Origin of the sequence: Oryzisolibacter propanilivorax, assembly GCF_900103645.1 — a bacterium.
In the GTDB taxonomy this organism is placed as follows: Bacteria; Pseudomonadota; Gammaproteobacteria; order Burkholderiales; family Burkholderiaceae_C; genus Melaminivora; species Melaminivora propanilivorax.
The window spans coordinates 112,618-169,067 of record NZ_FNHP01000001.1 but is presented as its reverse complement, the minus strand read 5'-3'; the positions used below and the strand labels follow the sequence as shown (position 1 = coordinate 169,067).

The window sequence follows — 56,450 nt, the reverse complement described above, 5'->3', positions numbered from 1 at the left end:
CGCCGGTGGTGCCGCGCCTGCAGGACCAGCGCCTGCTGGCCGCGGGCGTGGCGGCGCTGATGGGCGGCTGCGCGCTGGGCCTGTGGTGGCTGCCGCAGGCCGCGTTGCTCTGGACCTTCGGCTTTGGCCTGGGGCTGGGCGGCAGCATGCTGCTGTCGCTGATGTTCATGGGCCTGCGCACCGGCAGCCCCGGTCAGGCGGCCGCGCTGTCGGGCATGGCGCAGACGCTGGGCTACCTGCTGGCCGCCGGCGGCCCGATCCTGGCCGGTTGGGTGCAGGCCGTCTGGGGTGGCTGGGCGCCGGTGCTGGCAGGCATGGCGGCCTTGAGCGTGCTGATCGGCTGGCTGGGCATGCAGGCCGGCCGCGGCTGGACGCTGGCGCAGGACGCGGCCGCGCGGCACCACCTCTGACGGGCGCGCCGCGCAGCGCTGTCAGTCAGACCGGCAGGCCCACCAGATCGTGGCCCTGCGTGCCGACGATGCGCGCGCGCACGAACTCGCCGGCCTTGTAGGTCTTGCTGAGCTTTTCCGGCGGCATCAGGTGCACCAAGCCGTCGATCTCGGGCGCGTCGGCATAGCTGCGGCCCACGCCGCCCTTCTTACCCAGGCCCACGGCCTTGTCGACCAGCACCTGCATGGTGCTGCCCACGCGCTGCGTCAGGCGCTGGGTGGAGACTTCCTCGGCCACCGCCATGAAGCGCGCGCGGCGCTCCTCGCGCAGCGCCTGCGGCACCATGCCGGGCAGGTCATTGGCCGTGGCGCCGGGCACGTCGCTGTAGGCGAAGCAGCCGGCGCGGTCGATCTGCGCCTCGCGCACGAAATCCAGCAGGTGCTGGAACTCCTCCTCGGTCTCGCCGGGGAAGCCAGCGATGAAGGTGCTGCGGATGACCAGCTGCGGGCAGGCGTCGCGCCAGCGCTGGATGCGCTCCAGGTTCTTCTCGCCGCTGGCCGGGCGCTTCATGCGCTTGAGGACATCCGGATGGCTGTGCTGCAGCGGCACGTCCAGGTAGGGCAGCACCAGGCCGTCGTTCATGAGCGGGATCAGGTCGTCCACGCTGGGGTACGGGTAGACGTAGTGCAGCCGCACCCAGGCGCCGTGTTCCTTGGCCAGTTCGCCCAGGGCCTGCACCAGCTCCTGGGTGCGCGTGCGCACCGGCTTGCCGTCCCAGAAGCCCGTGCGGTACTTCACGTCCACACCGTACGCGGAGGTGTCCTGGCTCACCACCAGCAGCTCCTTCACGCCGCCGGCGAACAGCGCGCGCGCCTCGTTCAGCACATCGCCGATCGGGCGCGAGACCAGGTCGCCGCGCATCGACGGGATGATGCAGAAGGTGCAGCGGTGGTTGCAGCCCTCGCTGATCTTCAGGTACGCGTAGTGGCGCGGCGTGAGCTTGATGCCGGCCTCGCCGAACGCGCCGGGCACCAGGTCGAGGAACGGATCGTGCGGCTTGGGCAGGTTGCGGTGCACCGCGTCCATGACCTCCTGCGCGGCATGCGGGCCGGTCACGGCCAGCACGCTGGGGTGCACGTCCTGGATCAGCGTGCCGCCGTCCTTGCCCGCCTTGGCGCCCAGGCAGCCGGTGACGATGACGCGGCCGTTGTCGGCCAGCGCCTCGCCGATGGTGTCCAGGCTCTCGCGCACCGCGTCGTCGATGAAGCCGCAGGTGTTGACGATCACCAGGTCCGCGCCCTCGAAGGTCTTGGACGTCTGATAGCCCTCGGCCGAGAGCTGGGTCAGGATGAGTTCGGAATCGGTGAGGTTCTTCGGACAGCCCAGGCTGACGAAGCCGATCTTGGGCGCCTGCGCGGGGGTGGGGGGAGGATTCAGGGTGGGGGCATGTGCGTCGCTCATCGCCCGTATTTTCCCAGAGCCGGGAAAACCGGCGCGCGCCGCATGCCATGCGGCGCCGGCGCCGGGCCTGTCAGCGCTTTTTCATGCCGAACGCCTCCAGCATCTGGTCGGTCTGGCGCTGCATCTGCTCACCCATCTGCGCGAAGGCGGTTTGCGATTGCTCGGCGTAGCTGCCCATCCAGTTCTTCATCAGCGGCGAGTTCAGCTGCATGAATTGCGCCCACTTCTCGGGCGACAGGCCCTGCGCCTGCTCGGCCAGGCGCGACTGGAACTCGCTGAACATCTGCACGTTCTTTTCCAGGTAGGCGCCCATGTAGCCCTGCATGGCGTGGCCGTAGAAACGGATGATGTTTGCCAGCGCCGTCTCGCTGAACATGGGCGCGCCGCCGGCTTCCTCCTCCAGGATGATCTGCAGCAGGATGCTGCGCGTCAGGTCATCGCCGGTCTTGGCATCGCGCACCATCACGGCCTCACCGCCGATGACCAGCTGCTTGACCTCGGCCAGCGTGATGTAGGTGGAGGTGGTGGTGTCGTACAGCCGCCGGTTGGGGTACTTCTTGATGATGCGCTCGCGCGGCGTCGCGGCCGGGCTGGGCTCGTCGCTGGGGTCGTGGTTCTGGTCTGGCACCGGGAATCCTTGTGGGACCTGGCAGCGCACGGCGCCGGGCAGGTGGGTTATTGCAGTGCAGCAGATTCTAGGCAGGCGCCTGGCGGCAGCGCTGGCTGGAATACCCTAGCTGGTTCGTGTGCAGCCTGGCGCGGGCGGCCAAGGCCCGGCATCGGCCGGATGCTGGCGCCTGGAGGCCTGCACGAACGCGAATGTTTCACTACAGTTGCGGCCCTCAAGCCCGGGCGCGCCGTCATGCAGCGGCGCCGCCGCCAAGAACAGTTCCCTGAAGGAGATCCATCCCATGGCCGACCGCCATTCCTGGCCCGCCCCTGCCTTGCCCCCTGCCCGCGCCACGCGGCGCCAGGCTCTGGCCGCGCTGGGCGCTGCCGCTGCCGCCTGCTCGCCCCTTGCCGCGCGCGCAGCGCCGACCACGCTGCAGTGCGCCGGCGCCTATGCCGACAGCCTGTTCCACACCCGCAACCTGCAGCAGTTCGCGCGCCAGGCCAGCCAGTCCAGCCAGGGTGCGGTTCAGGTCGAGGTGGTCGCCAACGCCAAGCTGATGCCGATGAAGCAGGTGTTGGCGGCGCTCGGCAGCGGCGACCTGGCCATGGGCGAGATCTTCATGTCCAACTTCGCGCAGGAGCTTCCGCTGCTCGGCGTTGATTCCCTGCCCTTCATCGTGCGCAGCTTCGACGACGCCAAGCGGCTGTGGAACGTCACGCGCCAGCCGATTTCGGCGCTGCTGCACAAGCAGGGCATCCGTGTGCTGTACACCGCGCCCTGGCCAGGCCAGGGCCTGTATGCCCGCGCGCCGGTCAACCGGCTGGAGGACCTCAAGGGCCAGAAGTTGCGCGTCAACAACGGTGCCACCACCTTCATGGCCAAGGCCGCGGGCGCCACGCCGGTCGACATCCCGGCCAACAACCTGGCCCGGGCCATCCAGGACGGCGAGGTGGACGCCATGGTCACCTCCAGCACCACCGGCGTGGACAGCCAGTCCTGGAATGCGCTGGGCGTGTTCGTCGACATGCGCGCCTGGATCCCGAAGAACCTGGTGCTGATGAGCGAGAAACGCTGGGCCGCGCTGCCCGAGACCGCGCGGCAGGCGCTGCAGGCGGCGGCCAGCGACGCCGAGGCGCGCGGCTGGCAGCTGGCGCAGGACGCGGACGACGCCGCGCAGCGCATCCTGGCCAGCCATGGCACCAAGATCACCCAGCCCAGCTACGAGCTGCGCCGTTCGCTGGACCTGCTGGGCGAGCGCTTCGCGCGCGACTGGTCCGGCAAGGTGGGCGTGGATGGCGCGCGCGTGCTGATCGACTACTACGCCGGCGCGCACAAGGGCTGACCACCAGCCGGGGCCTGCCGTCGTCGGCCACGGGCTGGGCAGCACGGCCTGGCCCATGCCGTCCAGCGGCTGGCGCCTAACGCCCGCCTTGCGGCCGCAGGCCGTTCGCTGGCGGCCCCCCGCGCTCTGGCCTTTCCTACAATCGCCCTCCATGCCGCACGTCCTCGCCATCTGCCTGGGCGCCAGCGCCGGCGCCCTGGCGCGCTGGCGCCTGGCGCTGTGGCTGAACACGCCGGGCGCGGCGCTGCCCTGGGGCACGCTGGCGGCCAACCTCATCGGCGGTTACCTCATCGGCCTGGCGCTGGCCATGCTGCAGGCGCTGCCGCAGCTGGACCCGGCCTGGCGGCTGCTGCTGGTCACCGGCTTTCTGGGCGCGCTGACGACCTTCTCGACGTTTTCCGCCGAGGTCCTGGGCCTGCTACTGCAGGGCCGGCTGGGCCTGGCGCTGGGAGTGACGCTGGCGCATGTGGCGGGCTCGCTGCTGACCGCTTGGGCCGGGCTGCACAGCGGTAACTGGATTTGGCGCGGCGCCTGATTCGCGCTACTTCTTTCATAGCTGCATGTCCTTGAACGACAAGGACCAGCGGCCAAAATCACGTAAATTCCCCTTTATGGACGCCAATACCAACCTGCAGGACAGCCGCTTGGCCGACGCCTGGGCCGAGCTGCACAACTACTCCGTTAACGGCAACCCGCTGAAGGCGGATTCGTACCGCCTGGCCTTCGCCGACCCGGAGTTCCTGCTGCGCCGCGAAACGCGCGGCATCCGTTTTCAGCTGGAGCTGCTGAAACCCGACCTGGGCCAGACCGCGCAGGGCATCGAGAGCACCATCGTGGTCTACGGCAGCGCGCGCTTCCTGGCCCCCGAGGACGCTGAGCGCCTGCTGCAGGAGGCGCGCGCCAGCGGCGACGCCGAGCGCATCGCGCTGGCCGAGCGCGCGCTGCGCGGCAGCAGTTACTACCAGGCCGCGCGCCAGTTCGCCGCGCTGGTGGCCGAGTACAGCGAGGCCCGCCCGCCGGCGGAGCGCATGTACATCTGCACCGGCGGCGGCCCCGGCATCATGGAAGCTGCCAACCGCGGCGCGCACGAGGCCGGCGCGCCCAATGTGGGCCTGAACATCACCCTGCCGCACGAGCAGAGCGGCAACCGCTACATCACGCCGTCGCTGTCGTACAAGTTCCACTACTTCGCGATGCGCAAGATGCACTTCATGATGCGTGCCAAGGCGCTGGTGGTGTTCCCGGGTGGCTTCGGCACCATGGACGAACTGTTCGAGGTGCTGACCCTGGTGCAGACCACCAAGTCCAAGCCGCTGCCCATCGTGCTGTTCGGCAGCGCCTTCTGGCGCGCGTTGATCAACTTCGACGTGATGCTGGAGCACGGCACCATCTCGCCGGCCGACCTGTCGCTGTTCCGCATCACCGACGACCCGGCCGAGGCCTGGGACATCATCCGCACGTTCTACCGGCTGTAGGCGCCGCAGCCGCGCGTCGTCAGGTACGCAGCCGCCGGGCCAGCCCCGACCCCAGCCCAACACCCGCGCCCAGCAACCAAAACAGTCCGCCCACCCCGACCACTGCGCCCAGGCTGCCCAGCAGCAGGGGCATGGCAACGCTGGAGGCATTGATGGCCATGGCGCGCAGGCCCAGCGCCTCGCCGTGGCGGTGCTCGGGGGTGATCTGGTGCAGCAGGCTCATGACCATGGGCTGGACCGACCCCAGCGCCAGGCCCAGCAGCAGCGAGCAGGCGCCCATCGCCAGCGCGCCCGGCAGCAACGGATAGGCACCGAACAGCAGCGCCGCCGATACCATGGCGCCCGCCACCACGTCGGCCTCGCGCAGGCGCTCGGCGATCAACGGGATCAGCACCCGCACGGCCGCCGCCGCGACCGCGAACGCGCCCAGGATCGAGCCGATGACGGAGGCTGGCAGTCCGCGCTCGTGGCCCAGCAGCGGCACCACGAAGGTGTGCACGTCCCAGCACGACGACAGCAGCCAGTTGACCAGCAGCAGCCGGCGAAAGCGCGCATCGGTCAGCAAATCCCAGGAGCGCTGGCGCGCGCCGCCCACGGCCGCGGCCACTGGTGGCAGCTCGTGCACCGCGCGCACCAGCGCCCAGGTCACCAGTGGCAGCAGCGCCATCAGCGCGAACGCAGCGCGAAAACCCCCCAGGCTGGCGGGCTGCGCACCAGCGTGGTCGATCAGCAGCCCGGCGCAGAACGGCCCGATGAAGTTGGACACCGCCGGGCCGATGGCCAGCCAGCTGAACACGCTGCGCAGCTGCGTCGCACCGTGCGCCGCGCGGCCGACGTGGCGCTGCAGCGCGATGCCGGCCACGCCCGTGGCGCCGCCGGTCAGCAGCGCGGCGACGCACAGCGCCGGCAGCACCGGCCACGCCAGCGCCAGCGCCGAGCCGCTACTGGCCGCCAGAACCGCCAGGCGCACAGGGCGGCGCAGCCCGTGCCGGTCGGCATAGCGCCCGGCCGGCAACGCCAAGAACACCTGGGCCAGCGCGAACAGCGCCAGCAGGAAGCCGACCTGCGCCGCGCCATGGCCGCGCTGCAGCGCCAGCAGCGGCGCGGCCATGCGCAGGCCGGTCATGGCGGCATGGATGCAGACCTGGGCGGCGATCAGGCGGCCCAGGGTGCGCGGCGTCACCGGGGCGGTGCCTGCGGCGCCGGCCTGGCTCATGCGGCGCGCCACGCGCGGCGGCTCATGCGTCCTGGGTTTCCGGGTCGGCCTCGGGTGCCAGGTCGATCTCGCCCTGCGCCAGCGCCTGGTTCAGCACCGCACTGGCTGCTGCCGCCTGCTCGGGCGCCGGCAACTCCTGCACGTCGCGCAGGCGCCGCTGGATGGCGCGGGTGCGCACCCCCACCTGCTCGAACTTCTTGGCCGCCGCGTCGATGCTCTTGCGCGTGGCCTCGACGACCTCGCCGAACTTGGCGAACTCGGTCTTGACCTGGCCGAGCACGCCCCAGACTTCGGACGAGCGCTTCTCGATGGCCAGCGTCTTGAAGCCCATCTGCAGGCTGTTGAGCATGGCCGCCAGGTTGGCGGGGCCGGTGATCATCACGCGGCATTCGTTCTGCACCGCCTCGACCAGGCCCGGGCGGCGCATGACCTCGGCGAACAGCCCCTCGGTGGGCAGGTACAGCACGGCGAAGTCGGTGGTGTGCGGCGGCGAGACGTACTTGGCCGAGATCTTCCTGGCCTCCAGGCGGATGGACGTCTCGAAGGCATTGCCGGCCGATAGCATCAGCGCCTTGTCGGCGGCGTCGTGCGCGTCCAGCAGGCGCTGGTAGTGCTCGACAGGATATTTCGAGTCGATGGGCAGCCATACCGGGTGCTCGTCGTTGCGTCCCGGCAGGCGGATGGCGAACTCGACCAGGTCCTCGCTGCCGGGCATGGTCTTGACGTTCTTCGCGTACTGCTCGGGGGTCAGCACGTTGTCGATGATCATGCCCAGCTGCAGCTCGCCCCAGGTGCCGCGCGACTTCACGTTGGTCATGACGCGCTTCAGGTCGCCGACGCTGCCAGCCAGGGTCTGCATCTCGCCCAGGCCCTTGTGCACCTGCTCCAGCCGGTCGCTGACCAGCTTGAAGGATTCGCCCAGTCGCTGCTCCAGCGTGGACTGCAGCTTTTCGTCCACCGTGCGGCGCATTTCCTCCAGGCGCGCGGCGTTGTCGCTCTGGATGGCCGCCAGGCGCTCGTTCAGCGCGCCGCGCAGGGCGTCCGCATTGTGCTGGCTGCCCTGCGCCAACTCGGCCAGCTGGCGCGTATTGCCGGCCAGCTGGTCTTTCAGCGCCTCGGCCATGGCCGACAGCTGGGTGTGGATGTCCCCCTTGAGCGCCTGCAGCGTGCCCTGCGTGGACAGTCCCAGCGCATCGAAGCGCTCCTGGATGCGCTGGCCGAACGCCTGGGTGCTGTCGGCGATGGCCTCGCGCGAGCGCGTGCTGCCGTCGGTCAGCGCCTGGGTGGTCTGCGCCAGTTCGGCGCGAAACGCCGCCAGCGCGTCGGACAGCTCCTTGCGCCCTGCCGCCGCGTCGGCGCGAGACTGGCCCAGCTGCTGCTCCAGGCGCGACTGCAGGGCGGCGAACGCGGTCTGCAGCTCGCCGCGGCTGGAGCGCGACTCGGCCGCGGCCTGCGCCAGGCGCTCGTCCAGCAGCGCCTGCGTGGTCTGGGTGAAGCCGCGCAGCTGCTGATCCATGGCGGCCAGTGCGCCGTCGTTGCGCGCCACCGCCAGCTGCGTGGCCTGCACCGCCGCCTCGACGCTCTTGAGCTGCTGCAGCCAGGCATCGGGCAGCTGCAGGCGCGGTGCGCGCAGCAGCAGCGCGCCCAGCAGCAGCACGATCAGCACCAGCAGGGCCAGCACGGCAAACATGTCCATCCAGATTCTCGCTATGTTTTCAGTAGCTGCATGCCCATGTGAATCAAGGGCCAGCAGCCAATTTCATTCAAACTTTGTGCTTGCCGGCGTGTTCACGGGGGTGAGCGCCCAGCCCTGCGTGAAGAAAGCGATCAGATTGTCCGCCGCCAGATTCGCCATGGCCAGCCGCGTGGGCACGGTGGCGCTGGCGATGTGCGGGGTCAGCACCACGTTGGGCACCTGCAGCAGGCCGGGGTGCACGGCGGGCTCGCTCTCGAACACGTCCAGCCCGGCGGCGGCGATGCGCCGCTCGGCCAGCGCCTGCGCCAGCGCCGCGTCGTCGACGATGCCGCCGCGGGCGATGTTGATGAGCGTCGCCGTGGGCTTCATGCGCGCCAGTTCGGCCGCGCCGATGGCGTGGTGCGACTCGGGCGTGTAGGGCAGCACCAGCACCAGGTGGTCGGCCTCGGCAAGCAGCTGGTCCTTGTCCACATAGCTGGCGCGGCACTCGGCCTCCAGCTCGGCGGCCAGGCGCGAGCGGTTGTGGTAGATGACGCGCATGCCGAAGCCGTGCGCGCCGCGCCGGGCGATGCCCTGGCCGATGCGCCCCATGCCCAGGATGCCCAGGGTGCTGCCGTGCACCTCGCTGCCGGCGAACATGTCGTAGCTCCAGTTCTTCCACAGGCCGGCACGCAGGTAGTGCTCGGACTCGGTCATGCGCCGCGCCGTGGCCATCAGCAGCGCGAAGCCGAAGTCGGCGGTGGTCTCGGTCAGCACGTCGGGGGTGTTGGTGCCCTGCACGCCGGCGGCGGTCATGGCCGGCACGTCGAAGTTGTTGTAGCCCACCGCCATGTTGGCGACGATCTTCAGGCGCGGGCAGGCTGCCAGCAGCGGCGCGTCGATGCGCTGGCCGCCGGTGGTCAGCACGCCGTCCTTGTCCTGCAGCTGCGCGGCCAGTTGCTGCGCGTTCCACTGCACGTCGTCGTCGTTGGCCTGCACCTCGAAGTGCTGCGACAGGCGCTGCACCACCTCGGGGAAGATGCGGCGGGCAATCAGGATGCGGGGCTTGGAGGAAGGCATGCGATAGGCTTTCGTGCAGCGGCTGTCAGCGCAGCCAGATGAAGGTGATGGCGATGAACAGCGGCATCAGGATGCCGAACGACCACAGCATGTAGCCGAAGAAGCTGGGCATCTTCACGCCGCGGTCCTCGGCGATGGCCTTGACCATCAGGTTGGGCGCGTTGCCGATGTAGGTGTTGGCGCCCATGAAGACCGAACCGGCCGAGATGGCGGCCAGCGTCGCCGCCTGCGCGGTCATCAACGTCACCGGGTCGCCGCCGGCAGTGTTGAAGAACACCAGATAGGTCGGCGCGTTGTCCAGGAAGGACGAAAGCAGCCCGGAAGCCCAGAAGTACATCGCCGGGTCGGGCGAGCCGTCCGGGCGGGTGACGGCGGCGACGATCGCACCGAACGGGCCATTGACGCCAGCCTTGAGCATGGCGATCACCGGGATGATGGTCAGGAAGATGCCGGCGAACAGCTTGGCCACCTCCTGCATCGGGCCCCAGTTGAACTGGTTGTCCTCGTGCACCTGGCGCGGAGTCAGCGCCAGCGACACCAGCGTGACCAGCACCAGGCCGGCGTCGCGCACCAGGCCGGGCAGGCCGACCGGCGTGCCCAGCACGTCCCACTGCACGTCGCTCTTCCACACGCCGCTCATCAGCACCAGCGCGACGACGGCGCCGAGCAGCGCGAAGTTGATTTTGCCGTCGAAACCGAAGGCCTGTGGCGGCGTGTCGGGCGTCGGGTCGGTGGGCAGGCGCTCGCCGCTCGCCCGCCACAGCCAGCTGTCGAGCACAAAGAACAGCGCCAGCAGCACGCCGACGATGAACAGCGTCTCGGGCCAGATGTGCTGCAGCGTCCAGAAGAAGGACACGCCCTTCAGGAAGCCCAGGAACAGCGGCGGATCGCCCAGCGGCGTGAGCGAGCCGCCGGCGTTGGAGACGATGAAGATGAAGAACACCACCACGTGCGTGACATGCCTGCGGCCGTCGTTGGCGCGGATCAGCGGGCGGATCAGCAGCATCGACGCGCCGGTGGTGCCCATGAAGCTGGCCAGCACCGCGCCGATGGCCAGGATGGCGGTGTTCAGACCGGCGCTGCCATGCAGGTTGCCGCGGATGAAGATGCCGCCGGCCACGGTGAACAGCGCCGTCAGCAGGATCACGAACGGCAGGTACTCGGCCACCAGCGCGTGCACGAAGCCGGCCGCCGCCGTGCCCGCGCCGAAGACCACCGCGAAGGGCAGCAGGAAGGCCAGCGCCCAAGCCGCCGTCACCTTGCCGAAGTGGTGGTGCCAGAAATGCGGCGCCAGCAGTGGCACCAGCGCGATGGACAGCAGCACGCCGGCGAACGGCACGCCCCACAGCACGGACAGCTGGCTGCCGTCGATGTCCGCGGCCGTGGCCAGGGCAGGCGTCAGGAACAACGCGGCCAGGGCCAGCGCACGCATGGGCTTCATCGATTGAACTCCTTGGATGGATCTTGTTGAGGAATGGGTAGACACCGGCGCGTGACGCCGGGCCGGGCACGGCGCCCCGCCGGCGCGGGTCACGTCGGGCTGGGGATGTCGAACACTTGGCGCAGGTAGGCCAGGTATTTCTCGTCGTCGCACATGCTCTTGCCGGGCGCGTCGGACAGCTTGGCCACCGGCTGGCCGTTGCAGCGCGTCATCTTGATGACGATCTGCAGCGGCTCGTACCCCAGGTCATTGGTCAGGTTGGTGCCGATGCCGAAGGCCAGCAGGCAGCGGCCGTGGAACTGGCGGTGCAGCTCGATGATGCGCGGCACCGTCAGGCCGTCGCTGAAGATCAGCGTCTTGGTCAGCGGATCGACACGGTTGTCGCGCAGGTGCTGCAGCATGCGCTCGCCCCAGGCGAACGGGTCGCCCGAGTCGTGCCGCGCGCCGTCGAACAGCTTGCAAAAATACAGGTCGAAGTCGCGCAGGAAGGCATTCATGCCATACACGTCGGACAGCGCGATCCCCAGGTCGCCGCGATACTCCTTGGCCCACATCTCGAAGCCGAAGACCTGGGTGTCGCGCAGGCGCGGGCCCAGGGCCTGGCAGGCCTGCAGATACTCGTGCGCCATGGTGCCCAGGGGCGTCAGGCCCAGCTTCATGGCGTACAGCACGTTGCTGGTGCCGGCCAGCTGCGCCGGCGCGCGCTCGCGCAGCACGCGCAGCACCTCCTCGTGCCAGGCGCGCGAGAAGCGCCGGCGCGTGCCGTAATCGGCGATCTTCAGACCCTCCAGACCGTTGGCCTGCAACTGCGCCATCTTGGTGTCCAGGCGGCGGCGCCCTTCCTCGAAGTCCGGCTGGCGCCGGGTGTTGCGAAAGTACACCTCGTTGACGATGGCCAGCACCGGGACCTCGAACAGGATGGTGTGCAGCCAGGGACCGGCGATGGCGATGTCGATCTCGCCCGATGGCAAGGCGGTGACGCGGATGTACTTTTCGTTCAGCCGGAACAGCCCGAGGAAATCGACGAAGTCGCTCTTGATGAAGCGCAGCGAGCGCAGGTAGTTCAGCTCCGCGTCCTGGAAGCGCAGGCTGCACAGGGCGCGAATCTCCTCACGAATCTCGCTGACGAACGGCGCCAGCTGCACGCCCGGGTTGCGGCACTTGAAGCGGTATTCGACCTGGGCGCCGGGAAACTGGTGCAGCACCACCTGCATCATGGTGAACTTGTACAGGTCGGTGTCGAGCAGGCTGGAGATGATCATGGAGCAAGCGGGCGCGCGCGGCGCCGGGCGGCAGGGTGTTCGGCGACGCGGCTCGCGGCGCTCCGGCAGGAGGGAGGTCGATTGTTGCACCATCGCCCGGCGCGAAGCGGCGCCGGGGGCTTCACCCGGGCAAGCACAGCGGCGCCAGCACTTGGCGCAGCCGGTCCGGCAGCGGCCGCGGGCGCCGGTCGTCGCGCCCGACATAGACATGCACGAAATGACCGGCGGCGGCCGTGAGCGGCGCGCCCTGCGCGAACAGCCCGACCTCGTAGCGCACGCTGCTGCGACCCAGGTGCGCCACGCGCAGGCCGGCCTCGACGGTCTGCGGGAAGGCCAGCGGCGCGAAGTAGTGGCACTGTGTCTCGACCACCAGGCCGATAGTCTCGCCGTGGTGGATGTCCAGCGCGCCCTGCTCTATCAGCAAGCCGTTCACCGCCGTGTCGAACCAGGCGTAGTAGACGACGTTGTTGACGTGGCCATAGAGGTCGTTGTCGCCCCAGCGGGTGCCGATGCTGCGAAAGGCGGCATAGCGGCTGCGCGGCTGCGGCGTGGGCCGGCCGGATGGCGCGGACGGGGGTTCGGAGGGTTGCCGGGCACTCATGGGCCGACGATTGTGCCAGCGGCAGGGTTTGGGCCTTTTCCTGCTGACCACGCGGCTTGCGCCCTCGTCCGGCAGTATTTTGCTGCACCGCAACAAAAAACTTGCACGCCTGCGGAAAGTACGTACAATCGAGTCCATGCTGCACTGCAACATAAGTTCCTGGTCCAGGGGCAGTCAGAGCAGCCATCTCAACCGCCCGGATTCGCGGGCATTCCTTTGGAGAGAAGACATGACGCTGACCCAAGAACAACTGCTGGCATCGCAAAAAGCCCACCTGGAAACCCTGTTCGGCCTGACCAACAAGGCCTTCGAAGGCGTGGAAAAGCTGGTCGAACTGAACGTGGCCGCTTCGCGCGCCGCCCTGAACGAGGCCTCCACCCACGCTCAGGCCGTGCTGGCTGCCAAGGACGTGCAGCAGCTGCTGTCGCTGCAAGCCAGCCAGTTCCAGCCCCTGGCCGAGAAGGCCGTGGCCTACAGCCGCCACCTATATGACATCGCCTCGGGCACCAGCGCCGAGTTCGGCAAGGCCTTCGAAGCCCAGGCCGCCGAGATCCAGCGCAACTTCGGCAGCTTCGTGGACACCGCCACCAAGAACGCCCCCGCCGGCTCCGAGACTTCCGTGGCCGTGCTGAAGAGCGCCGTGTCCGCCGCCAACAACGCCTTCGAGTCGGTGCAAAAGGCCGTCAAGCAGGCCAGCGACGTCGCCGAAGCCAACTTCAGCGCCATGGCCAACAGCACCATGCGTGCCACCGCCACCGCCACCGCCGCTGCCGATGTTGCCAACGCACAACGCAAGCGTTGATCGCACACAATCGCAGGGTTTACCCGTATAATCGACACCATTGATTCGAAGCCCTCGAATCACCCAGTTGTCTCCTTGGATCCTCTCGAAACTCGGTTTCCGGATCCTTTCAAGCCCGGTCCCTGACCGGGCTTTTTTTTGCCCAGCCAAAAAATGGGCGCCGTCACGCGGCGCCCTTGTCGTTGGGCGATCGCAGTCAGGCCGCTTCGGGCAGCGACACGTCCTGCAGCGCCCAGCGCGGGCGCACGTCGAACTGATAGTCGCGCCGCGGCTGCTCCAGCCCGGCCTGCAGGCGCATGGCGGCGGCCATGGCGATCATGGCGCCGTTGTCGGTGCACAGGTGCAGCTCGGGATAGTGCACGCGCACGCCGCGCTGGGCGCAGGCGGCATCCAGCTGCGTGCGCAGCAGCCGGTTGGCGCCCACGCCGCCGGCCACCACCACGCGCTGCAGGCCACTTTGGACCAGGGCCGCCAGGGTTTTCTTGACCAGCACCTCGACGATGGCCGCCTGCGTACTGGCCGCCAGGTCGGCGCTGCGCGCGGGCAAGGCGTCGCCCAGCTTGCGCGCCTGGGTCAGCACGGCCGTCTTCAGGCCGGCGAAGGAAAAATCCAGATCGCCGCTGTGCAACAGCGGGCGTGGCAGCCTGAAGGCGGTCGCATCGCCCTGCTCGGCCAGGCGCGACAGCGCCGGCCCGCCGGGATAGCCCAGTCCGAGCAGCTTGGCCGACTTGTCGAAGGCTTCGCCGGCAGCGTCGTCGATGGTCTCGCCCAGCAGCGCGTAGCGGCCGACGCCATCCACGCGCATCAGCTGCGTGTGCCCGCCGGAGACCAGCAGCGCGACGAAGGGAAACTGCGGTGGATCGGCGCTCAGGAACGGCGACAGCAGGTGCCCCTCCAGGTGGTGCACGCCCAGCACTGGGCGCTCCAGCGCCGATGCCAGGGCGCAGGCCACGCCGGCGCCGACCAGCAGCGCGCCGGCCAGACCCGGGCCGCGCGTATACGCCACCACGTCCACCTGCGCCAGGCTCGCGCCGGCCTCGGCCAGCACGGCTTCGGTCAGCGGCAGCACGCGGCGGATGTGGTCGCGGCTGGCCAGCTCGGGCACCACGCCGCCGTAGGCCTGGTGCATCTCCACCTGGCTGTGCAGCGCGTGCGCCAGCAGCGTGGGCACGGCGCCAGGGTGCGTTCGCACCAGGGCCACGCCGGTTTCGTCGCAGGAAGATTCGATGCCCAGGATCAGCTCGCTCATCCCGGCGAGTGTAGGGCCGCGCGCCGCATGGAGCAGGCGCGCGCCGGCACGTTCTCAACGCCCGGTGATGTACTGCTCCATCTGCTCGATGAGAAAGCGCTGGTGCGAAATGACGCTCTTGACCAGGTCACCGATGGACACCAGGCCGACGATGCGCCCGTCCTCGACCACCGGCAGGTGGCGCAGGCGGTTCTCGGTCATCAGCGCCATGCACTGCTCGCTGCTCTGCGACGGCCGCACGAAGCGCACGGCGTGGGTCATGACCTCGCGCACCGGCGTCTCGCCCGACGAGCGCCCGCGCAGCACCATCTTTCGTGCGTAGTCGCGCTCGGTGAAGATGCCGACGATCTCGCCGTCCTCCAGCACCAGCAGCGCGCCGATGCCGCGGTCGGCCATGCGCTGCAGCGCGGTCAGCACGCTGTCCGACGGGGAAACACTGTAGACCTGCGCGTCGGCCTTGGACTTGAGGATTTCTGCAACCGTGGTCATGGCAACCTCCCTGGTGTTGTTGGTCGATGGTGAAGCAAGAGCAAGAAGAAAAGAAACAAACAATGGCCTGCCGGCGTCCTGGCGCAGTGTCGCGCGGATGCGCGGGCGCGTGCAACCGGCGGTGACCCTGAAGACGCCCGCGTCAGCGCCGCCCGCCCAGCAGGCCGGCGCCGGCCTTGAGCAGGTCGCCCAGGTCCACGCGCCCGTTGCCGTCCTGGTCCAGCACCTGCGCCAGCAGCCCGCCAGCGGGTGCGCCGCCGCGCTGCAGCTGTGCATGTTCATGGCCCAGCAGGTCTCCCAGGCCACCTGTGCCCAGCCCGCCGGAGCGTACGCGCTGCGCCAGAAAGGACATCACGATGGGCGCCAGCAGGCGCAGCAAGTGCCCGGCGCCGTCGCCCAGCCCGCTGGCCTGGCCGAGCCCGGCCTGCGCCTGGCCGCGCGCGCCGCCCAGGATGTGGTCCAGGATGCCACCGCCGTCCGAGGCCCGTCCGGCGCCGCCGCCCAGCACGGCACCCAGCAGACCGCCCAGGTCCAGCCCGGCGGCCGGCTGCGCTGGCATGTGGTCGCGCTGCAGCGCCTGCAGCAGGGCCTGCGCGCCTTGCGGCTGCTGCGCGTTGCGCCCCAGCGCACCCAGCAGCAGCGGCACCGCCATGGCGGCGGCATGCTGCGCCTGCTGCTGGTCCACGCCCAGCTCACCGGCGATGCGCGCCATGGGGGCACCCTGCAACTGCTGCAGCAGCTCTTGCGTCAGGGGAGCGGTGTCGTGCGGGGAGGACTCGGTCTGCATGGCGCGGCCTTTCTTGTACGGTGGTGTGCGAGGTGGTTCGTGGGAGCATGGTAGCGGCTGGCAGTCGCGCGGCGCGCATGCTGCACCCCTACTATCAAAAAAGCAGCTACTGGCCCTTTATTCATAAGGGCTTGATGGTGTTTTGAGTTGTAAACGGCAGCTGATGGAGGCGCCATCCGCCAGGCGCGGCCTGCCGGCGCGGGTAAAGAAGCATGAAGATCGCAGCGGCTTTCTGCAGCCGAACGCCGGGCATGCGAAAGTACGCGACTTTGGCGGGCCGTCTGTCGCCCGCCGTTTTGCCTCGCCTCCCGTGAGCCGGCACGGCTGCGCCGGCCCGACTGCCCCAGCCATCCATGAACTTCGCGACTCGAGAGCGCCTGCGCTCGTCCCGGGCGCCGCGCGGCGCCCGGCCCTTCCTTCGCACGGCGGACGACGCCTGGCGCGCGCCTGCGCTGGCGCTGCTGGCCGCCCTGGCGCTGGCTGGCTGCGGCCGCTCCACCGGCCAGGACGCACCCGCGGCCGCGCGGGCAGCACCGCCCGAAGTCGGCGTGGTGACGCTGCAGCCCGAGACGCAGCGCCTGAGCACCGAGCTGCCCGGGCGCACTAGTGCCTCGCTGCACGCCGAGATCCGTCCGCAGGTCGGCGGCATCGTGCAAAAGCGCCTGTTCACCGAGGGCAGCGAGGTCCGGGCCGGCCAGGTGCTGTACCAGCTGGACGCCGCCGGCTTCGAGGTCGCGCTGGCCGCCGCCGAAGCCCAGCTGGCACGCGCGCGCACCACCCTGGCCAGCGCCCGGTCCAACGCCCGGCGCAACGCCGAGCTGGTGAAGATCGACGCCATCAGCCGCCAGGTGGCGGACGACAGCCAGGCCGCGGCGGCGCAAGCCGAGTCCGAGGTGGCGGTAGCCACTGCCGCCGTGCGCGCGGCGCGCATCAACCTGGGCTACACCCGCATCACCGCGCCGATCGCCGGGCGCACCGGCACCTCGACGGTCACGCCGGGCGCGCTGGTCACCGCCAACCAGGCGGCGGCGCTGACCACGGTGACGCAGACCGACCCGCTGTACGTGGACATCACCCAGTCCAGCACTGAACTGCTGCGCCTCAAAGGCGAGCTGGCCAGCGGCCGGCTGCAGCCGGCGCCGGGCGGCGCGCGCGGCGAGGCGCGCGTGGCCATACGGTTGGACGACGGCAGCACCTACGCGCACGCCGGTCGCCTGCAGTTCAGCGGCGTGCAGGTCAACCCGGGCACCGGCGCGGTGACGCTGCGCGCGGTGGTGCCCAACCCCGACGGCCTGCTGATGCCCGGCATGTACGTGCGCGCGGTGCTGGACACCGGCGTGAACCCGCAGGCGCTGCTGGTGCCGCAGCAGTCCGTCACGCGCGACGCGGCCGGCAACCCCAGCGTGCTGGTGGTGGCACCAGACGACACCGTGCAGCAGCGGCGCATCGCCACCGGCGCGGCGGTGGGCAACCGCTGGGAAGTGCTGTCGGGCCTGGCCGCGGGCGAGCGCGTGCTGGTGGACGGCGCGCAGCGTGCCCGCCCGGGCGAGCGCGTGCGGCCGGTGCCCTGGAGCCCGCGCCCCGCGCCCGCTGCCAGCGCTGCGCCGGGCGGGGCAGCCGCCAGCACTGCGCCCCCGGACGCTTCAGCAGCCGCCAGTCCAGCCGCCGCAGGTGCGGCAGCATCCGCCGCACCGGCCGCCCCCACGCCCGCCCCGGCGCGCTGACCCGCCATGGCCCAGTTTTTCATCGACCGCCCGGTCTTCGCCTGGGTGCTGGCCATCGTCACCATGCTGGCCGGCGCGCTGTCCATCGCCACGCTGCCGCTGGAGATGTACCCGGATATCGCCCCGCCGCGCGTGACCATCAACACCACCTACACCGGCGCCTCGGCCGAGACGGTGGAAAACTCCGTCACCCAGGTCATCGAGCAGCAGCTCAAGGGCCTGGACAACCTGCTGTACATGCAGTCCACCAGCGACTCGGCCGGGCGCTCGCGCACCACGCTGACCTTCGCGCCCGGCGCCAACATCGACGTGGCCCAGGTGCAGGCGCAGAACAAGCTGCAGGGCGCCATCAACCGCCTTCCCGAGGCGGTGAAGAGCCGTGGCGTGTTCGTCAACAAGGGCGGGCAGGACTACCTGGTCACCTACGTCTTCACCTCGCCCGACCCGGGCGTGTCGCAGGTGACCATTGGCGACTACCTGTCCAGCAGCGTGGTGGACGTGCTGGCGCGCGTGGACGGCGTGGGCGACGTGACGGTGTTCGGCACCAGCTACGCCATGCGCATCTGGATGGACCCGCAGCTGCTGGAGAAATACGCGCTCATGCCCTCGGACCTGGTGAACGCGCTGAACGCGCAGAACGCCCAGGTCTCGGCGGGCCAGCTGGGGGCGCTGCCGGCGGTGCCGGAGCAGATGCTGAATGCCACCGTCACCGGCCGCACCAAGCTGCAAACCGTGGAGGAATTCCGCGCCATCGTGCTGCGCGCCCTGCCCGACGGCTCGGTCGTCACCCTGGCCGACGTGGCGCGGGTCGAACTGGCCGCGGACAACCTGACCGTGCGCTCGATCCTGAACGGCCAGCCCGGCGCGGGCCTGGGGATCGTGCTCGCCGACGGTGCCAACGCCATGCAGGTGGCCGATGCCGTGGCGGCCAAAATCGCCGAACTGGCCCCGTACTTCCCCGACGGCATCACCGGCTTCGTCAGCTCCGACTCCACGCCGTTCGTGCGCGCCTCGCTGCACGAGGTGGTCAAGACGCTGGCCGAGGCCATGCTGCTGGTGACGCTGGTGATGTTCATCTTCCTGCAGAACCTGCGCGCCACGCTGATCCCGGCGATCGCCGTGCCGGTAGTGCTGCTGGGCACGCTGGGCGTGCTGGCCGCCATGGGCTACTCGATCAACATGCTGACCATGTTCGCCCTGGTGCTGGCCATCGGCCTGCTGGTGGACGACGCCATCGTGGTGGTGGAGAACGTCGAGCGCGTGATGAGCGAGGAAGGCCTGGACGCCAAGCAGGCCACGCGCAAGTCGATGCGCGAGATCACCCCGGCGCTGGTCGGCATCGGCCTGACGCTGTCGGCGGTGTTCGTGCCGATGGCGTTCTTCGCCGGCTCGGTGGGCGTCATCTACCGGCAGTTCTCGGTGACCATCGTCGCCGCCATGGCGCTGTCGGTGTTCGTGGCGCTCACCCTGACCCCGGCGCTGTGCGCCACGCTGCTCAAGCCCATCGCCCACGGCAAGGCCGGCCGCACGCCGCGTGCCGGGCCGATGGGCTGGGCAGACCGCTTCTTCAACGGCTTCAACCGGCGCTTCGACGCCGCCGCCGGCGGCTACCAGGGCACGGTGGCGCGGCTGCTGCGGCGCACGGGACGCATGCTGCTGCTGTTCGCGCTGGTGCTGGCGGCAGTGGCCTATATGTTCCGCGCCCTGCCCACGTCCTTCCTGCCCAACGAGGACCAGGGCTTCGTGCGCGTGAACGTCACCCTGCCCTCGGGCGCCACCGACGCGCGCCTGACCGAGGTGATGGACCAGGTACGGCGCTACTTCAAGGACCGGCCCGAGGTCTTCAGCACCAACGCCATCCTGGGCCTGGGGGGCAACCAGAGCTCGGGCAGCATGTTCGTGCGCCTGACCGCATGGGAGCAGCGGCCGCTGCCGTCGCAGTCCGCCGAGGCGATAGCCCGCCAGGCCGGGCGCGACCTGGCGGGCATCCGCGATGCGCGCATCTTCGTCACGCTGCCGCCGCCGGTGCGTGGCCTGGGCTCCAGCGCCGGCATCAACTTCGTGCTCAAGGACCTGAACGGCCTGGGGCACGACGCGCTGATGCAGGCCACCGACCAGGTGCTGCGCGCGGCGCGCGACGTGCCGCAGCTGACGAACATGCGCAACACCGGCTTCGACGACACCTCCGAGCTGCAGGTGCTGGTGGACGACCGCAAGGCCGCCGCCCTGGGCCTGGCGACGGCGGACGTCAACAGCGTGCTGTCGGCCGCGCTGGGCGGCAGCTACGTGAACGACTTCGTGCACCAGGGCCGCGTCAAGCGCGTGTACATCCAGGGCGACGCGCCGGCGCGCATGCTGCCGCAGGACATCGGCCAGTGGGCGGTGCGCAATCGTGAGGGGCAGATGGTGCGCTTCGACGCCTTCTCCAGCACGCGCTGGACCAGCGGCTCGCCGCAGCTAGTGCGCTACAACGGCAGCCCGGCGATCGAACTGGAGGCCAATACCGCGCCCGGCGCCAGCTCGGGCGACGCCATGGCGGCGGTCGAGGCCATCGTGGCGAAGCTGCCGCCCGGCATCGGTTTCGAATGGACCGGCGCCTCGCTGCAGGAGCGCCAGTCGGGCTCGCAGGCGCCGCTGCTGTACGCTGTATCCATCCTGTTCGTGTTCCTGTGCCTGGCGGCGCTGTACGAGAGCTGGAGCGTGCCGGTGTCGGTGATGCTGGCGGTGCCCCTGGGCGTGATCGGCGCGCTGATCGCGACCTATGGGCGCGGCATGGCCAACGACGTGTACTTCCAGGTCGGCCTGCTGACCACCGTGGGCCTGGCGTCCAAGAACGCCATTTTGATCGTCGAGTTCGCGGTGCAGCTGCAGGAGCGCGGCCTCTCGCTCATCGACGCCACCGTGCAGGCTGTGCGCCTGCGCCTGCGGCCGATCCTGATGACCTCGCTGGCGTTCGGTTTCGGTGTGCTGCCGCTGGCCATCGGCACCGGCGCCGGCGCCGGCGGGCGCCAGGCGATCGGCACCGCCGTGCTGGGCGGGATGGTGTTTTCCACGCTGCTGGGCATCTTCTTCGTGCCCGTGTTCTTCCTGGTTGTGCGCCGGCTGTTCACGCGCCGCGCGCGCGCCGATGCCAACGCCGCCCCGGCCACGCCCGCCACGCCATGACCCGAGTCCCGCCCTGCCCCCTGTCACTGCCGCGCCGCGCGCTGCTGCTGGCGGCGCCACTGCTGCTGCCTGCGTGCATGTCGCTGGCGCCGCCGCACGCCGTGCCGCCACTGCCGGTGCCAGGCACCCTGGATGCCCCGGCACCGACCAGCGCGCCGCTGCTGGGCGCCCCTGGCGACGCGGCGCAGCCACTGTTCGTGCAGGACGCGCGCCTGCGCACCCTGCTGGGCCAGGCACTGGCCGACAACCGCGACCTGCGCCTGGCGCTGCTGGCGGTGGAGCGCGCGCGCGCCCAATACGGCATCGCCCAGGCCGACCTGCTGCCCGGCGTGACGGCCAGCGGCGCCGCCAGCCGCGCGCGCACGGCCGAGGACCTCACGGCCAGCGGCCGCAGCAGCACCGCCAGTCAGTTCAGCGCCAGCGTCGGCCTGGCGGCGTACGAGATCGACTTCTGGGGCCGCGTGCGCAACCTGAACGAAGCCGCGCTGCAGGAATTTTTGCGCACCCAGGACAGCCGCGACAGCGTGCGCGTGGCCTTGGTGGCCGACGTCATCCTGGCCTGGCTGAACCTGGACGCCGACGCGCGCCGCCTGCAGCTGGCGCGCGGCACGCTGCGCGCGCGCGAGCAGCAGCTGCAACTCACCCGCCGCACGCGCGAGCTGGGCGCCGCCTCGGGCCTGACGCTGGCCCAGGTGCAGACCACCGTGGACGCCGCGCGCGCCGACGTCGCCGCCTACCAGGCGCAGGTCGCCCGGGACCGCAACGCGCTGGCGCTGCTGGTCGGCACGCCGGTGGCCGACAACCTGCTGCCGGACAGTGTGGCCGCCGCGCTGCAGGGGCCTGAGCCGCTGCCCCCGCTTGGCGGCGCAGGCGGCACGGCGGCAGCGGACGGGGCTCCGGCATCCGGCACGGGCGGTACACGCTCCGCAGCGCTGGCCGTGCCGGCGCCGGCGCCCGCCACCGCCCTGCCGGCCATTGCGCCCGGCCTGCCGTCCAGCGTGCTGCTGGCGCGCCCCGACGTGCGCGCCGCCGAGCATGCGCTGGCGGCGGCCAGCGCGCAGATTGGCGTGGCCCGCGCCGCGTTCTTCCCGTCCATCAGCCTGACGGCCAGCGTCGGCACCGCCAGCAACGCGCTGTCGGGCCTGTTCGCCGGCGGCAACGGCACCTGGAGCTTCGCGCCGCAGATCCGCCTGCCGATCTTCGACGCCGGGCGCAACCGCGCCAACCTGCGCGTGGCCGAGGTGGCGCGGGACAGCGCCATCGCGCAGTACGAGCGCGCCATCCAGGCGGCCTTCCGCGACGCGCGCGACGCGCTGGCCGACCGCGCCACACTGGGCGAGCGGCTGGCGGCGCAGCAGTCGCTGGTGGCGGCCAGCGCCCAGGTGCTGGAGCTGTCGCAGGCGCGCTTTCGCCTGGGCGCCGACAGCTACCTGGCGGTGCTGGATGCCGAGCGCTCGCTGTACGCCGCGCAGCAGTCGCTCATCGCCCTGCAGCTGGCCGAACAGGCCAACCGCGTGCAGCTGTACCGCGCGCTGGGCGGGCAGTGGCGCGCGGCCGGCGCGCCCTGACGCCGCCGTGCACCATGGCCATGCACGGGGCGCAGCCGCGCACCATCCGGGGGCGCGGACGGTGAGTTGAAACGCTCTATTTTTCATAGCTGAAGGCCCATATGCAACAAGGGCTGAAGCCGTTTTCTCCTTGAAACCCTGGGCTGGCACGCCCATTGCATTGACCGCTTGAGCACCGGCGCGACAGGCGCCGGCCCTTCAGGCGACGCGGGCCTCGGGCCCTGGGAGATGCAAGGTGAAACGGAACCGGCTGGTCATGGTGGGCAACGGCATGGCGGGGGTGCGCACGATCGAGGAGCTGCTGAAGGCGGCGCCCGATCTGTACGACATCACCATCTTCGGCGCCGAGCCCCACCCCAACTACAACCGCATCCTGCTCTCGCCCGTGCTGGCGGGCGAGCAGCAGCTGGCGCAGATCGTGCTGAACGACTGGGACTGGTACCGGCGGCACGGCATCACCCTGCACGCCGGCTGCACGGTCACGCAGGTGGACCGGCGCCAGCGCCTGGTGCACGGCACCAGCGCCACCGGGCACGCCGTGAGCGCGCCCTATGACCGCCTGGTACTGGCCACCGGCGCGCTGCCGCTGCGGCTGCCCGTGCCGGGGGCGCAGCTGGCGGGCGTGCTGGCCTACCGCGACATCGCCGACACCCAGGCCCTGATCGACGCCGCCGCGCGCCAGCGCCACGCGGTGGTCATCGGCGGCGGTCTGCTGGGACTGGAGGCCGCCAACGGCCTGCTGCAGCGCGGCATGCAGGTTACCGTGGTGCACACCGGCGCGTGGCCGATGGAGCGCCAGCTCGACGCCGTCGCCGGCGGCATGCTGCAGGCCAGCCTGGCCGCGCGCGGCATGCGCTTCCTGCTGCAGACGCATACCCGCGAACTGCTCGACGACGGCAGCGGCCGCGTGCGCGCCGTGCGCTTCGCCGATGGCAGCGAGGTGCCGGCGCAGCTGGTGGTCATGTGCGTCGGCATCCGTCCCAACACCGCGCTGGCCGAACGCATGCGCCTGCACGTGGAGCGCGGCATCGTCGTCAACGACACCCTGCAAACCACCACCGACGCGCGCATCTACGCGGTGGGCGAGTGCGTGGCGCACCGCGGCGTGGCCTACGGCCTGGTGGCGCCGCTGTTCGAGCAGGGCAAGGTCCTGGCCAACCATCTGGCGGAGCTGGGCATCGGCCGCTATGCCGGCTCGCAGACCTCGACCAAGCTCAAGGTCACGGGCATCGAGCTGTTTTCCGCCGGCGACTTCCAGGGTGGCGCAGGCACGGAGAGCCTGGTGCTGAGCGACCCCGGCGGCGGCCTGTACAAGAAACTGGTGCTCAAGGATGACCGGCTGGTCGGCGCCTGCCTGTATGGCAGCGCGGTGGACAGCGGCTGGTACTTCCAGCTGCTGCGCGAGGGCCGGCCGGTGGGCGCGCTGCGCGCCGCGCTGCTGCTGGGCCAGAGCAACCTGGGCGAAGGCGGCCACGCCGGGCAGAACCAGGCCGCCAGCCTGCCGGACGACGCCGAGGTTTGCGGCTGCAACGGCGTGACCAAGGGCGCCATCTGCCGGGCGATCCGCGACAAGGGCCTGTTCACGCTGGATGAGGTGCGCCAGCACACCAAGGCCAGCGCCAGCTGCGGCTCGTGCACCGGGCTGGTGCAGCAGATCCTGGTGGCGACGGTGGGCGGCGACCATTCGGCCACGCCCGCCACGCGGCCGCTGTGCGGCTGCACCGAGCACGGCCACGAGGCGGTGCGGGACGCCATCCGCACGCACCGCCTGCTGGACAAGGAAGCCGTCTTCGCCTTCCTGGAGTGGCGCACGCCCGACGGCTGCCCGGCCTGCCGCCCGGCGGTCAACTACTACCTGCTCAGCACCTGGCCGGGGCAGGCGCGGGACGATCCGCAAAGCCGCCTGATCAACGAGCGCAGCCACGCCAACATTCAGAAAGACGGCACGTACAGCGTGGTGCCGCGCATGTGGGGCGGCGAGACCAGCGCCGCCGAGCTGCGCCGCATCGCCGACGTGGTGGACCGCTACCGCATCCCGGCCGTGAAGGTCACGGGCGGCCAGCGCATCGACCTGCTGGGCGTGAAGAAAGAGGACCTGCACGCCGTCTGGCGCGACCTGCAGATGCCCAGCGGCCACGCCTATGCCAAGGGCCTGCGCACGGTGAAGACCTGCGTGGGCAGCGAGTGGTGTCGCTTCGGCACGCAGGACAGCAGCCAGCTGGGGCGCGACCTGGAGCGCGCGCTGTGGCGCATGGTCGCGCCGCACAAGGTCAAGCTGGCGGTGAGCGGCTGCCCGCGCAACTGCGCCGAGAGCGGCATCAAGGACGTGGGCGTGATCGGCGTGGACTCGGGCTGGGAGATCCACATCGCCGGCAACGGCGGCATCAAGACCGAGGTGGCGCACTTCTTCGCCAAGGTGGCGACGGCGCAGGAGGTGCTGGAAATCGCCGGCGCCTTCCTGCAGCTGTACCGCGAGGAAGGCTGGTACCTGGAGCGCACCACGCACTACGTGGCGCGCGTCGGTCTGGAGCACGTGCAGCGCCAGGTGCTGCAGGACGCGGCGCGGCGCCAGGCGCTGTGGCAGCGCCTGCAGCAGGCGCTGGCCCACGAGGCCGACCCGTGGCACGAGGGCGAACGGGCCGGCGTGGACGCGCGCCAGTTCATCCCCATCGCCGTGGCCTGAAGCATGGATTTCAAGCGAAAGCCGGCCCTGGCCCAAGCAAATCATGGATCGCCAGCTATAGAAAGAATAGCAATGACCGAGTGGACCTACATCTGTCGCATCGACGACATCCCGCGCCAAGGCGCGCGCCGCGTGGCCCGGCCACGCGGCCTGGAGGTGGCGCTGTTTCGCACCGGCGCCGACCGCATCCACGCCCTGCTCGACTGGAGCCCGTACAAGGGCGGCCCGCTGTCGCAGGGCCTGGTGTTCGGCGCCAGCGTGTCCTGCCCGCTGCACGGCTGGACCATCGGCCTGGCCGACGGCCAGGCGCTGGCGCCCGACGAGGGCAGCACGCCGTGCTTTCGCGTGCGCGTGGACGGCGGCGCCGTCTACCTGGACGCGCAGCAGCTGGCGCAGCACGCGCTGCAGCACGCGCGCCCGCCGGCTGGCCCGGCGCTGCGCGCGGCGCCCGGCGCCTGAACGTTTTTCCCTGTCTCCCCACGTTTTCCTTCACCCCTGGAGCGCATGCCATGGCCTACCTCACCCCCGCCGAATTCGTCACCAAGATGGTGGACAGCGGCGAAGCCAAGATCCACATGTCCACGCGCGACACGCTGATCCGCGCCTTCATGGCTGGCGCCATCCTGGCGCTGGCGGCGGTGTTTGCCGTCACCGCCTCGGTCACCAGCGGCTCGGCGCTGGTCGGCGCCATCCTGTTCCCGGTGGGCGTGTGCATGCTCTACCTGCTGGGCTTCGACTTGCTGACGGGCGTCTTCATGCTCACCCCGCTGGCCTGGCTGGACCGGCGCGCGGGGGTCACGCTGGGCGGCATCGCGCGCAACTGGGCCCTGGTGTTCAGCGGCAACTTCCTGGGCGCGCTGACGGTGGCGTTCATGATGGCCTTCATCTTCACCTTCGGCTTTTCCACGCCGCCGGGCGAGATCGGCCAGAAGATCGGCCACATCGGCGAGGCGCGCACGCTGGGCTACGCGCAGCACGGGCTGATGGGCTGGCTGACCATCTTCATGCGCGGCGTGCTGTGCAACTGGATGGTCTGCACCGGCGTGGTCGGCGCCATGATCTCCACCACCGTCGGCGGCAAGGTCATCGCCATGTGGATGCCCATCATGCTGTTCTTCGCCATGGGCTTCGAGCACTCGGTGGTGAACATGTTCCTGTTCCCCTCGGGGCTGATGATGGGCGGCAACTTCTCGCTGCTGGACTACCTGGTGTGGAACGAGATCCCGGTGGTGTTGGGCAACCTGGTCGGCGGCCTGGCCTTCACCGGCCTGACGCTCTACACCACGCACCTGCGCACCGCGCCGCGGCGCCTGCCGGGCTGACGCCGCACGCCGCGCCCGGCCGGATAAGCGCATGCCAGTCAGGCATAAGGCGTGATGGAAAATCGCGTTTTTCCACATAACAACCGCCCCGCAGCATGGCCATCAGCCACTACATCAAGGAACTCGGCCGCGGCGCGCGCGGCGCGCGCGCGCTCGACCGCGCGCAGGCCGCCGACCTGTTCGGCCAGCTGCTGGACGGCCAGGCCAGCGACCTGCAGGTCGGGGCGTTTTGCGTCGCCATGCGCGTCAAGGGCGAGACCGTGCCCGAGATGTGCGGCTTCCTGGACGCTGCCCAGGCCCGGCTGGCCCGCGTGCCGGCCTGCGCGGACGGCCTGCCACTGGTGGTGCTGCCCAGCTACAACGGCGCGCGCAAGCTGCCGGTGCTGACCCCGCTGCTGGCACTGCTGCTGGCGCGGGACGGCCTGCCGGTGCTGCTGCATGGCATGCCCACCGAGGAGCGGCGCGTGCTGGCCAGCGACGTGCTGCAGGCGCTGGGCATCGCGCCGCTGGCCGCGCCCGCAGCCGTGGCGCCGGGCAGCGTCGCGCATCTGCCCACCGCCGCGCTGCACCCCGGCCTGGCGCGGCTGCTGGCGGCGCGCGAGGCGATCGGCCTGCGCACCCCGGCGCACAGCGTGGTCAAGCTGATCGCCCCCTGCGCCGGCCCGGCGCTGGTGGTGAGCAGCTACACCCACGCCGAATATTTCGACTTGTCCGATGGCGTGGCGCGCGAGCGCGCCATGCACCTGCTGCTGTCGCGCGGGCTGGAGGGCGAGGTCGCCGCCGACCCGCGCCGCACGCCGCGCTACGACGGCTACGTGCACGGACACCACCGGCTGCTGGCCGAGCAGCAGCCCGGCACCGCCGCCGCCGTGCCCGGCCTGCCCGAGGTCATCGACGTGAACAGCACGGCACGCTACACCCGCGCGGTGCTGGAGGGCAGCCTGCCCGTGCCCGCCGCCATCGCCGAGCAAGTGCGTTACATCGCCCGGCTGGCGCGCGCCGTGCGCGACGCGCCGGCCGCTGGTCCCCATGCGGGCGACGTAGCCGCCGCGCCCGCCATGCCGGCGCCCTGACGGCGCCGCCGCGCCTTGCGCCGATCCGTTCGAACCACCCCGATGCCACGAGACCCCACGCCATGAACACCGCCACCACCTCTTCCGTCCGCGCCGGCAGCTGCACCTTGGTCGGCGCCGGCCCGGGCGACCCCGAGTTGCTCACCCTGAAGGCCGCGCGCGCTATCGCCAGCGCCAGCGTGCTGCTGGTGGATGATCTGGTCAGCGACGAGGTCGTCGCGCTGGCGGCGCCCGGCGCACGCATCGTGCGCGTCGGCAAGCGCGGCGGCTGCCGCAGCACGCCCCAGGCCTTCATCGAGAAGTTGCTGGTGGCCGAGGTGCTGGCCGGCGAGCGCGTGGTGCGGTTAAAGGGCGGCGACCCCTTCATCTTCGGCCGCGGCGGCGAGGAGGTCGAGGCGCTGCGCGCCGCCGGCGTCGAGCCGGTGGTGGTCAATGGCATCACCGCCGGGCTGGCCGCGCCGACGCAGCTGGGCGTGCCGCTGACGCACCGCGCCCACGCCCAGGGCGTGCTGCTGGTCACCGGCCACACCCAGCCCGGCGGCGGGCAGACCGACTGGGCGCTGCTGGCTGCCACCGCGCACGCCGCGCGCCTTACGCTGGTCATCTACATGGGCATGCGCGGAGCGCGCGACATCCAGCATGGCCTGCTGACCGGCGGCCTGCCGACACACACGCCGGTGGCCGTGGTGCAGCACGCTACGCTGGCGCACCAGCGCCACGCCGTCATGCGGCTGGATGCCCTGCACGCCACCATCGAGCGCGAGGCGCTAGGCAGCCCCAGCGTGATCGTCGTCGGCGACGTGGTGCAGGGCCTGCAGGCGCTGGGCGAGGCGCCGGCGCCAGTCCCTGCGCTGGCGGCGCGGGCCTGAGCGGCACCACCGCGCCCGGACAGGCCCTTTTCGGCACCGGCACGATTCGCGCGGGCGTGACGTCGGCGGCGAGCGGCGCCGGTGTGCGGCCACGCGTGCGCAGCCTGAGCAGGTAGGGTGGAACGCGCGGCGCAGCCCCACGCGCATTCCCCTCGGCCACTTCTTTGCCGCGCACACCGGACAATGGCGGGTTTTGTCGGACCGCCCTTCCCTGCCGTGACCACTCCCTTTTTTGATGCCGTCGTCATCGGCGCCGGCGCCGCTGGCCTGTTCTGCGCTGCCCAGGCCGGCCAGCGCGGCCTGCGTGTGCTGCTGATCGACCACGCGACGCGCGTGGCCGAGAAGATCCGCATCTCCGGCGGCGGGCGCTGCAACTTCACCAACCAAGAGCTGGACGCCACCGCGCCGCAGCGCCACTTCGTCGGCGCGAACCCGCAATTCGCGCGCTCGGCACTCTCGCGCTACACGCCGCAGGACTTCATCGCCCTGCTGCGCCGCCACGCGATCCCTTTCCATGAAAAGCACAAGGGCCAGCTGTTTTGCGACCGTTCGGCCGAGGACCTGATCGCCATGCTGCTGGCCGAATGCGCCGCCGGCAGTGTGCAGCGCTGGCAGCCCTGTGCCGTGAAAAACGTGGCGTTTTCGGCTGCCAGCCCTGATGGAACAAGCGCCGGCAGCTATCACATCGATACCGACCGTGGGCCGGTGACGGCGCGCAGCCTGGTCATTGCCACCGGCGGGCTGTCCATTCCGAAGATCGGCGCGACCGACTTCGGCTATCGGCTGGCGCAGCAGTTCGGCCTGCCACTTGTCGAGCGCCGGCCCGGCCTGGTGCCGCTGACCTTTGACGGGACCGCCTGGGCGCCCTATGCGCAGCTGTCCGGCCTGGCGCTGCCAGTGGCCATCAGCACCGGCCTGGGCAAGAAGGGCCGCAGCACCTTTCACGAAGACCTGCTGTTCACCCACCGCGGCTTGTCCGGGCCGGCGGTGCTGCAGATTTCCAGCTACTGGCAGCCGGGCACGCCCATCGCCATCGACCTGGCACCGGGCACCGACCTGCAGGACGCGCTGCGCCAGGGCAAGGCACGCCAGTCGCGCAGGCTGCTGGCCAACGAGCTGGCGCAGTGGCTGCCCGCGCGCCTGGCCGACGCCTGGTGCGCGCAGGACACGCAGTGGCAGCGCCCGCTGGCCGAGGCCGCCGACCGCGCCCTGTCGCGCCTGGGCGAGCAGCTGGCGCACTGGCAGGTCACGCCCACCGGCACCGAGGGCTACCGCAAGGCCGAAGTGACCCTGGGCGGCGTGGATACGCGCGCGCTGTCGCAGCACACCCTGGAGTGCAAGGCGCAGCCGGGCCTGTACTTCATCGGCGAGGTGGTGGACGTGACCGGCTGGCTGGGTGGCTACAACTTCCAGTGGGCCTGGGCGAGTGCCCATGCTTGCGCGCAGGCGCTGGCGGCGCGGTGAAGCGCGGCCATGGGCCGGCGCCATCCCTTAGCCAAAACCAAATGGCCGCGCGCCGCGCGCGCCGGGACAATCGCGCCCCAGCGGCGCCCCGTCGGGCGCGCATTCAGCAGCATTCCTGCACCACGGGCACCATGCACTCCCAGCCCCCGCTCCGAACTCCCCGAAGCCTCTCTGCCTCCGCCCTGCTGCGCTCGGCCGCACTGGCCGCCGGCCTGCTGATGGCCACCGCCACCGCCTCGGGCTACGAAGTGCGCGCCGGTCACATCCTGGACGCGGCTGGCAACACCGTCCAGCTGCGCGGCGTGAACTGGTTCGGCGCCGAAACCGAAACCCATGCCCTCCACGGCCTGTGGGCGCGCAACTGGAAGGACATGATCGACCAGATGCAGGGCCAGGGCTTCAATGCCGTGCGTCTGCCGTTCTGCCCGGCGACGCTGCAGGGCGTGGCGCCCTCGGGCATTGACTACAGCCGCAACGCCGATCTGCAGGGCCTGAACTCGCTGCAGGTGCTGGACGCAGTGGTGCTGGAGCTCAGCCGGCGCGGCATGTACATACTGCTGGACCACCACACCAGCGATTGCCAGAGCATCAGTGAACTCTGGTACACGCCCGGCTACAGCGAGACGCAGTGGCTGAACGACCTGGCCTTCGTCGCCCAGCGCTACCGCGAGGTGCCGGGCGTCATCGGCATCGACATCAAGAACGAGCCGCACGGCGCCGCCACCTGGGGCACGGGCAACGTGGCCACCGACTGGAACCTGGCCGCCGAGCGCGCCGCCGCCCGGGTACTGCCGATCGCGCCCCACTGGCTGATCGCCGTCGAGGGCATCGGCGCCAGCGCCCATTGCTCCAGCCAGGCCGGGCATTTCTGGGGCAGCAACATCGAGCCGCTGGAGTGCAAGCCACTGGCCATCCCCGCCGACCGCCTGCTGCTGGCGCCGCATACCTATGGCCCGGACGTGTACGTACAGCCGTACTTCAATGCCGCGGACTTCCCGGCCAACATGCCGGCAATCTGGGAACAGCAGTTCGGCCGCTTCGTGCAGAAGGGCTACACGCTGCTGCTGGGCGAGTTCGGCGGCAAGTACGGGCAGGGCCATGCCGGCGACGTCGCCTGGCAAGACGCGCTGGTGGACTATCTGGTCGGCAAGGGCGTGCGCAGTGGCTTCTACTGGTCCTGGAACCCCAACAGCGGCGACACCGGCGGCATCCTGCAGGACGACTGGCAGACCGTGCGCAGCGACAAGGTGCAGCTATTGCAGCGCCTGTGGGGCAATGTAGGCGGCAGCACCACCCCGGCACCCGAGCCGGCCAACCCGCTGCCGCCGGCGCCCACACCGCAGCCCGATCCGGCACCGGCGCCCACGCCCACCCCCGGACAAGCGCAGTTCGCCTTCCAGCAGATCGTGGACACCGACTGGGGCAGCGGCTACTGCCAGCGCATCCAGGTACACAACACCGGCACGACGACCGGCGACTGGGTGTTGATCACGCCCATCAGCGGCCAGGTCACCACGCTGTGGAGCGCCCAGTGGCTACAACAGGGCAATCTGCTGGGCGCCATCGGACTGGATTGGAACCACTCGCTGGCCCCGGGCGCCAGCACCGAATTCGGCTTCTGCGCACAACGCTGAAGGCTGCGCAGGGCCGCTGCGCTCGGCTGCTACGCTATAATGCCCGGCTTTGCTGGCAAACGCCCGTCGGCCAAAATACTAGTTAGAGACGGGCAAAACCGCCATGCACGGCTGCCGGGCCCGATCTTCCCGGCAACCCTCTGCGGGCATATTTGGAAATTTTGAGCTGATGACCACCATCCGTGTAAAAGAGAACGAACCCTTTGACGTGGCCCTGCGCCGCTTCAAGCGCACCATCGAGAAGCTGGGCCTGCTGACCGACCTGCGTGCCCGGGAGTTCTACGAAAAGCCCACCGCCGAGCGCAAGCGCAAGAAGGCTGCCGCCGTGAAGCGCCACTACAAGCGCGTGCGCAGCATGCAGCTGCCCAAGAAGCTGTACTGAGCCTGCAGCCGGCGTGCGTTGACCGACCGCCACACAACCCGCGCCAGGGACGCCAGGCGCGGGTTTTTTGTTTTCTGCCACGCATCCAAGGACCATCCATGAGCCTGAAAACCCAGATCACCGATGACATGAAGGCCGCCATGCGCGCCAAGGACAGCGCGCGCCTGTCCACCATCCGCCTGTTGCAGGCCGCCATCAAGCAAAGGGAAGTGGACGAGCGCATCACGCTTGAGGACGACGCGGCCATCGTCGCCATCGTGGACAAGCTGATCAAGCAGCGCAAGGACAGCATCACGGCGTTCGAAGGCGCCGGCCGCCAGGACTTGGCCGACCAGGAAAAAGCCGAGCTGCAGGTGCTGCAGGCCTACCTGCCGGCGCGCATGTCCGAGGCCGAGGTGCAGCAGGCCGTGCAGGCCATCGTGGCCGAGCTGGGCGCCGCCGGTCCCGGCGACATGGGCAAGGTGATGGGCGCGGCCAAGACCCGCCTGGCAGGCAAGGCGGAAATGGGCCAGGTGTCTGCCGCGGTCAAGGCCGCGCTGGCGCGCTGACACCAGAACAAGCCCCGCGGGCTGGCTTCAGCCGCCCCGCGCCTCGGTGCGGCCAGCGAAATGCCGCCGCAGGAACTCGACGCAGACGCGCACCTTGGGCGACAGCTGCAGCCGCGTGGGATAGACCGCCCAGACATTGGCTGGTTGGTGCCACTCGGGCAGCAGCTGCACCAGCCGTCCGGCCCGCAGATGCTCGCCCACGTCCCACAGCGACCGCAGGGCGATGCCGTGGCCGTCCACGGCCCACTGCGTCACCATCTCGCCGTTGTTGGCCGACAGCGGCCCGGTCACCTTCACCACCCGCTCCTCCTGCCCGGAGCACAGACGCCAGACACCGAAAGGGTGATCGCGCTCCTTGATGGCCAGGCAGTCGTGCGCGGGCAGCTCGGCCGGCGTGCGCGGCGTGCCCCGGCGCCCCAGGTAGCCCGGCGCGGCGCACAGCACGCGGTGGTTGTCGCACAGGCGCTGCGCGATCAGGTGCGGCGCGATCTCGTCGCCCACCCGCACATCCAGATCGAAGCCCTCTCCCGCCACATCCACCAGCCGGTCGAAGACCTCCAGCCGCACCTGCAGAGCCGGGTGGTGCAGCACCAGCTGCGACAGCGCAGGCGCCACCGCGTTGCGCCCGAAGCCGAAGCTGCTGGACACGCGCAGCAGCCCGCGCGGCGCACTGCGCGCCACCTCCACCTCCTGCAGCAGCTGGTCCATGTCGTCCAGCACACGCTGCGCCCACACGAACACCCGCTCGCCGTGATCGGTCACGGCCACCCGCCGCGTGGTGCGGTGCAGCAGCGGAACGCCCAGCTGCTGCTCCAGCAGCCGGATGCGCTTGCTGACATAGGCTGGCGATGCGCCCAGCTCGCGCGCGGCGGCGGCAAAACCGGCCCGGCGCACCACCGTGGCGAAGACCTGCAAATCATCGGTGGAAGGGGCTTTTGCGTGCACGAAGCGTGAATGGTGAGCCGCTGGTTCGAAGCATTGTAGGCAGGCAGGACATGGTCACAATGCCGCACTGCCCTCTTGGAGATGTCCTGATGCAACCCTCGCGTACCCACCATATCGCCGTGCTGGCCGGCGACGGCATCGGCCGTGAAGTCATGCCCGAAGGCCTGCGTGCCGTGCAGGCCGCAGCCGAGCGCTTCGGCATCATGCTGCAGCTGCACACCTTCGACTGGGCGCACTGCGACTACCACGCGCAGCACGGAAAAATGATGCCGGACGACTGGAAGGCGCAGTTGTCCGGCATGGACGCGATCTTCTTCGGTGCCGTCGGCTGGCCGGCCACGGTTCCGGACCATATCTCGCTGTGGGGTTCGCTGCTGAAGTTCCGCCGCGAGTTCGACCAGTACATCAACCTGCGCCCGGTGCGCTTGTTCGAGGGCGTGCCCTGCCCGCTGGTCGGCCGCAAGCCCGGCGACATCGACTACCTGGTGGTGCGCGAGAACACCGAAGGCGAATACACCTCGCTGGGCGGCGTGATGTACGAGGGCACGGAGCGCGAGATCGTCATCCAGGAGTCGGTCTATTCACGCCACGGCACTGAGAGGCTGCTGCGCTACGCCTTCGAGCTGGCGCAAAGCCGCCCGCGCAAGCACGTCACCCTGGCCACCAAGAGCAACGGCATCGCCATCAGCATGCCCTGGTGGGACCAGCGCGCCGACGAGGTGGCGCGGCATTACCCCGGCGTGGCGCTGGACAAGCAGCACATCGACATCCTGACGGCGCGCTTCGTGCTGCAGCCGGGGCGCTTCGATGTGGTGGCGGCGACCAACCTGTTCGGCGACATCCTGTCCGACCTGGGGCCGGCCACCACCGGCACCATCGGCCTGGCACCTTCGGCCAACCTGAATCCCGAGCGCCGTTTCCCGAGCCTGTTCGAGCCGGTGCACGGTTCGGCGCCCGACATCTACGGGCAGAACATCGCCAATCCGATTGCCATGATCTGGTCGGGCGCGCTGATGCTGGACTTCCTCACCGGCGGACAGGGCGCCGGCCGCGCGGCGCACGACGCCATCGTCGCGGCGATCGAGGAAGTCATCAGGAACGGCCCGCGCACGCCGGACCTGGGCGGCCAGGCCAGCACCACGCAGGTGGGCGAAGCGGTGGCGGCGCTGATTGCACAGGGCTGAGAAGACTTCGAATTCTTTTATCTTTTTGATAGCTGAAAGCTCTTTACCGACAAGGGTTGAAGCCTGATTTCATTGAAATCAGTACGCCCGGGCGTCCCGCAGGCGCGCCCGCAACAGGCCGGGAAAGCGCGCAGCCCACGCGGCATTGGCGCCGGACGGATGCGGCACCGGGCACACCATGAAATGCCGCTCCACCCCGGAGATGCACAGCGAGGTCGCAAAGCGCGCCTCGTACTTGTCCGGGCGCTGCCAGAACGCCTCAACCGCCTGGCGTTGTGCACGGTCCAGGCCGAACCATTTGAAGGCAGCTTCGCCAAACGTGATGATCTCCGTGCCCTTCCAGACAGCCAGCAGTTCCAAGAGGGCGGGACGACATTGCCGGCGCGCGGCCATGGACCAGGGCTTGTTGCCGATCGGCTTGAACGGCACGGTGTTCATCCAGTACAACTCGTCCTCGCTCACACCCACCTCGGCCATGACGGCGCGGATCTTCTGGCCCGCCGGGCCGATGAATGGCCTTTGCAGCCGCACTTCCTGCTCGCCCGGATCCCGGCCCAAAAAACACCACCGGGCATCGGGCCGACCAAGACCCACCAGAGGCATGCAGGGATCGCGCCCGTGGCGGTGGTAGCACGCCACGTCGAGGCAATCCAGTCCGGGCGCCAGGGCGGCTAGCTGCTGCAAGGCCCCGTCAATCGTGGAACTGCCCGGCATTGGCGCGGAACGCTTGCCAAGCCCCCAACGAGGCACCGTGACCATCCCTGGAAGCCGGGCGCGTTGCGAATGGCATCAGCCGCAGAGGTCACGCAGACAGCTTTGCACACTCCGGCGGACGGTCATCGGTGGCGACCGGACAGCGGTTCATCTCGAACGGTGACAGCGACAGCAAGGTGGTGACGGCGCTGGAGGCCATGATGACCAGCCAGAAGACGAAGAACGACACCGTGTACACACCCTGCCGCGACAGGGGCAGCGGCTCGTCGAACCAATGCAGGGCATCGGGATCGATAAAGGCGAACACCACCATCTCCAGAACTCCCGCCATCAGAAAGGCGGGCCAGGCTATCCACATCATCCGTTGCATACGCATCGAGAGCCTCCTTGTGAGGCTTGCAGCCTAGCACCGCGGCGGCATCGCGCAATAGTGGCAGTTCCTGACAGCACGCGTCGGACCAGTCCTTGTCCGCCAGCCGCAGGAGCTTTCAGCCGGCCCGCGCACAGGTCAGCGCGGCTGGTCCTTGTCCGGCGTGGCGGCGTGGTTGCGGCCCTTCAGCGCCGGCTGCATGGCTTGCGAAGCCTGCTGCTGCTGTTGCTGCTGCAGGGTCTTGTTGATGTCCAGCCCCTGCTGGTAGTAGTCCTCCGCGACCACCGGATCGGCGCCGCTCACGGCAATCCACAGGGTGATGAAGCCGGCCACGACCACGATGGCCGGGCCGGCGATGATCAGCCAGACGTGGCCGTATTTCCACCACGGCTGGGCAGGTGGCTGGGCAGCCGGCGCAGCGGCCGGGGCACGGGGCGATGAGATAGACATGAATGCGGACTCCCGGGCCCAGGTCGGGCCTCTGCTGCAAGTCAAGGCGCAGGCACATGGCGTGCCCACTCCTTCAACCCTCGGTGCGCTCAACGCGGCACCAGGAAAACGGATTTTTCCGAAACATTGGCGCCCGTGGTCTCGGCGTGGATATCGAAGTGCACCGTATGCGAGCCCGGTGCCGCCGAGCCGTAAGGAATGTGCAGCCGCACCGACACCCAGCGCGAGTCGGCGGCGCCGATCTCGACCTGCGGCTCGGACGCCAGCTCCAGCCCCTGCAGGCCGCGCGCGGAAATGGTGTAGGTCTGTGCCTGTTCGGTGGCGTTCATGATCTGCAGGCGGTAGATGTTCTCCAGCTTGCCGCCGGCGACGATGCGCGACAGCGCCGCCCGGTCGCGCACCACGTCCACCTTGAACGGCGAGCGCACCACCAGGCTGGCCAGCATGGCCACGCACAGGCCGATCAGCACGCCGCTGTACAGCAGCACGCGCGGACGGAACACGCGGCGGATCATCTGCGACTGGGTCCAGTGGTTGGCCACACCGTTCTGCGTGGAAAACCGGATCAACCCGCGCGGGTACTTCATCTTGTCCATGACGGTGTTGCACGCGTCCACGCACAGGCCGCAGCCGATGCACTCGTACTGCAGGCCGTTGCGGATGTCGATGCCGGTCGGGCAGACCTGCACGCACAGCGTGCAGTCGATGCAGTCGCCCAGGCCCTTGGCCTTGTAGTCGATGGTCTTGTTGCGCGGGCCGCGCGGCTCGCCGCGCTCGGGGTCGTAGGTCACGACCATGGTGTCCTTGTCGAACATGGCGCTCTGGAAGCGCGCGTACGGGCACATGTACTTGCACACCTGTTCGCGCAGGAAGCCGGCGTTGCCGTAGGTGGCAAAGCCGTAGAAGATCACCCAGAACATCTGCCAGGAGCCATGCATCGAGAGCAGCTCGCCGCCCAGCTGGCGGATCGGCACGAAGTAGCCGACGAAGGTAAAGCCGGTCCAGAACGACACCACCACCCACGCGGCCTGCTTGGCAAACTTCTTCCAGACCTTCTCGAACGTCCAGGGTCCGTTGTCCAGACGCATGCGCGCGCTGCGGTCACCCTCGATCCGGTGCTCGATCCACATGAACATCTCGGTATAGACGGTCTGCGGGCAGGCGAAGCCGCACCACAACCGTCCGGCCACTGCGGTGAACAGGAACAGCGACAGCGCCGAGATGATGAGCAGGCCCGTCAGGTAGATGAAGTCCTGCGGGTACAGCACCAGGCCGAACAGGTAGAAGCGCCTCGCCCCCAAGTCGAACAGCACCATCTGCCGCTCGCCCCACTGCAGCCAGGGCAGGCCATAGAAGATGAGCTGCGTCAGCCAGACCATGGCCCAGCGCCAGCGCGCGAACAGCCCGCTGATGGAGCGCGGGTAGATCTTCTTCTGGGCTTCGTACAGCGAGACCATCTCGCCCTGCGAGCTGTCCTGCGCGGCAGGGACGATGGGGATGACCTTCTTGCGTGGCTGGCCGTCGGCTGGCTTCATGGAACGATTTTCTCCAAGGGCGGTGCGGCAGCGGCGGTCACACCTGCGGAAACAAAAAAACGGCCGTCAGCCCCACGCACATGGCGCGGGGCCGCCGGCCGCACAGCGGACTGTCAGCGGGCGATGCCGGACTTGTTGGACAAGCCCCAGACGTACGCGGTCAGCACGTTGATCTGCGCATCGGTCAGCTTGTCCTTCTGCGCCGGCATTTCGTTGGTCTTGCCGTTGTTGATGATGTTCACGATGGCCGCCTCGCCCCAGCCGTGCAGCCAGGTGTCGTCGGTCAGGTTGGGAGCACCCAGCGCCGGGTTGCCCTTGCCGTCCATGCCGTGGCAGGCCGCGCAGGCGGTGAACTTGGCCTTGCCCAGCGACGCCTTCAGCGAGTCATGCGGGCTGCCCGACAGACTCAGCACGTAGTGCGCCACGTTGCGCACGTCCTCGGACGAGCCCACGGCAGCGGCCATCGGCGGCATGATGCCCACGCGGCCGTTCACGATGGTGGTGTGGATGTTCTCCGGCGTGCCGCCGTGCAGCCAGTCGCCGTCGGTCAGGTTCGGGAAGCCCTTGCTGCCGCGCGCGTCCGAGCCATGGCACTGCGCGCAGTTGTTCATGAACAGCCGGTCACCGATGGCGATCGCCGCGGGGTCGCCGGCCAGCTCCTCGGTCTTCATGCTGGCGAAGCGCGCGTAGATGGGCTCCAGCTCGGCCTGCGCCTTGCTGATTTCCTTGCTGTACTCGTTGGCCGTGGACCATCCCAGCTGGCCCTTGTAGGTACCCAGGCCAGGATAGGCGATCAAGTAGCCGGCGCCGAAGACCAGGGTGATGACGAACAGCCACATCCACCAGCGTGGCATGGGGTTGTTCATCTCGGTCAGGTCCTCGTCCCAGACGTGGCCGGTGGTGTTGTCGGCCGCCGACTCGATCTTCTTGCGCGAGGTGAGCCACAGCAGCAGGGCACAGCCGACGATGCCGGCGATGGTGATGCCGGCGACATAGACCGACCAGAAGTTACTGGTGAAATCGCTCATGGTTGATTAACTCTCTTGTTGTGTTTCCGAGGCCCTCAGTCCTCGGCGAAGGGCAGCTGCGCCGCCTCGTCGAAGCGGCTCTGGTTGCTGCGCCGCCAGGCCCAGAACCAGATGCCCAGGAAGCACGCCAGCGATGCCAGCGTGGCGACGATGCGCATGGTGGTGATGTCCATGACGGCTTCTCTCCGATGTGGGGTTGATCAGCGCAGGGCGCGGCCCAGGATCTGCAGGTAGGACACCACGGCGTCCATTTCGGTCTTGCCCTTGACGGCCTCGGCCGCCCCGGCGATCTCCTCGTCGGTGTAGGGCACGCCCACGGTGCGCAGCGCCTTCATGTGGCGCGGCATGGCCTCGGCGTCCACCAGGTTCTTGTCCAGCCAGGAATAGGCTGGCATGTTGGACTCGGGCACCACGTCGCGCGGGTTGTTCAGGTGGATGCGGTGCCACTCGTCGCTGTACTTGCCGCCCACGCGGTGCAGGTCCGGGCCGGTGCGCTTGGAGCCCCACTGGAACGGGTGGTCGTAGACGAACTCACCGGCCACCGAGTAGTGGCCGTAGCGCAGCGTCTCGGCGCGGAACGGACGGATCATCTGCGAGTGGCAGTTGTAGCAGCCCTCGCGCACGTAGATGTCGCGCCCGGCAAGTTGCAGCGCGGTGTAGGGCTTGACGCCCTGCACGGCCTCGGTGGTCGACTTCTGGAAGAACAGCGGCACGATCTCCACCAGGCCGCCGATGGCGACGACCAGCAGGATCAGCACGATCATCAGGAAGTTGTTGGTCTCGACCTTCTCGTGCGTGAAGCCGCCCGAGGAGTTGTGGTTGGCATTGGACATGGTTGTCTGGGTCCTTCAGATGCTCAGGCGTGCGCAGCGTTGACTGCGGGGATGGGCAGCTTGACGGAGCGGCCGGAGATCGCGGTGACCCAGACGTTCCAGGCCATGATGCACATGCCGGTCAGGTACAGCACGCCGCCGGCGAAGCGGATGGCGTAGAACGGATAGGTGGCCTTCACGCTCTCGACGAAGGTGTAGGTCAGCGTGCCGTCGGGGTTGATGGCGCGCCACATCAGGCCCTGCATCACGCCGGCGATCCACATGGCGGCGATGTACAGCACGATGCCGATGGTGGCCAGCCAGAAGTGCAGCTCGATCGCCTTGATGGAGTGCATCTTTTCCTTGCCGAACAGGCGCGGCACCAGGTAGTAGAGCGAACCCATGGTGATCAGGCCCACCCAGCCCAGCGCACCGGCGTGCACGTGGCCCACCGTCCAGTCGGTGTAGTGGGAAAGGGCGTTGACGGTCTTGATGGACATCATCGGGCCCTCGAACGTGGACATGCCGTAGAACGACAGCGACACGATCAGGAAGCGCAGGATCGGGTCGTCGCGCAGCTTGTGCCAGGCACCCGACAGGGTCATGATGCCGTTGATCATCCCGCCCCAGCTGGGTGCCAGCAGGATTAGCGAGAACACCATGCCCACGGACTGCGTCCAGTCGGGCAGCGCGGTGTAGTGAAGGTGGTGCGGGCCGGCCCACATGTATGTGAAGATCAGCGCCCAGAAGTGCACGATGGACAGGCGGTAGCTGTACACCGGACGGCCGGCCTGCTTCGGGATGAAGTAGTACATCATTCCCAGGAAGCCGGTAGTCAGGTAGAAGCCCACGGCGTTGTGACCGTACCACCACTGCACCATGGCGTCCTGCACGCCGGCATAGGCCGAGTAGCTCTTCATGAAGCCGGCCGGGATGGCCGCGCTGTTGACGATGTGCAGCAGCGCCACGGCCAGGATGAAGGCGCCGAAGAACCAGTTGGCCACGTAGATGTGCTTGACCCTGCGCGTGCCGACGGTGCCGAAGAACACGATGGCATAGCTGACCCACACGGCGGCGATCAGGATGTCGATGGGCCACTCCAGCTCGGCGTATTCCTTGCCCGAGGTGTAGCCCAGCGGCAGGCTGATGGCGGCGGCGACGATCACCGCCTGCCAGCCCCAGAAGGTGAAGGCCGCCAGCTTGGGCAGGAACAGCTTGGTCTGGCAGGTGCGCTGCACCACCCAGTAGCTGGTGGCGAACAGGCCGCAGCCGCCAAAGGCGAAGATCACTGCATTGGTGTGCAGCGGACGCAGGCGCCCGTAGCTCAGCCATGGAATGCCGAAGTTCAGTTCAGGCCAGGTCAGCTGGGCGGCGATGAACACCCCGACCAGCATGCCGACCACCCCCCACACGACCGACATGATCGTGAACTGGCGCACGACGGTATCGTGGTAGTGCGCTATTTTTGTTTGTGCAGATTCCATCGGGCACCTCTTATAAATACACTGAAAAATTTTTATCCATACGCAACTTACGGAAATTGACTCAGGTCAACCGTCTCGCAAAATGCGCTCCCCTTCTTGGTCCACGTTCTCGAACTGCCCGCGGAAAATGGCCCACCACAGGCCCGCCAGCACCAGCAGCACCAGCACCACGGATAGTGGAATCAGCAGGTAAAGAATGTCCACGTCAGGCCGCCTCCAGCGGCTTGGGCGCTGCCAGCGGCGCAGAGCCCGAAGATGGCGCCTGCGCGCCTCCCGGATCACGGGTCAGGCGCGCGGCATTGGCCACCACCAGCAGAGAGCTGAGCGCCATGCCCAACCCGGCCAGCCAGGGCGGCATGTAACCGGCAATCGCCAGCGGCACGCCCAAGGCGTTGTAGCCGGCAGCCCACCACAGGTTTTGCCGCACGATGCGCAACGTGTGGCGCGACAGCTGCAGGGCCTGCGCGACAAGGGCGAGATTGTCGCCCATGACGACAAAGTCCGAACGCGATTGCGCCAAGGGCACGGCCCGCCCGAACGCAAAAGACACATGCGCGCCGGCCAGCACCGGTCCATCGTTCAGGCCGTCCCCGACCATGGCCACCTTGTGGCCGGCCGCTTGCAGTTCCTGCAAGCGTTCCAGCTTGTCCTGCGGGGTGCAATTGCCCACCGCGTCGTCGATACCGGCGCCGCGCGCAATGCGCTGCACCGCAGCGTCATGGTCACCCGACAGCAGATGCACGGCGATGCCTGCCTGCTGCAGGCCACGCACCACTGCCACGGCTTCAGGGCGCAGCTCCTCGGCGAGGGTGAAGCGCGCCAGTTCGGCCACCTGGTCGCCGCACTCCAGCGACAGCATCGCCTGCTGGCCCTGCTGCACATCGGCAGATACCCCGGCATGCGCTGCCGACCCCAGCCGCAGCACGGCGGCGCCCTGCCCTGCCCGGTGCAGCTCTGCCACCAGGCCCGCGCCGCTGATCTCCCGCACCTGCAGCAGCTGCCAGCCGGCAGGCAGCTGCCAGCCGGCCGACGCCGCTGTCGCGATGGCACGCGATACCGGGTGCAGCGACTGGCGCGCCAGCAGCACGGCCAGGCCCAGGACGGATGCACGGCCCAGGCCCGCGTGCTCGGTAACCCGTACCTCGCGCAGCCCCAGTCCGTCGCGCGTGAGGGTGCCGGTCTTGTCGAACACCACGCGGTCCACGCCGGCCAGCGCTTCCAGCGCCTGCAGGTTGCGCACCAGCACGCCGCGGCGCGCCAGCGTGCCGGCGGCGGTCAGCATGGCCACCGGCGTGGCCAGCGACAGCGCGCACGGGCAGGTCACCACCAGCACCGCCACCGCCACCATCAGCGCGTGGCTCGGGTCGGTGGGCCACCACCAGGCCGCTGCCAGCGCTGCCGCCAGCAGCACGCCCACCAGGAATGGCCGGGCGATGCGGTCGGCCAGCTGCGCCAGCCGGGGTTTCTGTAGCGACGCGCTTTCCATCAGCGCCACGATCTGGCCGAAACGCGTGCCATCTCCAAGAGCCTGTACCTGCATCTCGACCGGGGCACGCAGGTTGTAGCTGCCGGCGGTCACGCCACTACCCGGGGGTTTGTCCACGGCCGTGGATTCGCCGGTCAGCAGCGCCTCGTCGGCCTGGGTATGGCCCGACAGGATGCACCCGTCGGCCGGGAAGGCCTCGCCCGGCAGCACACGCACCACGTCGCCCACGCGCAGGCGGCGCGTGGCCACGCGGGTAAAGCCGCCGTCCGCGCCGCGCCGCTCGACGCTGTCGGGCAGGCGGTTCATGACCGCCTCCAGCGCGCCGGCAGTGCGGTCGCGCAGGCGCAGCTCCAGCCAGCGGCCGGTGAGCAGGAAGAACACGAACATGGTCAGCGAGTCGTAATAGACCTCGTGCCCGAACGGCCCGGTCGGGTCGAACGTGCCGGCCATGCTGACCACGAAGGTGATGAGCATGCCGGCGGCCACCGGCAGGTCCATGCTGATGCGCCGCTGGCGGATGTCGCGCAGCGCGCTGGAAAAGAACGGCCCGCAGGAAAACAGCACCACCGGCACGCTCAGCACCCACGAGGCCCAGCGCAGCAGCTGCTCCATCTCCATGCTCAGATCGCCCGGCATGGCCTGGTAGGCGGGCCAGGCGTACATCATGACCTGCATCATGCAAAAGCCGGCCACCAGCCAGCGCCACAGCGCGCGCCGGCTCTCGCGCTGGCGGTGCTCGCGCGCGAAGGCGTCCAGGGCCGGCAGCGCCTGGTAGCCGGCCCGGCGCACCGCCTCCATCCAGCCCGACGGACGCACTTGCCCCGGGTGCCAGACCACGCGCGCGCGGCAGGTGGCGGAGCTGACATCCGCCTCGCGCACGCCCGGCACCTGGCGCAACGCCTCCTCGATGGTCAGTGCACAGGCGGCGCAGTGCATGCCGCCCAGCACAACATGCGACTCCCAGGCGGTATCCTCGGGCGCCAGCGCATCCACGGGCGCACCCGCGGGCACGCCATGCGGGCGGCCGAAGGCGGACCATTCCTGTGGGTCGTCCAGCAGCGCCACGCCCGTGGGCAGCGGGCTTTCAGGCACGGCAGAGGCTCCGGTAGCGGCGGCGTGACCGGACGATGAAATTGACATGAGGCAAAGATTAACCTTCCCGGACAACGCATTCATTGACTAGCATCAAGCTCAGAGGGCTGGTCAATCCTATGCTGGCCCCTGATTTAGGCCAAGTTTTGGGATTTAATCCTTTCAGTCACCTAATTTTCGAGGAGTCGCCATGTACCAACGCATTTTGATCGCTACTGACGGGTCGGAGCTGTCCGAGAAGGCCGTGCAAAGCGGCCTGGAGCTGGCGCGGCTGGCGCGCAGCGCGGTGATCGCGCTGAAAGTGGTGCCGCACTATCCCCGCAGCTACTTCGATGGCGGCAGCGTCATCGAGCCGTCCGAGATCAAGCGCGTGGAGGAACACTGGAACAAGGAAGCCCAAACCCTGGTGGAAGGCGTCAAGGCGCGTGGCCTCAGCGAAGGGCTGAGCGTGATGGCGCTGATCGTCAAGTCCGACCTGATCGCCGAAGCCATCATCGAGGCCGCCAAGAAGCACCAATGCGACCTGATCGTGATGGCCTCGCACGGCCGCAAGGGCATCAAGCGCATGCTGCTGGGCAGCGAGACGCAGCATGTGCTGACGCACTCGCACATTCCGGTGCTGGTGCTGCGTTGACGAATAAAAACCTGCCCTGGCCCATATATATCAAGGTCCTTTAGCTAGTAAAAATATAGCAACTGGAAAAAGCCGCGGCACTCCGTCCGCGGCTTTTTACTTCTCTGGCGGCCGGCAGCGCCGCCGGTTCAGGCAAATGACTGCCGGTACTCCTCGCGCAGCAGGTTCTTCTGCACCTTGCCCATGGCATTGCGCGGCAGCTGCGGCACGACGACGCAGCGCTTGGGCAGCTTGTAGTTCGCCAGCCGCGTGCGCAGTTCCTCCAGCATTGCCCGTGGATCGGGCTGCGCACCGGGGCGTGGCACGACCAGCGCCACCCCGACCTCGCCAAAGTCCGGGTGCGGCACGCCGACCACGGCGCTTTCCTGCACACCGGCCAACTCGTTCAGCGCGCCCTCCACCTCAGCCGGGTAGACGTTGTAGCCGCCGCTGATGATCAGGTCCTTGTTGCGCCCCACGATCGTCACGTAGCCCTCGGCGTCCTGCAGCCCGACGTCGCCGGTGCGGAACCAGCCATCGGCGGTGAACTCCTCGGCGGTCTTCTCGGGCATGCGCCAATAGCCGGCGAACACGTTCGGCCCGCACACCTGGATATGCCCGACCTCGCCTGCCGCCAGCGGCTGGCCGGCATCGTCCACCACCCGCAGGCCCACGCCCGGCAGGGGAAAGCCGACGGTGCCGCCGCGCCGCTCGGCCAGTCCGCCGTGGCGTGCATCGGGCGCATAGGGGTTGGAGGTCAGCATGGCGGTCTCGCTCATGCCGTAGCGCTCCAGGATGGTGTAGCCGGTGCGCTCCTGCCATCGGCGGAACGTCTCGATCAGCAGTGGCGCCGAGCCGGAGATGAACAGCCGCATGTGCCGCGCCGCCTCGCGCGTCAGGCCGGGCTCCGCCAGCAGGCGCACGTACAGCGTCGGCACGCCCATGAACACCGTGGCGCGCGGCAGCTGCTCCAGCACCACGCGCGCGTCAAACCGGGGCAGCCAGATCATCCTGCTGCCGCTGAGCAACGCGCCGTGGCTGGCAACAAACAGGCCGTGCACGTGGAAGATGGGCAGCGCGTGGATCAGCACGTCGCCGCCGCCCTCCTCCTGCGGCTGTCGCCAGCCCCAGTAGTCGCGCAGCACAAGCGCGTTGGACAGCAGGTTGCCGTGCGTCAGCATCGCCCCCTTGCTGCGGCCGGTGGTGCCGCTGGTGTAGAGGATGGCCGCCAGGTCGCCCTGTCCACGCGCCACCGGCAGCTGTTCGTCGCCGAAGTGCACGGCGCGCTCCAGCAGGCTGCCGCTGCGGTCTTCGCCCAGCGTGAAGACATGCCGCGTGCCGGCGGTGAAGGCGATGCGCGACACCCAGCCGAAGTTCGCCGGCGCACAGACCACCACCGCCGGCTCGGCGTCCCCGATGAAGTATTCGATCTCGGCCTGCTGGTAGGCGGTGTTCAGGGGCAGGTACACGTGCCCGGCGCGCAGCGTCGCCAGGTACAGCGCCAGCGCCTCGACGGACTTTTCCACCTGCACGGCGATGCGGCTGCCCGCCGGCAGCTGCAGCGACGCCAGCAGGTTGGCGATGCGCGCGCTGGCGCGGTCCAGGTCGCGCCAGCTGTAGTGCAGCCAGCCGCCATCGGGCGCCGATGCCTCGATGGCGGTGGCGTCCAGGTCGGCGGGAAAGGCGGCGCGCAGCGCGCTGAACAGGTTGCAGTCCAAGATGTCGTTGGGCATGGCGGGATGCGGCAGTGAGCGGCTGTCAGAAGACGGGGGCGCGCTTGTGCAGGAAGGCGGTGATGCCCTCGCGGTGCTCGGCGCTGTCGGCGTAAGCATAGGGATCGGCCTCAATTGCTATTGATTGCATAGCTGCGAGCCTTTTATTTTCATGGACTGGAGGCACTTTTCGTTCATGCAAGGTGCGCAGCGTGCGCTTGTTCATGCGCGCCGCCTGCGGCGCCAGCGCGGCGATGCGCCGGGCGCTGGCCAGCGCTTCCGGCTGCAGTTGCTCCGGCGTCACCACGCGCGCCAGGAATCCCTGCCGCGCCAACGCTTCCGCGTCGAAGGTGGCGGCCTCCAGCAGCATGCGCCGGGCGATGGCGTCGCCCACGCTGCCCACCACCAGCGCTGCCTCGCGCGGTGCCATCGGAAACCCCAGGCGCGCGATGGGCGCGCCGAAGCGCGCGTCCTGCGCGGCGATGCGCACGTCGCAGCAACTGGCGATCTCCACGCCCGCGCCCATGCACGGCCCGGCGATCGCCGCGACGATGGGCACGTCGCAGGCCAGCATCGCCCCCAGAGCGCCCCAGACCTCGTCCTCGTGGAAGGCGCGCAGCTGCTGCGCGTCAAAACGGAAATCCGGGTACTCGGAGATGTCACCGCCGGCGCAGAACGCCCCGTCCGCGCCCTGCAGCAGCACGCAGCGCGCACTGTCGTCGGCCTGAATCTGCTCGAACGCCCCGCGCAGCTGGCGCCACATGGCGCGCGACATGGCGTTCAGCCGGCCGTCGTGGCGCAGCTGCACGTGCACCAGCCCACGGTCGGACGCGCTGTCGCCATCACTGCCTGGCTGATCCTGCGCCCAGCGCACGCTCACTTCCGCTGTCATGAATTCGCTTTCTTGGTGTTTTCGCCGCCGCTGCAGGTCTGCCTCAGCCCTTGCACAGCGCCTCGATCTCTTTTGACACGGGAATGCGCCCCTCGGCCAGCATTTCGCGGTGGCGGTCCAGGCGCTTGGGGTCGTACAGGTAGTTCACCATCAACCCGAAGGACTGCTTGCGCCCTTTCGCCGACGGGTCGCCGCCCCAGTTCAGCCGCTCCACACGCGCTCCGTTGCCCAGGTGGAAGCGCGCCACCGCGTCCAGCGGGCGCCCGTCATGCAGTTCGCGGCCCAGGTAACGCGCCGCGCAGCGCAGCACGAACTGGCGCACGGGCGATTTGGGCTCGAGCGGCGTGTCGCCCTCCACGGCCGCCAGCACCTGCGCCAGTTCCACCTCTTCGCCGTCCGGCAACCGCAGCGCACGCGTCAACTCGAGGCGTTCCTTGTCCTGCAACAGGGCCAGCTGCGCCGCGCCGTGGCGCGACAGCCAGGCGCGAAAGCCGGGGATGGGCGAGAGCGTGGCGAAGGTGCGCAGGCGCGGAAACTCCCCCTGCAGCGTCTCCACCACGTGCTTAATGAGCGAGTCGCCGAAGCTCACCCCGCGCAGGCCGGTCTGGGTGTTGCTGATCGAATAGAAGATGGCGGTGGTGGCGCGCGCCAGGTCTGCCGGCGCGGCGGCTTCGTCCAGCAGCGGGGTGATGCTGTCCGAGATCGCGGTCACCAGCGCCACCTCGACGAAGATCAGCGGCACGCCGTCCAGGCGCGGGTGGAAGAAGCCGTAGCAGCGCCGGTCGCTGTCCAGGCGGTTCTTCAGGTCGGCCCAGCCCTTGATGTCGTGCACCGCCTCGTACTCGATCAGCTTTTCCAAAAGCGACGCGGGCGAGTCCCATGACAGCCGGCGCAGCTGGAGGAACGCCACGTCGAACCAAGTGGAAAACAACTGCTCCAGCTCGGCGTCCAGCGGCAGCAGGCGCGGGTCGGTCTTCAGATGCGGCAGCAGCTCGGCGCGCAGGTCCACCAGAAAGCGCAGCCCCTGCGGGAACACCGCGAAACGCTGCAGCAGCCGCGTGCGCGGCGAGACCAGCGCGCGGCGCAGCTGCGCCTCGGCTTGCGGGGCCTCGTCGGTGCCGGCGGCCTCCAGGTAGCGTTGCTGCGCGGCCTGCACGCGCTGCGCATCGGGGGCGAACTGCTCGCACAGCAGCAGCCACAGGTCGCGCCGCTCCTCGGGCGCGGCGCTGGCATACCACTGGGCGACGGCCTGCGCGTGGCGCCCGGCCTCGACTTCGCTCAGGCGCGGTGCGGCGACCTCCTGCAGGTCGGTCAGCAGGCGGCGCAGCGTGCGCGGCGGCAGGGCCTCGCCGGCGCGGCGCAGCGTGGCCTGCATGCGCGCATCCGTGCCGCGCGCGCCCGGGGCGCCCTTGGCACCGGCGTCGACCCTGTCGCCCTGCGGCAGCAGGCGGGCGACGTTGCGGAAGATCCAGGAGGCAGGTGCATTCATGGGCGGCGCTGACAAAACGAAGTGAACAAAACAAGCATCCCGCACAGCTTGCCAGCGCATCGCACCGGCCGGGACTGCGCGCGTCCGGTCCGGGCGTCAGCCAGTTCCGACCATCGCCGGCCGGCGCTGCGCGCGCGCCCACAGCGCCACGCCCGCCAGCACCATCGGCACGCACAGCCACTGGCCCATGCTCAATCCCAGGCCCAGCAGGCCCAGGAAAGCGTCGGGCTCGCGGAAGTATTCGGCCGTGAAACGCAGCGTGCCGTAGCCCACCAGAAAGGCGCCGGCCACCTCGCCCTGCCTGCGCGGCCGGCGCGCGTACAGCCACAGCAGGACGAACAGCAGCAGCCCCTCCAGCAGGAACTGGTAGATCTGCGACGGGTGGCGTGGCAGCATCGAGCCGCTTTGCGGAAACACCATGCCCCAGGGCAGGTCCGGCGATGAAAACCGCCCCCACAGCTCGCCGTTGATGAAGTTGCCGATGCGCCCCGCCGCCAGGCCCGTGGGCACGCACGGCGCCACGAAATCGGCCACCTCCAGCCACGGCCGGCGGCGCGAATGCGCGAACCAGAGCATCGAGCCGATCACGCCCAGCAGCCCGCCGTGAAAGCTCATGCCGCCCTGCCAGATGGCGAAGATCTCCAGCGGATGCGTCAGGTAGTGGCCAGGCTTGTAGAACAGGCAGTACCCCAGGCGCCCGCCTACCACCACCCCCAGCACGCCGAGGAACAGGATGTCCTCCACGTCCTTGCGCGTCCAGCCGTGCTGGACGTAGGGCACGTGGCGCAGGCGGCGCGTGCCGAGGAACATGAACAGGGCGAAGCCGGCCAGGTAGGTCAGGCCATACCAGTGGATGGCCAGCGGCCCGATCTGCAGGGCCACGGGGTCGATATGCGGGTACATGAGCATGGCTGGATTGTGGCCGATGCGCCCGCCGCGGCGGCGCCGCCGCGCCGGTGTCTTGATGCTTTCTTGATGCGGGCATGCGCACTCTTGAGCGCTTCTTGACACGCGCCTTCCTAGCATCGACGCACCGCAAGGAAGCCGCCCCGTTGCGCGGCGTGAAGACCAACCGCCATGTCACTGACGTCTTTTATCGAGCCCCTGGCCGCCGTACTGGCGCTGGGCCTGTTCGCCTACCTGGGCTACGCGCTGCTGCGGCCCGAAAAGTTCTGAAAGGCCGGCCATGCACGACCTGATCTTCATCGGCCTCGCGGCCGCGTTCTACGCCGCCGGCGCCTGGGCGCTGCTCGCGCTGCGGCGGCTGTAGGAGGAATCACACCATGAGCCTGAACCTCCTGCAATTCGCCCTGGTGCTGGCGCTGATGACCGCGCTGGCCGTGCCCATGGGCGGCTGGCTGGCACGCGCCTTCACACACGAGCGCCACTGGTGGGTCGAGCGCCTGAGCTACCGCGTATTGGGCGTCGACCCGAACGAGCAAATGGGCTGGGCACGTTACGGCCTGGCGCTGCTGCTGTCCAACGCCGCCATGATGGCGCTGGCCTACGCGCTGCTGCGCGCCCAGGGCTGGCTGCCGCTGAATGGGCTGGGCAACGCCGCGCAAGCGCCCGATTTGGCGTTCAACACCGCCGCCTCGTTCATCACCAACACCAACTGGCAGGCCTATGCGGGCGAGTCCAGCCTGTCCAACGCCACGCAGATGCTGGCCATCACCTTTTTGATGTTCTGCGGCGCCACGGCGGGCGTGGCGGCTGCCGGCGGCTTCATCCGTGCCCTGGCGCGCGCGAACAGCCAGGACATGGGCAACTACTGGGTGGATTTCATGCGCGTGCTGTGGCGCGTGATGCTGCCGCTGTGCTTCGTGCTGGCGCTGGTCTACGTCTGGCAGGGCATCCCGCAGACGCTGTCCAGCCAGGCCGTCGCCACGACGCTGGAGGGCGCGCGCCAGTCCATCGTGCTGGGGCCGGTGGCCAGCCTGGAGAGCATCAAGCACATCGGCACCAACGGCGGCGGCTTCTTCAGCATGAACGCCGCGCACCCGTTCGAGAACCCCACGCCGCTGACCAACCTGCTGCACATCCTGTCGATGCTGCTCATTCCGTCGGCGCTCACCGTGGCCTTCGGCCGCATGCTGGGCAAGGCGCGGCAGGGCTGGGTGTTCTTCGGCGCCTTCCTGGTAATGTTCGCCGGCTTTCTGGCGCTGTCCTACGGCGCCGAGCAGGCCGGCAACCCGCTGCTGACACAGGCCGGCGCCGACCAGCGCCTGGCGGCCGCGCAGGCGGGCGGCAACATGGAAGGCAAGGAGCTGCGCTTCGGCATCGCCGGCACCGCCCTGTTCGCCACCACCACCACGGCCGCGACGACCGGATCGGTGAACGCCATGCACGACTCGCTCACGCCGCTGGGCGGGCTGGTGACGCTGGCGCAGATGATGCTCAACTGCGTGTTCGGCGGCGACGGCGTGGGCTTCATCAACCTGATCCAGTACGCCATCCTGACGGTGTTCCTGGCCGGGATGATGATCGGGCGCACGCCGGAATTCCTGGGCAAGAAGATCGAGGCGCGCGAGATCCAGCTGGTCATGCTGTCGGTGCTGGCGCACCCCGCCTCCATCCTGGGCTTCACCGCCCTGGCCTGCCTGTGGCCGGACACCGGCGCCAGCCTCGCCAACCGGGGCCCGCACGGCTTTTCCGAAGTGCTCTACGCCTATACCTCGGGCACGGCCAATAACGGCTCGGCCTTCGCCGGCTTCAACGCCAACACGCCGTTCTTCAACACCACCATTGGCCTGGCGATGCTGGTCGGGCGTTACCTCACGCTGCTGCCCATGCTGGCCGTGGCCGGGTCGCTGGCGACCAAGCGCAGCGTGCCCGCCGGCGCCGGCACTTTCCCCACGGCCACGCCGCTGTTCATGGGGCTGCTGGTGTTCGTGGTGCTGGTGGTGGGCGGCCTGACGTTTCTACCGGCGCTGGCGCTGGGGCCGCTCGCCGAGCAGCTGCAAATGCTCTCCGGCCATCTCTATCCCTGATGCGAGGCTTGCCATGAACACCCTAGACCCCACCTCCGCCCCCGCGCTTGCGCAGGCCGCGGCGCCCCTGAAGGGCCTGCTCGGCCCCTGCGTGCGGGGCGCCCTGTTCACCCTGCTGGTCACCGGCCTGGCCTATCCGCTGGCGACCACCGGCGTGGCGCAGTGGCTGCTGCCCGGCCCGGCCAACGGCAGCCTGATCCGCCAGGGCGATGCGCTGGTCGGTTCGGCGCTGATCGGCCAGTGGTTCAGCGACGCGCGCTACTTCCATCCGCGCCCCAGCGCCACCAGCGCCCCGGACCCGCAGGACGCCGGCAGGACGCTGCCCACGCCCTACAACGCCGCCGCCTCGGCCGGCAGCAACCTGGGCCCCACCAGCCAAGCGCTGATCGACACCGTGCGCCAGCGCGCGGCCGACTACCGCCAGGCCAACGGCCTGCCCGCCGATGCCCCGGTGCCGGTGGACGCCGTCACCGCCTCGGCCTCGGGGCTGGACCCGCACATCTCCGTGGCCAACGCCCAGGCGCAACTGGCGCGCGTGGCGCGCGCGCGCGGCCTACCCCCCGGCCAAGTACAGGGCCTGCTGGCGGCGCACACCGAAGGCCGCGTGTTCGGCTTGCTGGGCGAGCCGCGCGTCAACGTGCTGCAGCTGAATTTGGCATTGAATACGGTCCAAACCCGCGCCAGTCAAGCGCAATCAGCTATAAAGTAAATAGCATAGGGAAATCTCCGCCATGTCCGACGAGAAAACTCTGGCGCTGTTCGACCGTGCGCTGGCCGGCCAGGCCGCGCGCGATGCGCTGCGCAAGCTCAGCCCGCGCGCGCAGTGGCGCAACCCGGTGATGTTCGTGGTCTACCTGGGTTCTATCCTCACCAGCGTGCTGTACCTGCAGGCGCTGTCCGGCCGGGGGGAGGCGCCGGCGGGCTTCATCCTGGCGATCGCGCTGTGGCTGTGGTTCACCGTGCTGTTCGCCAACTTCGCCGAGGCGCTGGCCGAAGGGCGCAGCAAGGCGCAGGCCGCCAGCCTGCGCGGCCTGAAGAAAAAGACCTGGGCCAAAAAGCTCGCCGGCGCCGAGCCGCACCGCGCGCAGGGCCGCGAGGCGCTCCGCTTCACGCCCGTCGAGGCCGACCTGCTGCGCCGGGGCGACCTGGTGCTGGTCGAGGCGGGCGACCTGGTACCGGCCGACGGCGAAGTCGTCGAGGGCGTCGCCTCGGTGGACGAATCGGCCATCACCGGCGAATCGGCGCCGGTCATCCGCGAGTCCGGTGGCGACTTCTGCGCAGTCACCGGCGGCACGCGCGTGCTGTCGGACTGGGTGGTAGTACGCGTGTCCGTGAACCCGGGCGAGACCTTCGTCGACCGCATGATCGCCATGGTGGAGAACGCCAGCCGCAAGAAAACGCCCAACGAGATCGCGCTGACCATCCTGCTGGTCGGGCTGACACTGGTGTTTCTGCTGGTGATCGCCACGCTGCGGCCGTTTTCCGCGTTCGCGGTGGCGCAGTCGGGCGCGGGCAGCGTGGTCGGCCTCACGGTCCTGGTGGCGCTGCTGGTGTGCCTGATCCCCACCACCATCGGCGCCCTGCTGTCGGCCATCGGCGTGGCCGGCATGAGCCGCATGCTGCAGGCCAACGTCATCGCCACTTCCGGGCGCGCCGTGGAGGCCGCCGGCGACGTGGACGTGCTGCTGCTGGACAAGACCGGCACCATCACGCTGGGCAACCGCCAGGCCAGCGCCTTCTATCCGGCCGAGGGCGTGGACGAGCAGGCGCTCGCCAGCGCCGCGTTGCTGGCCTCGCTGGCCGACGAAACGCCCGAGGGCCGCAGCATCGTGGCGCTGGCGCGCCAGCGCTTCACCGCGCTGCAGGGCCAGGAAGCGCCTGCCGTCGCGCGGGTGGAGGCGTTCAGCGCGGCCACGCGCATGAGCGGCATCGACCTGCCCGGCGGGCGCACGCTGCGCAAGGGCGCGTTCGACGCCGTGCAGCGCCACGTGCAGGCCCTGGGCGGGGCGGCCGGTGCCGCGCTGCAGGCGCGCGTGGACGGCGTGGCACGGCGCGGCAGCACGCCGCTGGTGGTGGCAGACGGCGCGCGGCTGCTGGGCGTGGTCGAGCTGAAAGACACGGTGAAGGCCGGCGTGCGCGAGCGCTTCGAGCAGTTGCGCCGCATGGGCATCAAGACCGTCATGATCACCGGCGACAACCGTGTCACCGCCGCCGCCATCGCCGCTGAGGCCGGGGTGGACGACTTCCTGGCCGAGGCCACGCCCGAGGCCAAGCTGGCGCTCATCCGCCAGTACCAGGCCGAAGGCCGGCTGGTCGCCATGACCGGCGACGGCACCAACGACGCGCCCGCACTGGCGCAGGCCGACGTGGCGGTGGCCATGAACAGCGGCACGCAGGCGGCCAAGGAGGCCGGCAACATGGTCGACCTGGACAGCAGCCCGACCAAGCTGATCGAGATCGTGGAGACCGGCAAGCAGATGCTGATGACGCGCGGTGCGCTGACCACCTTCAGCATCGCCAACGACGTGGCGAAATACTTCGCCATCATCCCGGCCGCCTTTGTCGGCACCTACCCGCAATTGGCCGCGCTGGACATCATGCGCCTGACCAGCCCCGGCTCGGCCATCCTGTCGGCGGTGATCTTCAACGCCCTGATCATCATCGCCCTCATTCCGTTGGCACTGCGCGGCGTGCGCTACGCCCCCGCATCCGCCGCCGCGCTGCTGCGGCGCAACCTGCTGCTGTACGGCCTGGGCGGGCTGGCGGTGCCTTTCGCCGGCATCAAGCTGATCGACCTGCTGCTGACCGGCCTGGGACTGGCCTAGACTGGCCCGCGCCATGGCTGTCCCCGATCCGCCCGAAGTGCACGAGCGCCCCGACCCGGACGCGCTGCTGGCGCAGCTACGCCAAAGCGCCGAGGACTTGCGGCGCGGGCGGCTGAAGATCTTCTTCGGAGCCTCGGCCGGGGTGGGCAAGACCTACGCCATGCTGTCGGCCGCGCGCGCGGCGCACGCGCAGGGTGTGCCGTTGGTGGTCGGCCTGGTCGAGACGCACGGCCGCGCCGAGACCGCCGCGCTGCTGGAGGGCCTGCCGCTGCTGGCACGCAAAGAGGTTGCCTATCGCGAGTGTGTGCTGTCCGAGTTCGACCTGGACGCGGCGCTGGCTTTCGGTGCCGCGCATGCGGGCGGCCCCGAGCCGCCACTGGTACTGCTGGACGAGCTGGCGCACAGCAACGCACCCGGCTCGCGCCACCCCAAGCGCTGGCAAGACATCGAGGAGCTGCTGGCCGCCGGCATCGACGTGTGGAGCACGCTGAATGTGCAGCACCTGGAAAGCCTGAACGACATCGTCGGCAGCATCGCTGGTGTGCGCGTCGGCGAAACCGTGCCCGACACGGTGTTCGACGCCGCCGACGAAGTGGTGGTTGTGGACCTTCCGCCCGACGAGCTGCTGGCGCGCCTGGCGGCCGGCCAGGTCTACCTGCCCGAGCAGGCCGAGCGCGCGGCGCGCCACTTCTTTCGCAAGGGTAACCTGCTGGCACTGCGCGAACTGGCGCTGCGCCGCGCCGCCGACCGCGCCGACAGCCAGGTGCGCCTGCTGCGCGCCAGCAGCCCCGGCGCCAGCGCCGCGCGGCCCACGCGCGACGCGCTGCTGGCCTGCGTCGGCCCGGGCGCGGGCGGCGAGGCGGTGGTGCGTAGCGCCGCGCGCCTGGCCGCCCAGGCCGGCCTGCCCTGGCACGCGGTGTTCATCGACCTGCCGGGGGCCGGCGCCCAGGTCGGGCGCGAACGCGCGCTGCGCACGTTGCGCCTGGCGCAGGAGCTGGGCGCGAGCATCGCAACGCCCCCCGGCACCAGCGTCGCCGAGGCGCTGGCGCGCTACGCGCGCGACAACGGCCTGGCGCGGCTGGTGCTGGGCCGGCCCCAGGGCGGCGCGCGCCGCTGGTGGCCCTGGCGGCGCACGCTGCCCGAGCGCGTGGCGGCGCTGGCACCCAATATTGACGTGCTGCTGGTACCGCTGGCCGCGCCGGCGCCGGCGCCCACCGCCGTCCGCAGCGCTGGCGGCACCGACGCCGCGTCGCGCGCCGCCTGGCCCGGCTACGCCATCGCGGCGGCGGCGTGCGCGCTGGTGGCGCTGGCCGCCGCGCCGCTGCACGGCGTGCTGGAGCTCACCAACATCGTCATGCTGTTCCTGCTGACCGTGGTGGGCACGGCGTTGCGCTTCGGGCGCGGGCCGGCGGCGCTGTCGGCCGTGGTCGGTGTGCTGCTGTTCGACTATTTCTTCGTGCCGCCGGTGTGGTCGCTGAGCGTGAGCGACGCGCAGTACCTGATCACCTTCGCCGTGATGCTGCTGGTGGCGCTGGTGATCGGCCAGCTCACCGCCAGCCTGCGCGCGCAGGCGCGCGCCGCAGCCGAGCGCGAGCGGCGCATGCGCGGCCTGTACCAGATGTCGCGCGAGCTGAGCGGGGCGCTGGCTGCGCAGCAGGTCGCCGAGATCGGCGCGCGCTTCTTGCGGGCCGAGCTGGGCGCGCGCAGCGCGCTGCTGGTGGCCGACGACGCGGGCGAACTGCACCAGCAGGCCGGCGCCGACGCGCAGGTCGATCCCGCCGTGGCGCGGTGGTGCTACGACCGGGGCGAGCCCGCCGGACGCGGCACGCACACGCTGGCGGCCAGCGCCGCCCTGGTGCTGCCGCTGCTGGCGCCGATGCGCCCGCGCGGCGCGCTGGTGGTGCAACTGCCGGGCGAACGCCGCCCCGGCCCGGAGCAGCGCCAGCTGCTCGACACCTGCGCCTCGCTGCTGGCGATCTCGCTGGAGCGCATCCACTACATCGGCGTGGCGCAGTACAGCACGCTGCAGATCGAGTCCGAGCGCCTGCGCAACTCGCTGCTGTCGGCGATCTCGCACGACCTGCGCACGCCGCTGGCCGCGCTGGTCGGCCTGGCCGACACGCTGGCGCTGGCGCAGCCGCCGCTTGCTGCCGCACAGGCCAGCGTGGCGACGGCCATTGGCCAGGCGGCGCGGCGCATGGCCACACTGGTGACCAACCTGCTGGACATGGCACGCCTGCAGGCCGGTGCCGTGCAACTGCGCCGCGAGTGGCAGCCGCTGGAGGAAATCGTCGGCGGCGCGCTCGCCGCGTGCGCTCCGATGCTGCACGGCCACCCGGTGCAGGTCCAGCTGGCGCGCGACCTGCCCCTGCTGCACCTGGACGCGGTGCTGTTCGAGCGCGTGCTGGTCAACCTGCTGGAGAACGCCGCGCGCCACACCCCGCCCGGCACCGCGTTGCGCCTGACCGCGCGCGCCAGTGGCGCGCAGGCCGAAATCACGCTGGACGACGACGG

General features: G+C 69.8%; 50 protein-coding genes (2 of these 50 only partly in view). 24 read left to right on the top strand and 26 right to left on the bottom strand.

Translation table 11 applies throughout. The annotated features are described in order from the left end of the window. Window positions 1–410: the end of an MFS transporter gene (locus BLQ61_RS00750; RefSeq protein ID WP_091565471.1), read on the top strand. The gene continues 820 nt to the left of window position 1, outside the view; only the last 410 of its 1,230 coding nucleotides appear in the window; its start codon lies beyond the left edge, outside the window; its stop codon occupies window positions 408–410. A 25-nt stretch (window positions 411–435) separates the two neighbouring features. On the opposite strand, the gene rimO is transcribed toward BLQ61_RS00750, so the two are convergent. Next, window positions 436–1,851 (bottom strand): 30S ribosomal protein S12 methylthiotransferase RimO, encoded by a 1,416-nt coding sequence (rimO, locus tag BLQ61_RS00745; RefSeq protein ID WP_091565468.1) that lies wholly within the window; start codon window positions 1,849–1,851, stop codon window positions 436–438. Window positions 1,852–1,921: 70 nt separating this feature from the next. Further along, the gene (gene phaR, locus BLQ61_RS00740; RefSeq protein ID WP_091565466.1) at window positions 1,922–2,479 is read right to left on the bottom strand and encodes a polyhydroxyalkanoate synthesis repressor PhaR; all 558 of its coding nucleotides are present in this window, start codon (window positions 2,477–2,479) and stop codon (window positions 1,922–1,924) included. A gap of 283 nt (window positions 2,480–2,762) precedes the next feature. On the opposite strand from phaR, the gene BLQ61_RS00735 reads away from it, so the two are divergent. The 3 genes from BLQ61_RS00735 to BLQ61_RS00725 all read left to right on the top strand — a co-directional run bounded on the left by BLQ61_RS00735 (window position 2,763) and on the right by BLQ61_RS00725 (window position 5,281). Beyond that, a complete protein-coding gene (locus tag BLQ61_RS00735; RefSeq protein WP_091565463.1) occupies window positions 2,763–3,806 on the top strand; it encodes a TRAP transporter substrate-binding protein in 1,044 nt (347 codons plus the stop codon). 151 nt (window positions 3,807–3,957) lie between these two features. Further along, the gene (gene crcB, locus BLQ61_RS00730; protein ID WP_091565461.1) at window positions 3,958–4,341 is read left to right on the top strand and encodes a fluoride efflux transporter CrcB; all 384 of its coding nucleotides are present in this window, start codon (window positions 3,958–3,960) and stop codon (window positions 4,339–4,341) included. 76 nt (window positions 4,342–4,417) lie between these two features. Further along, window positions 4,418–5,281, top strand: coding sequence for an LOG family protein (locus tag BLQ61_RS00725; protein ID WP_091565458.1), 864 nt, complete (start codon window positions 4,418–4,420; stop codon window positions 5,279–5,281). Window positions 5,282–5,300: 19 nt separating this feature from the next. Here BLQ61_RS00725 and BLQ61_RS00720 read toward each other — a convergent pair whose 3' ends face one another. The 6 genes from BLQ61_RS00720 to BLQ61_RS00695 form a co-directional block, all read right to left on the bottom strand. Continuing rightward, window positions 5,301–6,497, bottom strand: a complete 1,197-nt coding sequence (locus BLQ61_RS00720) for an MFS transporter (RefSeq protein ID WP_091565454.1) — start codon at window positions 6,495–6,497, stop codon at window positions 5,301–5,303. 22 nt (window positions 6,498–6,519) lie between these two features. Beyond that, complete coding sequence (locus tag BLQ61_RS00715; RefSeq protein WP_175488179.1) at window positions 6,520–8,193, bottom strand: DNA recombination protein RmuC; 1,674 nt, start codon at window positions 8,191–8,193, stop codon at window positions 6,520–6,522. A 63-nt stretch (window positions 8,194–8,256) separates the two neighbouring features. Next, window positions 8,257–9,252, bottom strand: a complete 996-nt coding sequence (locus BLQ61_RS00710) for a 2-hydroxyacid dehydrogenase (protein ID WP_091565449.1) — start codon at window positions 9,250–9,252, stop codon at window positions 8,257–8,259. A gap of 25 nt (window positions 9,253–9,277) precedes the next feature. Continuing rightward, window positions 9,278–10,693 (bottom strand): sodium:proton antiporter, encoded by a 1,416-nt coding sequence (locus BLQ61_RS00705; protein WP_091565446.1) that lies wholly within the window; start codon window positions 10,691–10,693, stop codon window positions 9,278–9,280. An 89-nt stretch (window positions 10,694–10,782) separates the two neighbouring features. Continuing rightward, on the bottom strand, window positions 10,783–11,955 hold the full coding sequence (gene pncB / locus BLQ61_RS00700; protein ID WP_091565443.1) for a nicotinate phosphoribosyltransferase: 1,173 nt from the start codon (window positions 11,953–11,955) through the stop codon (window positions 10,783–10,785). Window positions 11,956–12,076: 121 nt separating this feature from the next. Beyond that, the gene (locus BLQ61_RS00695) at window positions 12,077–12,556 is read right to left on the bottom strand and encodes an acyl-CoA thioesterase (RefSeq protein WP_091565440.1); all 480 of its coding nucleotides are present in this window, start codon (window positions 12,554–12,556) and stop codon (window positions 12,077–12,079) included. 229 nt (window positions 12,557–12,785) lie between these two features. Here BLQ61_RS00695 and BLQ61_RS00690 point away from each other — a divergent pair, with 229 nt between their 5' ends. Beyond that, on the top strand, window positions 12,786–13,358 hold the full coding sequence (locus BLQ61_RS00690; protein ID WP_091565438.1) for a phasin family protein: 573 nt from the start codon (window positions 12,786–12,788) through the stop codon (window positions 13,356–13,358). Window positions 13,359–13,554: 196 nt separating this feature from the next. On the opposite strand, the gene tsaD is transcribed toward BLQ61_RS00690, so the two are convergent. From tsaD to BLQ61_RS00675, 3 genes are all read right to left on the bottom strand, one after another. Then, on the bottom strand, window positions 13,555–14,607 hold the full coding sequence (gene tsaD / locus BLQ61_RS00685; protein ID WP_091565435.1) for a tRNA (adenosine(37)-N6)-threonylcarbamoyltransferase complex transferase subunit TsaD: 1,053 nt from the start codon (window positions 14,605–14,607) through the stop codon (window positions 13,555–13,557). Between the two features lie 54 nt (window positions 14,608–14,661). Continuing rightward, window positions 14,662–15,096 carry a CBS domain-containing protein gene (locus tag BLQ61_RS00680; RefSeq protein ID WP_091565432.1) on the bottom strand — a complete coding sequence of 145 codons (435 nt, stop codon included), beginning with the start codon at window positions 15,094–15,096 and terminating at the stop codon, window positions 14,662–14,664. Between the two features lie 142 nt (window positions 15,097–15,238). After that, complete coding sequence (locus tag BLQ61_RS00675) at window positions 15,239–15,883, bottom strand: DUF937 domain-containing protein (RefSeq protein ID WP_091565430.1); 645 nt, start codon at window positions 15,881–15,883, stop codon at window positions 15,239–15,241. A 353-nt stretch (window positions 15,884–16,236) separates the two neighbouring features. On the opposite strand from BLQ61_RS00675, the gene BLQ61_RS00670 reads away from it, so the two are divergent. From BLQ61_RS00670 to BLQ61_RS00615, 12 genes are all read left to right on the top strand, one after another. Beyond that, window positions 16,237–17,607: an efflux RND transporter periplasmic adaptor subunit gene (locus tag BLQ61_RS00670; RefSeq protein WP_091565427.1), complete on the top strand. Its 1,371-nt coding sequence runs from the start codon at window positions 16,237–16,239 to the stop codon at window positions 17,605–17,607. A 6-nt stretch (window positions 17,608–17,613) separates the two neighbouring features. Continuing rightward, the gene (locus BLQ61_RS00665; RefSeq protein ID WP_091565424.1) at window positions 17,614–20,772 is read left to right on the top strand and encodes an efflux RND transporter permease subunit; all 3,159 of its coding nucleotides are present in this window, start codon (window positions 17,614–17,616) and stop codon (window positions 20,770–20,772) included. Continuing rightward, complete coding sequence (locus BLQ61_RS00660; protein ID WP_091565422.1) at window positions 20,769–22,340, top strand: TolC family protein; 1,572 nt, start codon at window positions 20,769–20,771, stop codon at window positions 22,338–22,340. Before BLQ61_RS00665 ends, BLQ61_RS00660 begins: the two co-directional genes overlap by 4 nt. 256 nt (window positions 22,341–22,596) lie before the next feature. After that, window positions 22,597–25,023: a nitrite reductase large subunit NirB gene (gene nirB, locus BLQ61_RS00655; RefSeq protein ID WP_091565419.1), complete on the top strand. Its 2,427-nt coding sequence runs from the start codon at window positions 22,597–22,599 to the stop codon at window positions 25,021–25,023. Window positions 25,024–25,095: 72 nt separating this feature from the next. Next, window positions 25,096–25,482 (top strand): nitrite reductase small subunit NirD, encoded by a 387-nt coding sequence (nirD, locus tag BLQ61_RS00650; RefSeq protein WP_091565417.1) that lies wholly within the window; start codon window positions 25,096–25,098, stop codon window positions 25,480–25,482. Window positions 25,483–25,532: 50 nt separating this feature from the next. Continuing rightward, a complete protein-coding gene (locus BLQ61_RS00645; RefSeq protein WP_091565414.1) occupies window positions 25,533–26,345 on the top strand; it encodes a formate/nitrite transporter family protein in 813 nt (270 codons plus the stop codon). 95 nt (window positions 26,346–26,440) lie between these two features. Then, the gene (gene ybiB / locus BLQ61_RS00640; RefSeq protein ID WP_091565412.1) at window positions 26,441–27,418 is read left to right on the top strand and encodes a DNA-binding protein YbiB; all 978 of its coding nucleotides are present in this window, start codon (window positions 26,441–26,443) and stop codon (window positions 27,416–27,418) included. A gap of 62 nt (window positions 27,419–27,480) precedes the next feature. Next, window positions 27,481–28,287: a uroporphyrinogen-III C-methyltransferase gene (cobA, locus tag BLQ61_RS00635; protein ID WP_091565409.1), complete on the top strand. Its 807-nt coding sequence runs from the start codon at window positions 27,481–27,483 to the stop codon at window positions 28,285–28,287. 216 nt (window positions 28,288–28,503) lie between these two features. Further along, window positions 28,504–29,751 (top strand): BaiN/RdsA family NAD(P)/FAD-dependent oxidoreductase, encoded by a 1,248-nt coding sequence (locus BLQ61_RS00630; protein ID WP_091566420.1) that lies wholly within the window; start codon window positions 28,504–28,506, stop codon window positions 29,749–29,751. Between the two features lie 131 nt (window positions 29,752–29,882). After that, on the top strand, window positions 29,883–31,385 hold the full coding sequence (locus tag BLQ61_RS17680; protein WP_091565406.1) for a cellulase family glycosylhydrolase: 1,503 nt from the start codon (window positions 29,883–29,885) through the stop codon (window positions 31,383–31,385). A 169-nt stretch (window positions 31,386–31,554) separates the two neighbouring features. After that, on the top strand, window positions 31,555–31,767 hold the full coding sequence (gene rpsU / locus BLQ61_RS00620) for a 30S ribosomal protein S21 (protein WP_007833691.1): 213 nt from the start codon (window positions 31,555–31,557) through the stop codon (window positions 31,765–31,767). 98 nt (window positions 31,768–31,865) lie between these two features. Beyond that, window positions 31,866–32,315 (top strand): GatB/YqeY domain-containing protein, encoded by a 450-nt coding sequence (locus tag BLQ61_RS00615; protein WP_091565403.1) that lies wholly within the window; start codon window positions 31,866–31,868, stop codon window positions 32,313–32,315. A gap of 27 nt (window positions 32,316–32,342) precedes the next feature. Here the strand turns inward: BLQ61_RS00615 and BLQ61_RS00610 are convergent, their stop codons facing one another. Then, the gene (locus BLQ61_RS00610) at window positions 32,343–33,260 is read right to left on the bottom strand and encodes a LysR substrate-binding domain-containing protein (RefSeq protein WP_091565400.1); all 918 of its coding nucleotides are present in this window, start codon (window positions 33,258–33,260) and stop codon (window positions 32,343–32,345) included. An 89-nt stretch (window positions 33,261–33,349) separates the two neighbouring features. Between BLQ61_RS00610 and BLQ61_RS00605 the strand changes: the two genes are divergently transcribed. After that, the gene (locus tag BLQ61_RS00605; protein WP_091565398.1) at window positions 33,350–34,444 is read left to right on the top strand and encodes a tartrate dehydrogenase; all 1,095 of its coding nucleotides are present in this window, start codon (window positions 33,350–33,352) and stop codon (window positions 34,442–34,444) included. A gap of 78 nt (window positions 34,445–34,522) precedes the next feature. Here the strand turns inward: BLQ61_RS00605 and BLQ61_RS00600 are convergent, their stop codons facing one another. The 10 genes from BLQ61_RS00600 to BLQ61_RS00555 form a co-directional block, all read right to left on the bottom strand. Then, window positions 34,523–35,128, bottom strand: a complete 606-nt coding sequence (locus BLQ61_RS00600) for a uracil-DNA glycosylase family protein (RefSeq protein WP_217629364.1) — start codon at window positions 35,126–35,128, stop codon at window positions 34,523–34,525. 118 nt (window positions 35,129–35,246) lie between these two features. Beyond that, a complete protein-coding gene (locus BLQ61_RS00595) occupies window positions 35,247–35,534 on the bottom strand; it encodes a hypothetical protein (RefSeq protein ID WP_091565393.1) in 288 nt (95 codons plus the stop codon). 132 nt (window positions 35,535–35,666) lie between these two features. Beyond that, a complete protein-coding gene (locus BLQ61_RS00590) occupies window positions 35,667–35,978 on the bottom strand; it encodes a FixH family protein (RefSeq protein WP_091565390.1) in 312 nt (103 codons plus the stop codon). Between the two features lie 89 nt (window positions 35,979–36,067). Further along, window positions 36,068–37,513: a cytochrome c oxidase accessory protein CcoG gene (gene ccoG, locus BLQ61_RS00585; RefSeq protein ID WP_091565388.1), complete on the bottom strand. Its 1,446-nt coding sequence runs from the start codon at window positions 37,511–37,513 to the stop codon at window positions 36,068–36,070. A 113-nt stretch (window positions 37,514–37,626) separates the two neighbouring features. Next, on the bottom strand, window positions 37,627–38,541 hold the full coding sequence (gene ccoP, locus BLQ61_RS00580) for a cytochrome-c oxidase, cbb3-type subunit III (RefSeq protein WP_091565385.1): 915 nt from the start codon (window positions 38,539–38,541) through the stop codon (window positions 37,627–37,629). Between the two features lie 35 nt (window positions 38,542–38,576). After that, window positions 38,577–38,714, bottom strand: a complete 138-nt coding sequence (locus BLQ61_RS00575; protein ID WP_091565382.1) for a cbb3-type cytochrome oxidase subunit 3 — start codon at window positions 38,712–38,714, stop codon at window positions 38,577–38,579. 27 nt (window positions 38,715–38,741) lie between these two features. Further along, complete coding sequence (ccoO, locus tag BLQ61_RS00570) at window positions 38,742–39,374, bottom strand: cytochrome-c oxidase, cbb3-type subunit II (RefSeq protein ID WP_091565380.1); 633 nt, start codon at window positions 39,372–39,374, stop codon at window positions 38,742–38,744. A 23-nt stretch (window positions 39,375–39,397) separates the two neighbouring features. Further along, window positions 39,398–40,837, bottom strand: a complete 1,440-nt coding sequence (gene ccoN / locus BLQ61_RS00565) for a cytochrome-c oxidase, cbb3-type subunit I (protein WP_091565377.1) — start codon at window positions 40,835–40,837, stop codon at window positions 39,398–39,400. Window positions 40,838–40,903: 66 nt separating this feature from the next. Further along, window positions 40,904–41,041 (bottom strand): cbb3-type cytochrome oxidase assembly protein CcoS, encoded by a 138-nt coding sequence (gene ccoS, locus BLQ61_RS00560; protein ID WP_091565376.1) that lies wholly within the window; start codon window positions 41,039–41,041, stop codon window positions 40,904–40,906. Between the two features lies 1 nt (window position 41,042). After that, window positions 41,043–43,463: a heavy metal translocating P-type ATPase gene (locus tag BLQ61_RS00555; RefSeq protein WP_091565373.1), complete on the bottom strand. Its 2,421-nt coding sequence runs from the start codon at window positions 43,461–43,463 to the stop codon at window positions 41,043–41,045. Between the two features lie 142 nt (window positions 43,464–43,605). Between BLQ61_RS00555 and BLQ61_RS00550 the strand changes: the two genes are divergently transcribed. Continuing rightward, entirely contained in the window at window positions 43,606–44,049 is a 444-nt protein-coding gene (locus BLQ61_RS00550; protein WP_091565371.1) for a universal stress protein, read from the top strand. A gap of 128 nt (window positions 44,050–44,177) precedes the next feature. On the opposite strand, the gene BLQ61_RS00545 is transcribed toward BLQ61_RS00550, so the two are convergent. The 4 genes from BLQ61_RS00545 to lgt all read right to left on the bottom strand — a co-directional run bounded on the left by BLQ61_RS00545 (window position 44,178) and on the right by lgt (window position 49,030). Next, on the bottom strand, window positions 44,178–45,761 hold the full coding sequence (locus tag BLQ61_RS00545) for a malonate--CoA ligase (protein WP_091565368.1): 1,584 nt from the start codon (window positions 45,759–45,761) through the stop codon (window positions 44,178–44,180). Between the two features lie 25 nt (window positions 45,762–45,786). After that, window positions 45,787–46,632 (bottom strand): enoyl-CoA hydratase/isomerase family protein, encoded by an 846-nt coding sequence (locus BLQ61_RS00540; RefSeq protein ID WP_091565367.1) that lies wholly within the window; start codon window positions 46,630–46,632, stop codon window positions 45,787–45,789. A gap of 43 nt (window positions 46,633–46,675) precedes the next feature. Next, window positions 46,676–48,121 (bottom strand): malonyl-CoA decarboxylase, encoded by a 1,446-nt coding sequence (locus tag BLQ61_RS00535; RefSeq protein WP_091565364.1) that lies wholly within the window; start codon window positions 48,119–48,121, stop codon window positions 46,676–46,678. 96 nt (window positions 48,122–48,217) lie between these two features. Beyond that, window positions 48,218–49,030 (bottom strand): prolipoprotein diacylglyceryl transferase, encoded by an 813-nt coding sequence (gene lgt, locus BLQ61_RS00530; RefSeq protein WP_091565362.1) that lies wholly within the window; start codon window positions 49,028–49,030, stop codon window positions 48,218–48,220. Window positions 49,031–49,198: 168 nt separating this feature from the next. Between lgt and kdpF the strand changes: the two genes are divergently transcribed. The 5 genes from kdpF to BLQ61_RS00505 form a co-directional block, all read left to right on the top strand. Continuing rightward, window positions 49,199–49,297, top strand: coding sequence for a K(+)-transporting ATPase subunit F (kdpF, locus tag BLQ61_RS00525; RefSeq protein WP_091565359.1), 99 nt, complete (start codon window positions 49,199–49,201; stop codon window positions 49,295–49,297). Between the two features lie 107 nt (window positions 49,298–49,404). Further along, entirely contained in the window at window positions 49,405–51,111 is a 1,707-nt protein-coding gene (gene kdpA, locus BLQ61_RS00520) for a potassium-transporting ATPase subunit KdpA (RefSeq protein WP_091565358.1), read from the top strand. A gap of 13 nt (window positions 51,112–51,124) precedes the next feature. Further along, window positions 51,125–51,820: a potassium-transporting ATPase subunit KdpC gene (gene kdpC, locus BLQ61_RS00515; RefSeq protein ID WP_091565355.1), complete on the top strand. Its 696-nt coding sequence runs from the start codon at window positions 51,125–51,127 to the stop codon at window positions 51,818–51,820. A 22-nt stretch (window positions 51,821–51,842) separates the two neighbouring features. Beyond that, window positions 51,843–53,936: a potassium-transporting ATPase subunit KdpB gene (kdpB, locus tag BLQ61_RS00510; RefSeq protein ID WP_091565352.1), complete on the top strand. Its 2,094-nt coding sequence runs from the start codon at window positions 51,843–51,845 to the stop codon at window positions 53,934–53,936. Between the two features lie 13 nt (window positions 53,937–53,949). Then, window positions 53,950–56,450 carry the 5' portion of a DUF4118 domain-containing protein gene (locus BLQ61_RS00505; protein WP_091565350.1) on the top strand. The gene runs 268 nt beyond the window's last position, so the window shows 2,501 of its 2,769 coding nt (coding positions 1–2,501); the start codon lies at window positions 53,950–53,952; its stop codon lies off the right edge, out of view.

Excerpts from the sequence above, each read along its gene's own strand:
- BLQ61_RS00735 (WP_091565463.1), top strand. The coding sequence starts at position 2,763 with ATGGCCGACCGCCATTCCTGGCCCGCCCCTGCCTTGCCCCCTGCCCGC.
- BLQ61_RS00550 (WP_091565371.1), top strand. The coding sequence starts at position 43,606 with ATGTACCAACGCATTTTGATCGCTACTGACGGGTCGGAGCTGTCCGAG.
- kdpF (WP_091565359.1), top strand. The coding sequence starts at position 49,199 with ATGTCACTGACGTCTTTTATCGAGCCCCTGGCCGCCGTACTGGCGCTG.
- lgt (WP_091565362.1), bottom strand. The coding sequence starts at position 49,030 with ATGCTCATGTACCCGCATATCGACCCCGTGGCCCTGCAGATCGGGCCG.
- rpsU (WP_007833691.1), top strand. The coding sequence starts at position 31,555 with ATGACCACCATCCGTGTAAAAGAGAACGAACCCTTTGACGTGGCCCTG.
- BLQ61_RS00720 (WP_091565454.1), bottom strand. The coding sequence starts at position 6,497 with ATGAGCCAGGCCGGCGCCGCAGGCACCGCCCCGGTGACGCCGCGCACC.
- kdpB (WP_091565352.1), top strand. The coding sequence starts at position 51,843 with ATGTCCGACGAGAAAACTCTGGCGCTGTTCGACCGTGCGCTGGCCGGC.
- BLQ61_RS00595 (WP_091565393.1), bottom strand. The coding sequence starts at position 35,534 with ATGCGTATGCAACGGATGATGTGGATAGCCTGGCCCGCCTTTCTGATG.
- BLQ61_RS00590 (WP_091565390.1), bottom strand. The coding sequence starts at position 35,978 with ATGTCTATCTCATCGCCCCGTGCCCCGGCCGCTGCGCCGGCTGCCCAG.
- BLQ61_RS00555 (WP_091565373.1), bottom strand. The coding sequence starts at position 43,463 with ATGTCAATTTCATCGTCCGGTCACGCCGCCGCTACCGGAGCCTCTGCC.
- BLQ61_RS17680 (WP_091565406.1), top strand. The coding sequence starts at position 29,883 with ATGCACTCCCAGCCCCCGCTCCGAACTCCCCGAAGCCTCTCTGCCTCC.
- crcB (WP_091565461.1), top strand. The coding sequence starts at position 3,958 with ATGCCGCACGTCCTCGCCATCTGCCTGGGCGCCAGCGCCGGCGCCCTG.
- BLQ61_RS00540 (WP_091565367.1), bottom strand. The coding sequence starts at position 46,632 with ATGACAGCGGAAGTGAGCGTGCGCTGGGCGCAGGATCAGCCAGGCAGT.
- tsaD (WP_091565435.1), bottom strand. The coding sequence starts at position 14,607 with ATGAGCGAGCTGATCCTGGGCATCGAATCTTCCTGCGACGAAACCGGC.
- BLQ61_RS00675 (WP_091565430.1), bottom strand. The coding sequence starts at position 15,883 with ATGCAGACCGAGTCCTCCCCGCACGACACCGCTCCCCTGACGCAAGAG.
- BLQ61_RS00690 (WP_091565438.1), top strand. The coding sequence starts at position 12,786 with ATGACGCTGACCCAAGAACAACTGCTGGCATCGCAAAAAGCCCACCTG.
- BLQ61_RS00715 (WP_175488179.1), bottom strand. The coding sequence starts at position 8,193 with ATGGACATGTTTGCCGTGCTGGCCCTGCTGGTGCTGATCGTGCTGCTG.
- BLQ61_RS00710 (WP_091565449.1), bottom strand. The coding sequence starts at position 9,252 with ATGCCTTCCTCCAAGCCCCGCATCCTGATTGCCCGCCGCATCTTCCCC.
- BLQ61_RS00705 (WP_091565446.1), bottom strand. The coding sequence starts at position 10,693 with ATGAAGCCCATGCGTGCGCTGGCCCTGGCCGCGTTGTTCCTGACGCCT.
- BLQ61_RS00660 (WP_091565422.1), top strand. The coding sequence starts at position 20,769 with ATGACCCGAGTCCCGCCCTGCCCCCTGTCACTGCCGCGCCGCGCGCTG.
- cobA (WP_091565409.1), top strand. The coding sequence starts at position 27,481 with ATGAACACCGCCACCACCTCTTCCGTCCGCGCCGGCAGCTGCACCTTG.
- BLQ61_RS00680 (WP_091565432.1), bottom strand. The coding sequence starts at position 15,096 with ATGACCACGGTTGCAGAAATCCTCAAGTCCAAGGCCGACGCGCAGGTC.
- kdpC (WP_091565355.1), top strand. The coding sequence starts at position 51,125 with ATGAACACCCTAGACCCCACCTCCGCCCCCGCGCTTGCGCAGGCCGCG.
- ccoP (WP_091565385.1), bottom strand. The coding sequence starts at position 38,541 with ATGAGCGATTTCACCAGTAACTTCTGGTCGGTCTATGTCGCCGGCATC.
- BLQ61_RS00545 (WP_091565368.1), bottom strand. The coding sequence starts at position 45,761 with ATGCCCAACGACATCTTGGACTGCAACCTGTTCAGCGCGCTGCGCGCC.
- BLQ61_RS00605 (WP_091565398.1), top strand. The coding sequence starts at position 33,350 with ATGCAACCCTCGCGTACCCACCATATCGCCGTGCTGGCCGGCGACGGC.
- BLQ61_RS00695 (WP_091565440.1), bottom strand. The coding sequence starts at position 12,556 with ATGAGTGCCCGGCAACCCTCCGAACCCCCGTCCGCGCCATCCGGCCGG.
- ccoN (WP_091565377.1), bottom strand. The coding sequence starts at position 40,837 with ATGGAATCTGCACAAACAAAAATAGCGCACTACCACGATACCGTCGTG.
- pncB (WP_091565443.1), bottom strand. The coding sequence starts at position 11,955 with ATGATCATCTCCAGCCTGCTCGACACCGACCTGTACAAGTTCACCATG.
- BLQ61_RS00615 (WP_091565403.1), top strand. The coding sequence starts at position 31,866 with ATGAGCCTGAAAACCCAGATCACCGATGACATGAAGGCCGCCATGCGC.
- ybiB (WP_091565412.1), top strand. The coding sequence starts at position 26,441 with ATGGCCATCAGCCACTACATCAAGGAACTCGGCCGCGGCGCGCGCGGC.
- BLQ61_RS00725 (WP_091565458.1), top strand. The coding sequence starts at position 4,418 with ATGGACGCCAATACCAACCTGCAGGACAGCCGCTTGGCCGACGCCTGG.
- BLQ61_RS00665 (WP_091565424.1), top strand. The coding sequence starts at position 17,614 with ATGGCCCAGTTTTTCATCGACCGCCCGGTCTTCGCCTGGGTGCTGGCC.
- ccoG (WP_091565388.1), bottom strand. The coding sequence starts at position 37,513 with ATGAAGCCAGCCGACGGCCAGCCACGCAAGAAGGTCATCCCCATCGTC.
- BLQ61_RS00645 (WP_091565414.1), top strand. The coding sequence starts at position 25,533 with ATGGCCTACCTCACCCCCGCCGAATTCGTCACCAAGATGGTGGACAGC.
- ccoO (WP_091565380.1), bottom strand. The coding sequence starts at position 39,374 with ATGTCCAATGCCAACCACAACTCCTCGGGCGGCTTCACGCACGAGAAG.
- kdpA (WP_091565358.1), top strand. The coding sequence starts at position 49,405 with ATGAGCCTGAACCTCCTGCAATTCGCCCTGGTGCTGGCGCTGATGACC.
- BLQ61_RS00670 (WP_091565427.1), top strand. The coding sequence starts at position 16,237 with ATGAACTTCGCGACTCGAGAGCGCCTGCGCTCGTCCCGGGCGCCGCGC.
- BLQ61_RS00535 (WP_091565364.1), bottom strand. The coding sequence starts at position 48,121 with ATGAATGCACCTGCCTCCTGGATCTTCCGCAACGTCGCCCGCCTGCTG.
- nirB (WP_091565419.1), top strand. The coding sequence starts at position 22,597 with ATGGTGGGCAACGGCATGGCGGGGGTGCGCACGATCGAGGAGCTGCTG.
- nirD (WP_091565417.1), top strand. The coding sequence starts at position 25,096 with ATGACCGAGTGGACCTACATCTGTCGCATCGACGACATCCCGCGCCAA.
- BLQ61_RS00575 (WP_091565382.1), bottom strand. The coding sequence starts at position 38,714 with ATGGACATCACCACCATGCGCATCGTCGCCACGCTGGCATCGCTGGCG.
- rimO (WP_091565468.1), bottom strand. The coding sequence starts at position 1,851 with ATGAGCGACGCACATGCCCCCACCCTGAATCCTCCCCCCACCCCCGCG.